We start from the raw sequence: 42,697 nt of genomic DNA, 5'->3' as shown, positions 1-42,697 counted from the left end.
GTACCCCTCGCCTGGTCCAACCTCGCGCACGACAAGGTGCGGTTCGCGCTGTTCACCGCGGGCATCGGGTTCGCCGTCGTCCTCATGGGCGTGCAACTCGGCATCATGAACGCGATGCTCGACAGCAACACCGTGCTGCTCCGCCGCACCGGCGCCGACCTCGTGCTCGTCAACCCGGCCCGCAAGTCGCTGCTGTTCCGCGAGGGGGTCAACCGCCGCCGCGCCGAACTCGCGCGGCAGGTGCCGGGGGTCCGCGGCGTCGAGCCGCTGTACGTCGACTACCACCTCGGCATGCTCCGGCACACGGCCGCCGACCCCGGCGAGCGGACCCAGACCCGGCGCATCCGCGTCGTCGGCGTGGACCCCGACGCGGGGCTGCTGAACCTCCCGGGCGTGACGGCGGCCGACTGGGAGCGGCTCCGGGTGCCGGGCACCGCCCTCTACGACCGCAAGGGCCGCCCCCACCCGGACCAGGCGCGGCACCCCGGCGAGACGGTCTTCGGCGCGCTGGCCGACGGCGTGCAGACCGAACTCGCGGGCCGCGACGTCACGCTGGTCGGCACCGGGTTCGAACTGGGGTTCGACTTCGGCACCGACGGCACGCTCGTCGTCAGCGACCGCACGTTCGCGGGCTGGATCCGGGCCCCGTACACCGCCCCCGGCGCCGACCCGCTCGCGGAGATCGACCTCGCGTGCGTGCGGGTCGAGCCCGGCGCGAGCCCCGCCGAGGTGCAGCAGCGGCTCCGCCACCTGTTCGCCCCCGGCGGCGACGTGGACGTGCTCACGCTGCCGCAGATGGTCGCCCGCGAGAAGTGGTTCTGGTGGACCAACACGCCGATCGGGTTCGCGTTCGGGGCCGGGGTCGTCCTCGGGTTCGTCGTCGGGCTGGTGATCTGCTACCAGATCCTGTCGAGCGACATCGCCGACCACGTCGCCGAGTACGCGACCCTCAAGGCCATGGGGTACCCGAACCGGTACCTCAGCCTCGTCGTGCTGCAGGAGGCGCTGATCCTCGCGGCGATGGGCTACGTCCCCGGGATCATCGTGACGCTCGTGACGTACGCCGGGCTGACGCGGCTCACCGGGCTCCCGATGGAGCTGACGCCCCCGCGGGCGGGCCTGATCCTGGGGCTCACGGTGGCGATGTGCGTCGGCAGCGCGTGGCTCGCCGTGGGCAAGGCGAAGAAGGTGGACCCGGCCGATGTGTTCTGAGGAGCAGCACGGGAAGCAGTCGGCCCACGGGGGACACAGAAGGCACGGATGGAAAGACGGAGGCACGGAGCTTGTCTCGTCGCTTCGGCGGCGACCCGCTTCGGGTTTCTGAACTCCTGTGGCTTCCGTGTAGTCTGTGGATCAACTTCTTCTCGGCCCCTCCCCACCGGCACCGAGATCGAAAGGGTAGGACCCGGCCGATGTCTTCCAGCACCCCGCTCCCGCCGCCCGGGTCGCCGGTCCTCCGCATCAGCGGGGTGAACCACCACTTCGGCACCGGCGACACCCGCACCCAGGTGCTGTTCCACAACACCCTGGAGGTGATGCCCGGCGAACTGGTCATCATGAGCGGGCCGTCCGGGTCCGGGAAGACGACGCTGCTCACGCTCGTCGGCGGACTCCGCACGCTGCAGGACGGGCAGATCGAGGTGTGGGACGGGGACCGCGGCGGCTACCGCACGCTCCGCGGCACCCCCGAGCCCGAGCTGGTCCACGTCCGCCGGCTCATCGGGTTCATCTTCCAGCGGCACAACCTGTTCGACTCGCTCACAGCGATGCAGAACGTGCGCATGGCGCAGCGCCTCAAGAGCACCACCGGCGACCCGGACGCCGACGCCCGCGACCTGCTCCAGTACCTCATGCTCGGCACCCTCGACATCCAGGGGAAGACGCAGAAGGTGCGGTTCGACTACAAGCCGGCGCAGCTCTCCGGCGGCCAGCGGCAGCGGGTCGCCGTCGCCCGGGCGCTCGTGAACCGGCCGAAGCTCGTGCTGGCCGACGAGCCGACCGCGGCGCTCGACGCGAACTCCGGCCTCGCCGTGGTGACCCTGCTCCAGAACCTCGCCCGCACGCGGCCCGACGAGGAGGTCGGTGCCCTCGTGCGGACCGGCGACGACGCGGGCGAGGCCGGCCGGCTCGCGGACTGGCAGGTGCCGCTGTTGCGGCAGATCGCGACCGCGACCGGCACCACGAGCCTGATCGTCACGCACGACGCGCGGATCATGAACCTGGCCGACCGCATCGTTCACATGGAGCGGGGCCGGATCGAGTCGAACGTGGTCGTGGCCGAGCGGCTGTTCGTCCGCAACGGGCTCCGCCAGAGCGCCGCGTTCGCGGCCATCCTCCCCGAGGAACAGCAGAAGATCGCCGACGAGTTGCTGGTCGGCGTCCACCCGGACCTCGCCGTGCGGCCGGACCAACTCGCCGCCAGCCCGGGGCGGGTCGAGGTGTACGAGCCGGGGCAGGACGTGGTCCGCGCCGGCGACCCGGTGGGCGAGCACAGCAAGTTCTACCTGATCCGCCGCGGGACGGTCGAGGTGTGGCGGGCGCCCGAGGGGGAGCCGCTGCGGCGGGTCGCGGAGCTGGGGCCGGGGCGGTACTTCGGCGAGGTCGCGCTGCTGATGGACCAGCCGCGGAACGCGACCGTCCGGGCCGCGACCCGCGTGGAGGTGTACGCCGTGGACCGGGCGACGTTCGACCGGTACAAGACCGTGAGCCGCCCGTTCATCGACCGCATCCTGGAGAACTTCGGCCCCGCCGGCGAGGCGTGACCGCCCGCGCGGGCGCGAGTCGCCGACCTTCGCCGGTCGTGCCGGCGGCCCCGGACGCGCCGCCGGGGGTTCCGGCGTTCCGGGGGCGTTCACGCTTCCGCTGCGCCGCACCCGGTGGTAGCATCGTGTCGTCGGGCCGGCTCGCCGACCGGCCGCACCCGTCGCGGGAATCCATCCGAGGCTCTTCTCCATGCGTTCCGTTCTGTCAATCATCCTGGGCGGGGGCCGCGGCACGCGCCTGTTCCCGCTCACGAAGAACCGGTCCAAGCCCGCCGTGCCCGTCGCCGGCAAGTACCGCCTGATCGACATCCCGATCTCGAACTGCATCAACAGCGACCTCAACAACATCTACATCCTGACGCAGTTCCTCAGCGTCAGCCTGCACCGGCACATCGCCAACACGTACAAGTTCGACATGTTCAGCCAGGGGTTCGTCGAGGTGCTCGCGGCCCAGCAGACCAACGAAAGCGCCGACTGGTACCAGGGGACCGCCGACGCGGTCCGCCAGAACATCTCGTACATCGAGCGGGAGAACCCGGACGAGGTGCTGATCCTCTCGGGCGACCAGCTGTACCGCATGGACTTCCGCCAGCTGATCGAGACGCACCGCGGGCACCGGGCCGACGTGACCATCGCCGCGATCCCGGTCCCCGAGAAGGACACCGCCGGGTTCGGCCTACTCAGCATGGACACGCACAGCCGGGTGACCGGGTTCGTCGAGAAGCCGAAGACCGCCGAGGAGCGGGCCCCGTACCACACGTCGGCCGAGTGGATCGAGAAGCGGGGCATCCCGTGCAACGGCCGGCACTACCTCGCGAACATGGGGATCTACCTGTTCAAGACCGAGGTGCTCTACGAGCTGCTCACCGCCAAGCCGCTGGCCACCGACTTCGGCAAGGAGGTGTTCCCGCGGAACTACAAGACCAAGAAGGTGTGCGCGCACCTGTTCGACGGGTACTGGGAGGACCTGGGCACGATCCGCAGCTACCACGAGTCGAGCCTCGCCCTGGCCAGCTCGAAGCCGCCGTTCGACTTCTTCACCCCGGACGGGGTCATCTACACCCGGATGCGGAACCTGCCGGCGAGCCGGTTCGACGGGGCCACGCTCACCGAGAGCGTCGTCGCCGACGGGTGCGCGATCGGGGCCGGGTCCCGGGTCGAGCGGAGCCTCATCGGGGTCCGCAGCCGGATCGGCAACGACTGCGTGATCACCGACACCGTGGTCCTCGGCTCGGACTCGTTCGAGACCGACGCCCAGCGGGCCGAGAACGCCCGGGTCGGCCGCCCGTCGCTGACCGTGGGCGACAAGACGGTCATCGAGAAGGCGATCCTCGACAAGGACTGCCGGATCGGCCGCGGGGTGAAGCTGGTCAACAAGGACCGCCGCCAGGAGGCCGACGGCCCCAACGGCATGTACCACATCCGCGACGGGATCATCTGCATCCCCCGCGGGGCGGTCGTCCCCGACGGGGTCGTGATCTGACGCGGCCCGCGGGCCGGGACGCGTGGGGACCGTGCGGGCCGCGGGTGCGGCCGGGCGGCCCGCAGCCCCGGCGTACAACGCCCGCTCCCGACGGAATTTACGGGGTTGACAGGCCGTTCGCGGCCGGCCATCGTTGAGGTGGATGGACCCTGATGCGTCGCTCCGGGCCGGCCCGCCCGGACCCGTCCCGCCGGGGCCGTTCCGCCCCCTCCCCCGGTCGACCGGGGCGGGGCCGCCGGAGCTGCCCGCGAGGCCCTACCACCGCGAGCCGTATGTCCGAGACGAAAACGCCGTACCCCCCGAGCCCGCCCGACGTCCCCGAGGGGCTGTCCGACTACGCCGACTCGTTCGCCCGCCAGCAGAACCGGGTCCTCACCGGCCTGTTCACCTTCCTCATCTTCTACTTCGCCGCAATCGCCCTGTTCGTCATGCTCGGCGCGTGGTGCGCCGCCACCCTCGGCGGCCGGTACGACGCGCTCCGGGTCGCCGGGCTGGTCCTCAGCGCGACGTTCGTTCTGTTCCTGGTGAAGGGGTTCTTCAAGCGGCCGGCGGTCAACCGCGACACCTACGTCGAGGTCACCGACGACGACCACCCGGTGCTGTTCGACTTCCTCCACCAACTGTGCGACGAACTCGGCGCGCCGTTCCCGCACCGCGTGTACGTGTGCCCGGACGTGATCGCCGAGTACTCGGTCAGCACCTCGCTCCTGAACCTCGTCGCCGAGCCGCGGCGGGAGTTGCTCGTCGGCATGGGGCTGGTGAACTGCACGAACCTGAGCGAGTTCAAGGCGGTCCTCGCGCACGAGTTCGGCCAGTTCTGCCACCTGGGCCGGTCCAAGAGCTACTGCGCCGTGGTGCAGCACATCGTGTTCGACCTGATCGAGGGCGAGGACCCGGTCGACCGGCTCCTGCGGCGGCTCCGGCGCGACCCGGCCGACCGCCGGTTGGGGCTCGAGGCGGTGACGTGGCCGGTCGTGTACCCGGTGAGCTGGGTGCTCGACGCCGGCCACGCGGTCCTGTGGCTGGTGCTCAGGGCGGTCGCCCTGCCGGGCCGCGGGATGGTGTGGGAGCAGGAGTTCCACGCCGACCTCGTGGCCGTCAGCGCCGCCGGGAGCGACGCGCTGACGCACGCCCTGCTCCGGGCCCGGTTCGGGATGCGGACGTTCAACGCCGCGCTCGACGAGCTGACGGGGCTCGCCGAGGACCGCGGCGTGTACACGAACGACGTGTTCCTGCACCAGGACCGGGCCGCGGCCCTCGTGCGGTGGCGGGAGGGCCGACCGGACCTGGGCCTGCCCCCGGCGCTGACCGAGCCCGGGGCCGGCGAGGCGGTCCGGGTGTTCGGCTCGGGCGAGGACGACGCCGAGGACGAGAACACGCCGCCGATGTGGCGGGGGCACCCGGCCAACTCGTTCCGCGAGGAGAACGCCAAGGAGCACTTCGTCCCCGCGGTCACGGACCACCGGTCGCCGTGGCTCCTCTTCGACCACCCGGCCGACCTCAAGGAGCGGATGGCCTACGAGTTCTACCGGGCCGCGTACCAGATCCGCCGGAGCACCGAACTGACCCCGGCCGCCGAGGTCCAGGCGCTCATCGACGCGGAGCACCCCGACGCCGGCCCGGCCCAGGCCGCCGCGAGCCGCATCCTGGAGTCGGGCACGCTGCCGGTCCCGGCCGCGGGCGAGTCGATCAACCTGGTCCCCAGCGAGGAGCAACTCCCGGTCGTTGCGGCCCTCGCGCCCCCGGTCCGGCCGGCGGCCCCGCCCACGCCCACGCCCACGCCCGCCCCGGTCCCCCGAGCCCCGCAGCCCGCCGCCCCCGAGCCCGCGGCCCGGCCGCCGGTTCCCGCCGCGGAGGAACTCAGGGGCGAGACGGCGATCGACGAGGTCATCCGCGTCGTCGACGCCGAGGTGCCGCCCGTCGGGCGGGGGACCGAGCCCCCCGCCCCCGCTCCCGCCCCCGTCGCGCGGGTCGCCCCGATCGTCATCGCCCCGCCCGCGGACCACGCGGAGCCCGCCGGGGCTGCAGCGGCCGAGGAGTCGGTCGCGTTCGCCGAGGCGGTTCCGGCCGAGCCCCCCCCGCCCGTCGCGCAGCCGGCATCGGGCGCGGTGCCCGGGGCGCTGGCGGAGCGCGTCCCGGCGGCGGAACCGGCCGGCGACGTTGCCGGCGCTCCCGAGCCGTCCACCGGCCTCCGGGTCGGCAGCGACTCGTCGCTCGAACGGCTCCTGGGGGCCGCCGTTCTCATGGAACTCCCGGTGCCCGCCGGGTTGCCCGATACACTCGCCGAGGGTGACGGGATCCGCGCGTTCACGGACGACAGCAGTTTCAGCATCTCGGACCCCGAGCCGCACGCCGCCGAGCCCGCACCCGTCGCGGCCGCGGCCGAACCGGTCGCCCCGGTCCCCGAGGCGCACGCCGCGCCCGAGGAGCCGCACCCGCCCGGCGCGGAGTTGTACGAAACGGCGGCCCCGCTCGCGGCGGAGACGCTGCCCGAAGCGTCGGGGGTACCCGTCGGGGCGGACCACGACGACCCGCCCCTCGCCGAACGGGGGCCGGCCGGGTCGGCGCTGATCGCGGTGGCCGAGACGGAGCGCCAACCGTTCGCGTACCCCGCGCCCCCCGAGCTGTTCGCCGAGGCGTTCTCGGACGCTCCCGCGGCCGAGGCGGTCGCCGCGCACGAAGCCGAACCCGCCCCGACGCCCGTGGCCCATCCCACGGTCGCGTTCGGTTCGGCAGCGGTCGCGAAGCTGGCGGCCGACGGCCCCGACGACGAGGCGGAGGCGTACCTGATCCCGGGAGCGACGGGCGCGCCGCCCGTCGCGGGGCGGGCGCCCCGGCGCGCCCAGGACAGTTCCAGCGGCGGGTCGAAGATCGCGGTGGGCCGGAGCGAGGCGGCGCAGCAACCGCCGCCGCTGACGCCCGAGGAGGAAGAGTCGATCTACACGCTCGACCCCCGCGGGCCGGGCGGGTCGTCGCTGCTCGGCGGGTCGAAGCCGCCGTCGTCCACGCCGCTGGTCAAGATCGGGGTCGGTAACCTGGCGGCGACGGGGGGCTCGGCCGCCGGGACGCCGTCGCCCCGCCCCGCGTTCGGGTCGGCCCCGGCCGCGAAGGCCGACGCGGGCGCGACCCCGGTCCCGCGCCCGGCGGTGGAAGCGGTCCCGGCCCCGGCACTGGTGGCGGCGAGCGTGTTCGAGACGCTGGTCCCCGCCGCGGGCCGCCGCCCCGCGGTCCGCATCACGTTCGTGAAGCCCGGCGAGAAGTCCCCGATCGGGAACGTGTGATACCAGCTCGGGTCGAAGAGTAACCCACGTTCTTGACCTCCCCCTCGTGGGGGAGGTCACTCCGAGTCTTCGAGGAGCGGGTGGGGTCAACTCGTGAGAGCCGCTGAGGCGTTCCCCCACCCGGCTCGCAGAGCCTCGCAACCCTCTCTACCAGGGGGAGTACCAGACTCCCCCACGGCTCACCGATCACCCGGATATGGTATGAGGGACGCAGTTCGCGGTACCGCCCGCCACCTCACAGCGCCCGCTCGAAGATCGGGAACCGGCCCTGCTCCTTGAAGTACCGGCTGTAGAAGAGGACGAGGTACTTCACGTCGGACGGGCACTGCGCGGCGAAGGCGTCCACGGACCCGTCGGTCATCTCCTCGCTCAGCGCCGACAGCAGCGTCAGGGCCGCCGGGGCCGCCCGCTCGGGCTCCAGCGCGATAAAGCTGAACAGGCCGTTGACCCGCTTCGTGTTCAGCCCCTCGGTGCCGAACGCGCCCAGCCGGAAGCACGGGGCCAGCGGGTCCACCTTCCGCACGTCGGCGTAGTCCCGACAGTCCAGCCCCAGCCCGACCGCGTAGGGGAGCCCGGTGCCCCGCGCCCGCAGCACCCGCACGGCGCCGGCCGGGAAGTACGGGTTCTCGAAGAAGTGCGCCGCGAGCTTCTCTTGCGGCAGGCGCAGAACGCCCCGGCCCACCGCCGCGAGGGCCGGGATGTCCTCGGGCACCAGCGGCTCGACCGGGACCGACTTGTCGAGCAGCGTCGGCATGTCGCCGATCGCGCTCCAGTAGTTGATGACGTCGCGGGCGTGCGCGAACCCGTGGTCGGCGAAGAACCGCAGCACCGGCGCCCAGTCGCGGCGGTACGCGGCGAACAGCTTCGTGAGCCGGCGGGCCCTCGCCGCTTGCACCGCGGCGTCGAGCAGCGCCGGGGCGGCCGCCTCCGCCCCCGGCACGCACCACGGGAAGCTGACGCGGCCCTGCTCGGGTTCGAGCACGCAGTACCCGACGACCCGGCCGCCGTCCTCGGCGTAGAACCGCGTGGTCGGGTCGAAGGCGGGGGCGCCGGTCCGCTTGGCGACGTCCGCGGCGGTCGCGGGCTTGAACCCGGGCAGCGCGGCCGCGGCGGCGTTGAAGACCGCGACCTGGGCGGTCTCGTCGTCGGGCTGGAAGGTGCGAATGTTCACGGGCGTTCGTGGGACTGAACCAGGAGGATCGCGTCACCGACATCGTAACTACTTTGCGGCGCCGCGGCGAACGCGGTTCCGGGCGATCCGTGATTGCCAGCGCCCCTTGGGGTTGCTTCGCCGTCGCACCGGGCGGTAACCTCTGCCCGCGCCCGAAGGAGACCGCATGACACCCGCGGACGGCCCGCAGCCCTTGAACCGCTTAGTCCCCGTCGGATCGCAAACGGTCGCCGCTGCCGAGAGAGCCCCCGCCCCGCGGTCGTGGTGCGCCTCCCGGGCGCTCCTCGTCGCGCTCGTCGTGCTCGGCACCGGCCTGCGGGTCGTGCCGATAGTGCAGAACCGGAACCTGTGGATCGACGAGGCGATGCTGGCGCTCAACCTGGTCGAGCGCACGCCGGCCGGGCTCCTGGAACCGCTGTCGTGGAACCAGGGCGCGCCGGCCGGGTTCCTGCTCGCCACGAAGTTCACCATCACGGCCGCCGGCGCGTCCGAGTGGGGGCTGCGGCTGTTCCCGTTCGTCGCATCGGTCCTCGGGCTGGCCGGGTTCGCGTGGGTGTCGCGCCGGGTGCTCGCGCCGCCGGCCGCTGCGCTGGCCCTCGCGCTGTTCGCGGTGAACCCGGTGCTCATCAGCTACGCGGCCGAGTGCAAGCAGTACGTGGTGGACGCGGCGGTCGCCACCGGGCTCCTCGGCGTCTCGCTCGCCCTGCTAAACGGCGCGGCCGACAGGTGGCGGCACGCGGTACTGGCGGCGTGCGGCGCGGCCGCCGTCTGGTTCTCGCACCCGGCGGCGTTCGTCCTGGGCGGCATCGGAACGGCCCTGCTCGCCGACGCCGCGTTCGCGAGGGACCGCCGCCGGCTGGTCGCGGCCGCGGGCACCGTGGCGTGCTGGCTGGCGAGCTTCGTTGCGTGCTACGCTCTCACGCTGAAGCACCTCGGCAACAGCCGCTACCTGCTCGACTACTGGGCCGGGCACTTCCTGCCGCTGCCGCCGACCGGCCCCGGCGACGCGGTGTGGCTCGTGGACCACGTCGTGGACTTCTTCATTTACCCCGGGGGCCTCGGCGGGTCCGAGTTCACGCTCGGCGGTCTCGCGGCGCTCCTGGGGCTCGCGGGTGTCGTGGACCTGGCGCGGCGGCGGCGGCCGGTGGCGGTCGCGCTGGTCCTGCCGGCGGTGCTCGCCCTTGCGGCGTCCGGGGCGCAGAAGTACCCGTTCGCGGGCCGACTGCTCCTGTTCCTCGTCCCGCTCGCGCTGCTCGCCGTGGCACAGGGGGCGTGTCGCGTTGCCGCGGGCCTGCGGGCCGTTCACCCGACAGCGGGGGCGCTCCTCGTCGGGCTCCTCGCCCTCGGGGCCGTGCTCGAAACGTCGCAATCGTTCAAGCGGCCGGTGCGGCACGAACAGATCACCGAGGTGCTGGGCGAACTCCGGGGCCGGCTCCGGCCCGGCGACCGGGTGTACCTGTACTACGGGGCCGCGCCGGCGTTCACGTTCTACACCCGCGACACCCCCCTGCCCGTGCCCGTGACCTTCGGCACCGAGTCACGGGGCGACCGCACCGCGTACCGCGACGAACTCCGCCGGTTCGCCGGCGAGCCGCGGGTGTGGGTCGTGTTCGCGCACCGGTACCGGGACGAGGAGTCGCTCCTGCGGGGCTACGCCGAGTCGCTCGGGGAGTGCCGGGCCGAGGTGCTCCGGCCCGGCGCGGCCGCGTACCTGTACGACTTCCGGGCGGCCCGGGAACGTTAGTCCGTCTGTGCGACGTGTGCGGCGCGCCGGGGCGGGGAACCGGCCCGACCCCGCTTGAACCGTGCCCCGGGGCCGGGTATGGTCAAGTGTGGCGGTCGGGCTCCCCCGGAGGCGGTGACCATGCGCGAACATCGGATGCACAGGCGAGGGTTCCTCGGGGCCGTCGCCCTCACGGCCGTCGGCGGCCCGGTGGCGCTGGCCCAGAACGCCGCCGAGAAGAAGGTCGACCCGATCAACCTCCCGCTCGACAAGTCCGACGTGTGGACCCTGCACTTCCGGTACAAGGTGCCCCGGATCGCCACGCTCGACACCCTCGATGCGACCGGCAAGAAGGTCAAGAAGACCATCTGGTACATGTGGTACCAGGTGTACAACATGAGCGGGGAGCCGCAGACGTTCCTCCCCGAGTTCGAGCTGGTGACGAAGGACCTGAATACGGCCCACCTCGACCAGCCCGAGCCGTACCTGCTGGAGCAGCTCAAGAAGGTCGAGGACCCGACCGGCATCCTCGGGTTCCAGTCCACGATCACGATCTCGAAGCGGCCGATCCCGCCGAGCAAGCCCGACGCGATCCCCCGCGCCGTGTCCGGCGTGGCGATCTGGACCGACATCTTCGAGAAGGCCCCGAACACGAACAAGTTCAGCGTGTACGTCCTCGGCCTGTCGAACGGCCTGGCCGTCGAGGAAACCCCGACGGGCGAGAGGCTCATCAAGCGGAAGACGCTCCAGATCAACTTCGTCCGCCCCGCCGACGACATCAACCCGCAACTGGCCGACTTCGCGGCCGATGAGGGGAACGGCCCCGCCGAGCGGTGGATCTACCGCACCGTGTCGAGCGTGAAGCCGAAGGCCCCGCAGTGAAGGGGTGAGCCGCTGTGCGGCTGCCCGCGGCGGCGGAGATTTCTTGGCGGCGGCCGGTGCCCGTGCCGGCCTTTCGGCCGCCGGTGACCGGCTCAATTCCCCTCGCACGGGCCTCCGGCCCGTGCCCCCCAACCGCAACCCAACCCCAACCGCCGCGACGGGCTCCCGCCCGGGGTGCCGGCGCGACCTGAGGGGGCGGCGTGCCCCTGGCAAGCCGGCTTGTTCCCGGGAGCCGGGTGGGTTATAAGCCCTCGGACTCCACCGACCACGGACACGGACGGCCGAGGGGCAATGCGCAACTTCCTGCGAATCCTGAGATACTCCTGGCCCTACCGCTACCGCCTCCTCGCGTCCGTCGGGTGCGCGCTGATGGTCGCGGCTCTGTGGAGCCTGAACCTCTCCGCGATCTACCCCGTTCTCAAGATCCTCAGCACCGACAAGAACCTGCACCAGTGGGTCGATAGCGAGATCGAGAACTACCAGCAGCAGCTCGACAACCGGGCCCGCCTCAAGCGGCTCGAGGAGCTGCACGTGCTGCTCAAGGAGATCGAGCAGAACCCGAACAAGAGCCAGACCGAGACGGTCGAGCGGAAGGCCACCGAGGAACTCGCCAAGCTCGAGGGCGAGCGGAGCGACCTCGCGACGTGGGTGTACCGGTACCAGTGGATCAAGGCCAAGGTGATGCGGCACGTCCCGGAGGACCGGTTCGAGACGTTCGTCTGGCTCCTCGCCATCGTCATCGTCGGGCTCATGCTCAAGGGCGCGTTCGAGTTCACCCACGAGGCGCTGGTCGGGAGCGTCACCAACCACACGCTGTTCGACCTCCGCAACGGGTTCTTCCGCCGCGCCCTGCACCAGGACGTGCGGCAGCTCGCGGCCACCGGCACGGCCGAGCTGATGGCCCGGTTCACGAACGACACCGAGCAGGTCGGCACCGGGCTGAAGGTGGTGTTCGGCCGCATGGTCGGCGAGCCGCTCAAGGCCGTCGCGTGCTTCGTCGTCTCGTGCGTGATCAGCTGGCAGCTCACGCTCGTGTTCGTGCTCCTGGTGCCGCTCACCATCGTGTGCCTGGTCCGCGTCAGCAAGATGATGCGGAAGGCCGCGAAGAAGGTGCTGGAGCGGATGTCGGCGATGTACAAGGTGGTCCGCGAGACGTTCGACGGGGTGCGGGCCGTGAAGGGGTTCACCCGGGAGCCGCACCAGCGGCGGCGGTTCCGCGCGGCCAGCCGGGACTTCATGCAGAAGGCCATGCGGATGATCTACATCGACGCGGCCACCGGGCCGATCGTCGAGGTGCTGGTCGTCGCCGCCATCAGCCTCGCGCTCGCGTCCGGCACGTACCTGGTCGTCACCGGGAACACGCACATCTTCGGGTTCCGGATGACGGGCCAGCCGCTCGAGTTCGCCACGCTGCTCCAGCTCTACGCGTTCCTCGCGGCGACCGCCGACCCGGTCCGCCGGCTCACGAGCGTGTACACGAAGGTCCAGGTCGCCGAGGCGGCCGCGAACCGCATCTTCGAGCTGTACGACCGGATGCCCGCGGTCACCGCCAACCCGAACGGCCCGCGGCTGTTCGAGGTGCGGGCGGAGCGGGCCGCCGGGCGCGCCGCGGCCCGCCGGGACCTGGAGGCGTCGCTCCGCCGGCCCCCGACCGGCGCCGAACTGGCCGCCCGGCTCGGCGTGCCCCTCGCGGAGCTGGAGGGGAGCATCGAGTTCCGCAACGTGTGCTTCTCCTACGACCCGGTGCAGGCGACGCTCAGCAACGTGAGCTTCACCGTGCGGGCCGGGGAGACGGTCGCCATCGTCGGCGGGAACGGGAGCGGGAAGACGACGCTGCTCGGGCTCCTCATGCGGTTCTACGACCCGGACCACGGGGCCGTGCTGATCGACGGGGTGAACCTGCGGGTCGCGCACCTCCGCTCGCTGCGGAAGATGATCGGCCTGGTGACCCAGGACACGCAACTGTTCGACGGCTCCGTGTTCGACAACATCGCGTTCGGCAAGCGCGGCGCGACCCGGGCCGAGGTGGAGGAGGCCGCGAAGAAGGCCCACGCCCACGACTTCATCACCGCCAAGCCGCACGGGTACGACGCGCCGATGGGCGAGGGCGTCGGCATCCAGTTCTCCGGCGGCGAGAAGCAGAAGATCGCGCTGGCCCGGGCCATCCTCCGCGACCCGAGCGTGCTGATCCTCGACGAGTTCACGAGCCAGATCGACGCGGCCAGCGAGAACGACATCCACACGGTCCTCAAAGAGTTCGTCAAGGGCCGCACGGTGTTCCTCATCACCCACAAGCTGCACACCCTGGAGATCGCCGACCGCATCGTGGTCATGGACGCCGGCATGGTGGTGGACATCGGCACGCACCCCGAGTTGGTCGCCCGGTGCCCGTTCTACCAGCGGCTGTGCGACCCCGGCTCCGCCCGGAAGGCCGCCTGATGGGCGCCGCAACTGCTCCCGCCACGGCCGCGGCGAAGACCTGGTGGCACAGGCCTCTGGCCCGTGTCGGGTCGTCACAGGCCAGAGGCCTGTGCCACCCGGCCCGTCTCCTGGTCTCCTGGTCCCCGTGCCTTCTCGCCGCCCTGCTGTTCTTCGCCCAGCTCGGGCACCGCGACCTGTTCAGCAGCCACGAGGCGCGGGCCGCCCAGAACGCGCAGCGGATGCTCGACACCGGCGAGTGGGGCGTCCCCGTGCTGTTCGACGGCCGGGCCGACCTCCAGAAGCCGCCGCTGTACTACTGGGCGGTCGCCGCCGTCGGGCGGCTCAACGGCGGCGTCGTGTCCGAGTGGGTCGCGCGGTTCCCGGCGGCGCTGGCGGGGCTGGTGTGCGTGTTCATCGTGTCTGCCGCGCTGCGCTCCGAAGGCCGGCCGACGGCGGCGCTGGTCGCGGCGGTCGCGCTCGGGACCGCGAACCACTTCACCGGAATCAGTCGCACCGCCCGCATCGACGTGCCGCTCGCGTGCGCCGTGCTGGCGTCGCTGCTCGCGTTCTACCGCGGGTGCCGCGCCGCCCCCCTGCCCTGGCACCTGCTCTCGGCGGTCGCCGCCGGTGCCGCGGTCCTGCTGAAGGGGCCGGTCGCGCTCGCGCTGATCGGCCCGGCGGCGGTCGCGTGGCTGCTCGTCGAGCAGCGGTTCTCGGCCGCGCGGCTCCCGCTGCTGTCGGCGCTGCTCGGGCCGGTCGTCGTTCTCGCGGTCGCGGCCCCCTGGTTCCTGTGGGTGAACGCGGCGACCGACGGCGAGTTCTTCCGCGTGTTCTTCTGGCACCACACGGTCGCCCGCTACACCGGCTCGTCGCCGCAACTCGCGACGCACCCGTGGTGGTACTACGCCCCGCGGTTCGCGATCGACTTCCTCCCGTGGACGCCCGCACTCGTCGGCCTCGCGGTCTGGTCGGTGCGGTCCGGCCACTGGCGCGGCGACACGCTGTTCCGCTTCGGGACTGTCGCGGCCGTCGTGATGATCGGCGTGCTGTCGACCGCGAAGTTCAAGCGGGCCGACTACCTGCTCCCGGCGTACCCGTTCGCGGCGCTCGCGCTCGGCTGCGCCGCCGATTCGTGGCTCGCATCTCGGACACGCGCCAGCAGCGTCCGGCGGGCGTGGGTCGCGTTCGGAGCGGCCGTCGCGGGAACGTGCGCCGCGTGGGTGGTGGTGACGCAGTACATCGAGCCCCGCGAACAGGCCCGCGAGGAGAAGCGGCGGTTCGCCGAGGTGATTCGCTCGCACGCGCCGGCCCCGACGATGGTGCTCCAGTACCGCATGGAGTCGCACCTGCTCTCGTACCACCTCGGGCGGCCGGTGTACACGTTCGTCGAGTGGGCCGAGCTGCGCGACCTCCTGGCCGCGCCCGGCCCGCACTTCGTCATCATGCCGCCGGAGTACGTTCCGATGGCGGCCGTGATCGTCGCGAACCGCACGTTCGCCGAGGTCGCGCGCCTGGAGGACTTCACCCGCGAGAAGCCGGCGCGGCCGCTCGTGTTCCTCCGCGCCGAGTGACTCAAAGTAGGCGACTCGCTCCGCGAGTCGCACCCCGGCGCGACGAGGACGACCGGGCCGCCGACATCGCGGCGGGTGTCACTCGCCGAGCGAGTGACCTACCAAAAGGGGCGGCCGCCGGGATACAACAACCGTCACCGTGGCACGCTCTCCGTTCTCACCGCCCCCGCGAGGACCGCAATGATCGGCAGCACGATGAACCCGCGCCAGTTCCTCGACCGCGTCTCGGAGGAACTCGGCAAGATCGACCCGGCGCAGATCCAGAACCTCGCGGACCTGATCCACGAGCGGTACGCCGCGGGGCGGTTCGTGTTCATCATCGGCAACGGCGGGAGCGGGTCGAACGCCTCGCACCTGTGCGAGGACCTCGGCAAGGGGTCGCTCCACCGCAAGTACTTCGACGACGACAGCAAGAAGCGGTTGAAGGTGCTGAGCCTGACCGACAACTCGCCGTACATCCTCGCGTGGGGCAACGACGAGGGGTTCGACCGCGTGTTCCTGGAGCAACTCAAGAACCTCGCGTCGCCCGGCGACCTGCTCATCGCGATCAGCGGCAGCGGGAACAGCCCGAACATCCTGCGGGCCGTCGAGTGGGCCAACGCGCACCAGGTGACGACGTTCGGCTGCACCGGGTTCGGCGGCGGTAAGTTGAAGACGCTCGCCAAGCACAACCTGCACGTCCCGCTCGACGACATGGGCATCGTCGAGTCGATCCACCTGACGGCGTTCCACTGGGTCGTCGACGACATGTACCGGCGCGTCTCGCTCTCGTAGTCCCGAATTCAAGGTTGGGAGTGGGTTGCTGTCCTCAACGTTGGACCGAGAAGCGGCGGCGGAATGAGGTGGCGCGTCGGGTGTGTATGTGATCGCTCGGCCCCTCACCCGCCGCGAAGCGCGGCGACCTCTCCCCGTAGGAACGGGGCGAGGTGGGGGTGGCTGACCTTCTGTGAAGCTCGACCTTTCGCCTCGCTGATGAGGGGGCGCAGGGGCAACACCTCGCCCCGTTCCTACGGGTGGAGGTCGCGACGAGTCTTCGAGTCGCGGGTGAGGGGTGGCCACGTTCGCCCCTCACCCGCGACGTCGCCACAGTCCGCCACCTCACTGCGAAACGTCACTCCTCCTCCGCGTCCGTCACCTTCGACTTGCTGACGATCTGCTGCTGCACGGCCGCGGGCACCATCTCGTAGTGGCTCAACTCCATCCCGAACGAGCCGGTCCCCTGCGTCAGCCCGCCGAGTTGCGTCGCGTACCGCGACACCTCGGCGAGCGGGGCGCGGGCGTGGATCACGGTCACGTCGCCGGCCAGGCTGTCCTGGCTCTCGACGTGCGCCCGCTTGGTCGGCAGGTCGCCCAGGATCGCCCCGGTGTACTTCGACGGCACCGTGATCTCCAGCTTCACGATCGGCTCCAGCAGCGCCGGCCGGGCCGCGAGGAACGCCTTCTTGAAGGCGTGGCGCGCCGCGGTCTTGAACGCCGCCTCCGACGAGTCGACGTCGTGGTACTTCCCGAAGTGGACCTCGACGGCGCAGTCCTGCACGCGGTAGCCCGCGAGCACGCCGCGCTCGAGCATCTCCCGGCAGCCCTTCTCCACCGCCGGGACGAAGTTGTTCGGGATCGTGCCGCCGACGATGTGGTCGAGGAACGCGAAGTTCATCGCCGGGTCGTAGTGGCAGCTCCGCAGCTTCTCGAACCGGCTCTTGTTCGCGAACTCCTTCTCGCACTGCTCCTGGGTCTTGATGTCGCGGGACAGCGGGTAGACGCGGAGGTGGACCTCGGCGAACTGGCCGCGGCCGCCGGTCTGCTTCTTGTGCTTGTGGTCGCCCTCGGCCTGCCCCACGATCGTCTCGCGGTACGGGACCTTCGGCTCCTTCGTGGTCACCTCGACCCCGAACCGGGCCTTGAGCCGCTCGCGGATGACGTCGAGGTGCAGTTGGCTCACCCCGGTGATGACGAGTTCGTGCGTCTGCGCGTCGTGCGTCACCCGCACCGTCGGGTCCTCGGCCGCGAGCTTGTGCAGGCCGGCCGAGATCTTCTGCTCGTCGCCGCGGGTCTTCGGCTCGACGGCGATGCCGAACATCGGGGTCGGGAAGTGCGGGAGCGGGAGCTTCGGGGCGTGGTTCGCGAACGCGATCGTGTCGCCGATCTCCAGCCCCTCGACCTTCGCGATCGCGACGATGTCGCCTGGCCCGGCGTCGCTCACCTGCGACGTGGCCTTGCCCTGCGCTTCCAGCAGGTGGCCGACCCGCAGCGTCTGCCCGTTGCGGAGGTTCACGACGGTGTGGTTGTGCTGGAGCTTCCCGGCGATGACGCGGATGAAGCTCAGGTGCCCGACGAACTTGTCGTTGACCACCTTGAACACCTGCCCGACGAACTCCTCCTGCTCGGTCGGCTCCAGTTGGTGCGTGCTGCCGTTCACCCCGACCCGCAGCCCTTCGAGCCGCTTGCGGGCGAAGCTCGGCGACAGCCCGTAGCGGCTCAGCGCGTCGAGCAACTCGCGGACCCCCTTGTCCTTCTTCGCGGACAGGCAGAAGATCGGCACCAGCGTGCCGGCCGCCATCGCCCGGGAGATGTCCGCCTCCAGTTCCGCGACGGTCACCTTGCCCTCGGTGAGGTACTTTTCGAGCAGCGGCTCGTCCGACTCGATGACCGCCTCGACGAGCTGGCTGCGGGCACTCGCAACGTTGATCGGGCAGGTCGCGGGGATGTTCACCCGCGGGTCGAGGAGGCAGTACACGTCGCGGATCCCCGGGCCGATGCGGTCCGGCGCGTTGAACAGCACGCAGCACTTCCCGAGCGCCGCCTGGATGCCCTCGACCAGCCCCTGCAGGTCCACGTGGTCCGTGTCGAGCTTGTTGATGACGATCGCCCGCGACAGCCCGAGCGCGCCGGCCTCCTGGAACATCTTGCGGGTGGTCGCCTCGACGCCGTTGACCGCGGACACCACGATCACGGCCGTCTCGACGGCGGCGAGCGCCTCCAGCGCCGCGCCGATGAAGTCGGGCGAGCCGGGGGCGTCGAGGATGTTCAGGTGCTTGCCGTCGTGGTCGGCGTGCAGGACGTGGGTGTCGATGGAGAAGTGGTGCTTGTGCTCCTCGTCGTCGGCGTCGCCGACGCTGGTGCCGTCGTCCACGCTGCCCATCCGGTCGACCGCGTGGGCCTCGAACAGCAGGGCATCGGCCAGGCTGGTCTTGCCCGCGGCGCGGTGCCCGACGAGTGCAATGTCCCGGACGTTTTCCACCAGATGCTTGACGGCCACGGTGAGCCTCCTTCGGAGAAATGGAGTCCCGGAGGGGACCAGTTCCCGCGGAAGAGGTGGCTCGGCGGCGTGCGCTCGGGCCGCCGAACGGCGGCCCGGACGGCGCGTCAGAGGAGTCGCCTGTCGGGTCTGGTCACAGACCGGGTCAGGGCCAACGCTGCGGTCAGGTCAATCGCGCCCTCGTAGAGGGCGCGGCCGATGATGCACCCCGGGGTGCCGGCCTCGGCGAGCCGCGAGACGTGGTCCAGGGAACAGACGCCGCCGCTGGCGATCAGGGGCGTGGGCACGGCCGCCTGCATCTCGGCGAGCGCCGCGAAGTTCGGCCCCTGCATCATCCCGTCGGTGGCGATGTCGGTGTACACGACCGCCGCGAGCGGCGCGTCCGACACCTGCCTGGCGAGGTCCACGGCCCTCACCCGGGAGACTTCGAGCCAGCCCTCCGTGGCGACGTACCCGTCCTTCGCGTCCACCCCGAGCACGATCCGGTTCGGGAACCGGGCGGCGGTGGACCGCACCCACTCCGGGGCCTGGAGCGCGCGGGTGCCGAGGACCGCCCACCGCACGCCCCAGTCGAACACGGCGGCGAGGTCGGCGTCGGTGCGGATGCCGCCGCCGAGTTGCACGGGCACCCCGGCGGCCTCGACGATCTCGCGGACCACGGTGCCGTTGACGGGCTTGCCGGCCTTCGCGCCGTCGAGGTCGACGACGTGAATGCGGTCGGCACCGAGTTCGACCCACCGCTTCGCGACCGCGGCGGGGTCGTCGGAGAAGACGGTCTCCCGCGAGTAGTCCCCCTGCCGGAGGCGCACGCAGCGGCCGTTGAGCAGGTCGATTGCGGGGTAGATGAACATGGCGGTTCCCTGGAACAGCGGTATTGTGACCCGCCGCACGGGGAAAGGCAAGGGGCCGCCGGGGAATGGTCACGCCGCGAGATCGGCGGCCGCGTACCGCCGCCACGCGGCGCGGCCCAGGAGCAGGGCCAGACATGCGACGCCCAGCACCGCCGCGGGCTCGGGGACCGGGACCGGCGAGAACGCGATGACCACGTCGTTGCCCCCGGTGAGGGAGCCGAGCCCGGCGTCGCCCGCGTACGAGATGTACGCCGTCGCCGCGCCGAGTTGGAACGACTGCCCCTGCGCGAGGTTGTTGAACGTGCCGGTTACGGAGACGCCCGGATCGTTGTCCAGGATGTAGAGCTTGTCAGCGGCCTGCGGCGCGTAGCCGAGGCTGGCGAGCAGCGCCGCGCCGCCCAGGTTCACCGACCCGCCGGAGACGCGGAGCCGGTCGTAGTTGGCCGCGGTGTTGCCGTTCAGTTCGAGCGTGAGGTTGGACCCGCCGGCGAAGGTGAGGCCGTCGCCGATGGTGAGCGTTCCCACGCCGCCGTCCCCCGGGGCGAGGTTGCCGCCGGTGTTCACGGTGACGCTCCCACCGACGCGGCCCGTGCCGCCGAGGGAGCCGCCGTTCACGACGACCGCCCCCGTGCCGGTGCCGGAGTTGCTCCCCGTCTGGCCGTTGACGAGCAGCACTCCCGCGGTGACGGTGGTGCCGCCGCCGTAGGTGTTGTTGCCGGTGAGAACGGCGGTGAACGTGCCGCCCTTGGTGAGCGACCCGGTCGCGGTCGATTCGCCGAACCCACCGTTATCGCTGATCCCGCCGCTGACGACGCCGCTGATGGTCACCCGCCCGCTCCCCATGCCGTCGATGGTGAGGCCGGGCGACCCGGGGAACGTGACACTCCCCTCGCTGGCGGATGTGGTGAAGGTCGCGACGTTGTTGGTGACGATGTTCGAGCTGATTGTGAACGCGCCGGAGCCCTGCTGCACGATCTTGGGGGCGAGGACGCTGGCGGTGCCGTCGAGGTTGAGTCCGAAGGTGAGCGTGCCGCCGGCGATGGTGTTGGTGGCCGACGAGGAGCTGTTCAGGTTGAGCCGCGCGACGCGCACGGTGCCGATGTCGTTGGTGGTCGTGTAGGAACCGCTCCCGCTGCCGCCGAAGTTCAGCACGATGTTCGACGTGACCTGCCCCGACGGCGGCAGGACCGGCGCCTGGGCCTGTGCGGTGTTGGTGTTGTAGGACGCATTCCCAGCCGCCGAAAGCACGATGCCCTTGTCCGTCCGCCACTTCGAGTCGCCGAGCGTGAACGTGCTCTCGCCGACGCCGTCCTTCCAGTTCGCCGACGACCCGTCCCAGTTGTAGACGTTCCAGCCCATGTCGAGCAGCATTCCGATCTCATACGGCTGGAGCCGCCGCACCGTGTTGCTGTCGACTGCCCAGTTCATGACGCCAAGCGGGGACGCGTTGACGTGGCTGATGCTGGAACCGCCCTGGAAGGATTCCGGGGAGAACAGAGGGACCGGGCCACCATACACTTCTCGCGCCATCGGGCCACCGAAGTACAACCCGGTGGTCGTGTTGTTCGAGGGGTTGCTGCCGGTGGAGTTCTCGTTCCCGCCGGTGAACGTCGAGGCGGGGCCGGCAAACGTGCCGTGGGTCGATTGGGTCACGTCCGTTCGCATCAGTGCCGACGATGCGAAACTGCCGTTCCCCCGTTGCAACCACCGATCGTAGGTGCTGTACCAGTCCGGTGTTGTTCCAACGGTCACAGCACCGGGGTTCCCGCCTCGTCCGGTCATGTGATCCGTGACGCCACTCGCGAAGCCGAGACCGTGGCCGATCTCGTGGACGAGGACGGTGACCAGGTCAAAGGTTCCGGAGTTCAGCGTCGTGTTCGTGCCGGGCACGGCATAGTGCCACGTCGCAGACGGGTGGAAGTTGATCTGTCCTGAACCGGCCGCCCCGGGCGTAAACGAAGCGTCACTCCGCGCACGCTCGTACATCGGCCCGCCCATGAAGTACCCCTTCGAGGTGAACCCCGAGGAACTGCCCGCTCCGAATGAGCCGAGCGTTCCCCCTCCGCTGATGTCGATGTTGAGCGAGGTGTTCCAGTTGATCGGCAAGTTACCGCGGCCGTCGAGGATGGTGTTCCAATAGCCGACCGCCGCGTTGACGGAATCGCGCCGAAGCTGCCCGACGGTCGAACTCCCCGCTGCGGTCGGGTCCGCGAACCCGGTCCCTCCGACCCCGATGGTGCCGTCCGAGTAAGCCGAACTCCAGGTGATCTGTGCGGAGGCGGTGGAGGCGGTCAGGAGCAGCGCGAGGCAACCCGCGAGGGGGCGGAGGGCACGGCAGAGCATGACGCACCGGGTTGGGAGAATGTGGACGGCCGGGGCGATTCGCCGGGGAACGGCCACATTTTCACCCGGCGGCTCGGCCGAACGCAAGTGAAGATCTTCGGAGCCCCGCGATTCCGGGCGCGCCGGCACCTGTTCAGGGGAGCGTCACGCTCACGTCCGCGGTCGCGCCGGGTGCCACGGCGGCCGGGGTCGCGCGCTCCAGCGGCGGCTTGTAGACCATGCGGGTGATCATCGTGCTGTCCGGGTCGCGCTCGAACCGGGCCGCCTCCCAGTTCGGGTGCCACACCACGACCGTCACCGGCCCGGCCGGCACCTGCTCCAGCTTGAACCGGCCCTCGGCGTTCGTCACCGCGTAGTACGGGTGCTCGGCCACGAACAGGTTCGCCCGCATCCAGTACAGCCCGGCCCCGCTCGACAGTTCCACCCGGCCCGCGGCGTCGAGCGTGCGGGTCACCGGCTTACCGGGTTCCGGCAGGGTCAGGCTGAAGAAGGCGTCGCCGCGGCCCCGGAGGACGTGGTACGCCGGCTCGACCGACGAGACCGCGACCGCGTCGCCCCGGCGCACGAACCCGACCCGCCGGCGGCGCTCGCCCTGGACGACGGTGATCGTCTGGTTCCCCACCTCGACGGCCGCGGGCGGGTGGTCCCACGGCCGCGCCCGCGCCGGGTCGATTCCCTGGAGCCACACGACCGCCCCGGCCAACCCCTTCGACTTCTCGTCGACCCGCGGGGCGTGCGGGTTCTTCGCCATCTGGTAGGCGTAGGTGCCGTCGGGCTTCGGGCGGTGGTTCGGGAAGTCGCCGACCGCCGGGACCGGGCCGGCCCAGGTCACCCGGCCGGTGACGGTGCCGCACGCCGCGGGGTCGAACGCCGTGCCCATCACTGGCGGAGGGGCCGCTGGTGCGGGCGGCGGTGCGGCGTCCGACTCGCACCCCACGAGGAGCAACGGCAGCAGCAGCGGCAGCAGGCGTGTACTCACCGGGTCGCCCTCGGGTCACGGAAACGAACCGGAGTCATACGCTGCCGGAAGCGCGCCTGTAAACCGCAGTTTCGCGCCGCGGCCGCGCGAGCGAGTCTTGGGTCGCCCGGTGGGGGGCGGCCGGCGTAAACTGATGCGTGCCCCTCCCGGAGTCCGCCGTGAAGCCGACTGTTGCTGATGTGAACGCGATCCCGCCCGTGAGGTGCCCGTGCGGGTGGGCGCGGCGCGCGTTCGCCGACGTGCCCGGCGCGCCCGCGAGCGTCCACCGCACCGAGATCCTCGCCGACGCCCGGACGCACTACCACAAGGTGCAGACCGAGACGTACTACGTGCTGGAGTGCGAGCCGGGGGCCGCGATCGAACTGGACGGCGAACGGGTGCCGGTTTCGGTCGGTACCGCAATCATGATCCCGCCCGGCGTGCGGCACCGTGCGGTCGGCCGGATGACGATCCTCAACGTCGTCGTCCCGCCGTTCGACGAGGCCGACGAGTGGTTCGACTGACCCGCCGCGACGGTCCCGCGGCCCCCTTCCACACGCCCTCCCGCGGCACGCGGCGTGCAGGTGCAGTCCCCGGGCGGGACCACGCAATTGAGCCACCCGGGTGCGCGATGATCTTCGTTCCGTTCGGCGTCTGGTTCCGGGGGCTCCTGGCCCTCGCCATGATTGGCGCGTCCGTCTACCTGTTGCTCGGCTGGGCGGACCGCCTGCCTCGGGAGGAGGCGGTCGAGGTCCGGCAGGGCGATCGGGTCGCGGTCGAAACCCGGCCCCTGGAAACGTTCCGCGATCGGGTCGGGGCGTGGCGGCCCGGGTGGGACGCCGCGACGGCCCTGCTCGCCGGCGGCGCCGGGCTGATGCTGTGGAACCTCGGCGGCAGCTTCCTGACCCCGAAGCTCTGGCTCCGCCGCGGGGGTGACGAGCCCCGGCACGAGCGCGGCGGCGAGCGGACCCAGATCCGCCGGCCGGACGGTGCCGTGCTGAACGTCGAGTTCTACGGCCCGCCCGACGCCCCGCCGATTGTCCTCACGCACGGGTGGGGCGGCGACGCCACCGAGTGGAACTACCTCAAGAAGGACCTGGGCTCGAAGTACCGCCTCATCGCCTGGGACCTGCCCGGGCTGGGCCTCTCCACGGAACCCGGCGACCGCGACTACTCGCTCGAACGGATGGCCCACGACCTGGAGGCGGTGCTAGAACTCGCGGGCGGGCGGCCGGCCGTGCTGCTCGGGCACAGCATCGGCGGCATGATCATCCTGACCTTCTGTAAGCTGTTCCCCGAGGCGCTCGGGTCCCGCGTCTCGGGCCTCGTGCTCGTCCACACGACCGACACCAACCCGGTCTTCACGAAGGTCCCGACGTGGCTGCTCCCGGCCATCCAGAAGCCGGTTCTGGAGCCCCTGTGCCACCTCAGCATCGCGCTGGCACCGGTCGTGCGGTTGCTGCACGTGCTGAGCTATCTGAACGGGTCGGCCCACTGGTCGAACCACCGCGGCCTGTTCGCGGGGACCGAGACGAAGGGCGACCTGGAGTTCGTCACCCGCTACATGGTGAAGGCGTCGCCGGCCGTCGTCGCCCGCGGCACGCTCGGCATGTTCCGGTACGACGCGACCGACGCGCCGCCGCGGGTGACGGTGCCGACGCTCGTGGTCTCGGCGGACAAGGACACCACGACGGTCCCGGAGGCGAGCGAGCGGATCGCGCTCGCCGTGCCGGGGGCGCGGCTCGTCACCCTCGCGCCGGCCCGCCACATGGGCCTGCTGGAGAGGCGGACCGAGTTCTCGCGGGCGGTCGATCAGTTCTGCGAGGGGATCGTGGCCCCCGCCGGGCGGCCCGAGCCGCTGAGCGCGGTCGGGCGCTGAGGCGGTCGGTTCACTTCTCGTCGAACAGCTTGCCGAGGTCGAGGGGGTGGGGCTTGAGCTTGGTCGCGGGGCCGGGGCCGTACGCGAGGTGGAGCACGCGGTCGGCCGGCTCGAACACCATGCTCTGGAGCGTGTGCGTCCGCTGGTTCACCTTGTCGAGTTCCGCGAACACGTCGGGCACGCCGAGCTTGCCGGCGCCCCTCGCCTGGAGCGGGGCGAGCTTCGTGTAGCGCCAGCACGTGTCGTCGGTGCAGAGCGCGTCGCTGCGGAAGTGGTTCGTGCAGCACGTCACGCCGTTCTCGGCCGCCCGCACCGCGACGGTCGCCGGCGTCACCTCGAACACCGCCCCGCCGGCCTTGTCGCAGATCGTCATGCAGCACGTCGTCGTGCGGGCCATCTCGCGGACCAACTTCTCGGCCTCGCCGACCGTCGCGCACTCCTCGAGCACGCGGCGGAACATGAACAGGAGCGGGGTGCCCTTCCAGTTGAACCGCGGCTTGTCCTTGCTGGCCGCGATGCCGATCTCGTTGATGGTGACCGACAGGCCGGCATCGTTCATCCCGCTAATGACCCCCGCGATCGGCGCGACCGTGACGGCCGCGAACGCCCGCTTTCCTTCGCCCTTGTAGACGACGACGAGCGTGTGCTCGGTGATCCCCTTCGTCGGGAGCCAGTCGAAGTTGCGGCCGAGCAGCGGCTTGCCGGTCGCGCTGCGGCCCGTCTCGACCACGACGGTCGAGCACCCCATGCCGCTCGACAGGTCCGCGACGGTGTTGGCGAACAGCAGGAGCGAGAGGTCCCGGTCCGCGGCCTTCGCGGCGGCCTCGACCTCGGTGGCGACGTGCTTGGGAAAGTTCGGCTTGAGCAGCGAGGCCATCGTGGCGAGGAGCGTGTACCGCTTCTCGAGGCCCGCGTCCTTGAGGAACGCCTTGTGCATGCCGTCGACGTCGGGGGCGTTCTTGATCGCCAGCACGCCGAACTGCTCGCCCATCTCGGCCGGCGTCCCCTTCAGCAGCAGGACCGGCACGCCGTCGACCCGCCGCAACTCGCCCTTGCCGTGCTTCGCGTCGGGGAACCCCTTCGGCTCGGCGGCACGGAGCGGTGCAACGAGCGCGAGAACGACGAAGAGCGAAACGAGTCGGTTCATCAGGAAAGCCTCGGAGTTCACCCTTCGACCCGAACGCGGAGAGGCGGCGAAGCGATTGCACGCGGATGAAGCGGATAACAGGCAGGATGAAGCGGATCAAAGCCGGTCTGTTCTCTGAAGAACGGTCGCTTCAGATCCTCTTCATCCCTCTTTCATCCGCTTCATCCGCGTCCCATCGCTTCATCTTACTCCTCGTTCGGCTGCGTGGTGCGGCCGAGGGACACGTCGAACTCGCTCAGGAGCGGGACCAGCATCGCCGCGATCGCCACCCCGAACGCGCCGCCGAGTGCGAGGAACGGCACCAAAGGGTCGGCCGACTCGTCGGTCCCGGGCTTGGCGATGAGGATGTTCGCCACGCAGTAGAACATCGCGACCGGGCACAGCACGCTCGCGAGCGTCAGCGCCTGCGACGGCCGGTCGGCACTCAGCACGTACAGCAGCCCGCCGATACCCAGGACGAGGAACGAAATGAAGCTCAACCACTGGTTCGCGAAGCTGCCGCCGTTGACGACGATGAGGTAGATGCAGATCAGCGTGCCGACGGACAGGAAGAACACGGTGCCCAGCGTGTTCCCGATCGCGAGCCGGCTGTTGATGACCCGCAGGGAGACGTGCAGGCCCAGCACGATGGCGAAGGCGAACAGCACGGCGACGGCCCCGCACACGGCGACGAGCGGGCCGAAGTTCGCCTCGGCCACCTCGCCGGCCCCGGCCCCCGGCCCGGTCCGGGCGAGCGCCCCGCGGACCGCGTAGAACAGCGCGAGTATCAGCGGGGGGATCAGGTACTCCTTGCAGTTGTACACGACGCCCCAGATCTTCCCGAACACGAACTCCCGCGGCGAGATGTCGGTGACGAGCAGCACGTCGAGCGCGCCGGTGTCCCGCTCGGAGGTGATCGACGTGGCCGCCTGCGCCGCGACGAGGAGCAGGCTCAGCACCACGACCGGCACCATGCCGTAGGCCGCGGCGAACGACGGCCGCCCGCCGGGGCGGTTCAGCTCGGTCACGGCGAAGTACAGGATCATGGCCAGCACGGTGCCGTACGCGAGTTTCACGAGCAGCGGGCGGCGGCCGTAGGCGAGCGTGCGGACCTCGCGCCACAGCACCGGGTTCGCCCACACCTCGCGGAGCGCGCCCGGGGCCGCGTGCGCCTTGGCCCGCTTCTCCACCTCGATCGACTCGTCGGTGTCGAGCGTGGCGTCGGCCCCCTCGCGCTGCATGATCGGCTCGCCGCTCGGGTTCCACTTCCGCAGCTTCCAGATGCCGATGCCGTTGAGCACGGCGCACCACCCGACCATTACCAGAACGAACCCGTAGGCCGGGGCCAGCGCGCCCCACCCCTCGGCCGGCGGCGCGAGGACCGACTGCATCGTCACGAACGGGTCGAGCCACGCCTGCACCTGGAACCAGTCGGCGTCCGGGTCGAGGGCCGGCCCGACGGCCCCGAGCGCCTGCACCACGCACACGTAGAGCACCAGGAACAGCACCGCCAGCGCGAGCGCCTGGAACGTCCGCTCCCGCCACAGCGCGACGAGCCCGCCGAGCGACCCGGCCGCGACCGCGGACGCGGCGAGCACCAGGACCGTTTGCAGCACCTGCTCGGGGTCGATGCCGCCGAGGAACAGGAGCAGCGACAGCACCGGGGCGGTGACGAGGATCTGCGTGAGGATCGGGAGCAGCGAGCCGAGGAGCTTGCCGAGCACGATCTCGTAGTCCCGCATGTCGGTGAGGAGCAGCAGGATGAACGTGCGGCGGTCCTTCTCCTGCGACACCGCCCCGGCGGCGGACATCGCGGCGAAGAACAGGGTGAGGAGCAGTTGCACGAACGCGACGATCTGGAACAGGAGCAGGCCGAACGCGGCGGTCTCGCCGAGCGTGGCGTCGCGGGCGAACCCGACGGTCGCCTGCCACGTGGTGACGCCGAGGATCGCGAGCAGGCCGACGACCGCGGCCCGGCCCGCGTGGTGCCCGGCCCGCCGGGGGACCGTCACCACCTCCCGCATGAAGATCGGACCCAGCACGCGCGTCTCCCCGTGGTGCGAAATCGGCCGTCGGCCTCAGAGGACAGCGCCTTCGGCGGCAGGGGCCGGAGGCCAGTCGGCGGTCATCCGCTGCGCCGTTCGTCCCCTGTCTTCGGGCCACTGATCTGTGCCGCCGAAGGCGTCTGTCCTCTGCTTCTTCATACGGCCGGCGGGCCGAACCTCCACGGGTCGGCTAGAATCCGTGGGGTATGAAAGCCATCGTCTTCGTCTTGCGCGGGTGCCCGGCGGGTTGCCTCGGGGCCTACGGTAACGAGTGGGTCGGCACCCCGCACCTCGACCGCCTCGCGGCCGAGGCGGTCGTGTTCGACCGCCACACCAGCGACCGGCCCGACCCGGCCGCGGCGTCGGCCGCGTGGCTCGGCGGCGGGCTCCTCGACGCGCTCGGCACCGCGGGCGTGCGCACCGTGCTGGTGCGGGCCAACCACCCGGACACCGACGGTCCCGACTGGTACTACGCCGGCTGGGCGGAAGTGTTCGACGCCCGCCCCGAGGCCGACGACGATTCCCCGCTCGACGCGCTGCTCCGCACCCTCCCGGCGCTCCTGGACCGCTTCGCGGCCGAGGACAACGCGCTGCTCTGGATCGAGACCGACCGGCTCCTGCCGCCGTGGGACGTGCGCCAGGACATCTTCGAGGCGTACCTCGGCCGCGGCGACGACGAGGAGGACGATAAACGCGCGACCGAGGACGAGGACGAGGACGAGGACGAGGACGAGGACGAGGACGAGGACGAGGACGAGCCCGACGGAGACGACGCCGAAGTCGAGGGCGAGGAGGGCGACGACGCGGAGGAAGAGCCCGACGAAGACGACGCCGAGGAAGTCGCCGAGGAGCCCGCGGCTTCCAACCCTCAACCTCCGGTCCCCGCCCCCCAACCACAGATTCCTCCCTGGTCCGACCCGCCGACGGGTCCGTTCGACGCGAAAGACCCCGACGCCTGGGAGTGGCTGCACAGCACGTTCGCCGCGGTGGTAACGGCCCTCGACGCGGAACTGGGAGCGGCGTTCGAGTTGCTGAAGGCCCGCGGGCTCGACCAGAGTGCGGCGTGGCTCCTCACGTCCGACTTCGGCTATCCGCTCGGCGAGCACGGGCAGGTCGGCCTTCACCGCCCCTGGCTGCACACGGAACTCGTCCACCTGCCGCTGGTCGTGCGGCTGCCGGGGGCCGCGGAGGCGTGCCGCCGCGTAACGGGGTTCACGCAACCCCCGGACCTCGCCCCGACGCTCCGCGACCTGTTCGGTGTCCCGGCCGGCGGCATGAGCCTGCTGCCGCTGGCGCGGGGCGCGGCGGAATCGACCCGCACGCGGGCGGTCACCTCACTGGAGCTGAACGGCGCGAGCGAGCGGGCGCTTCGCACCGACGACGTCGCGTTCCTGTTGGCGCTGGCGGTGCCCGAGGGGGAGACGCGCGAGCCGCTGCTGTACGACAAGCCCGACGACCGGTGGGAGGTCAACGACATGCGCGGCCGCAAGATCGACCTGGCCGACGAACTGGAGCGGGAACTGCGGGGCGAAACGGGGTGAGCGGCCGCGGCACGGGGTTCGCACGACTTCAGCGCCGCCCGCACCCATTTCGTGAGGCAGACGTGAACAACCCCAACCGCCGCCCCTCTGACGACGTGTCTTCGGCACCCGAGTCCGGGACGGTCCGCGACGACACCTCTGGCAACCAGACCGCCCGCCCGAACGACCGGCCGGCCCCCGCGGCGAACGCCGGTGCGAAGGGCAGTGGGTCGGACGCCGATCGCCAGAAGGACGACCCCGCGGTCGCCGGCGAAGAGCGGTGAACCCGCGCCGTTGCCCCACGGCCGGGCCGCGGCGACCCGACACGGCCTGCGGCGGGTGCCCCGATCTCACGCGCCGCGCTCGGCCACGAACACCCCGCGGCACGACGAGCACCGGACCCGCTTGCCGGCGGCCGCAGCGGGCACGTTCATTTGTGACCCGCAACTCGCGCACGTCACCACGAACGCCTCCGGCTGCGCGTCCGCCGGGGCCGCGGGGTCGGCGACCGGAACCCACCCGGCGGTGCTCCGGGACGGGGCCGCCGGGGCCGCGACCGCGGCGGGGGCCGAAACCGGTGCGGTCAGGAACGCCTCCAGGATCTTCATCCCCGCACGGATCTCTTCCAGACTGTCCTCGTCGGCCTTGAGCTTGAGCGACTCGACCGTGCCCCCCGTCGCTCCCACGCCGAGCGTGATCCGACGCTTCGAGAGGAAGTAGGCGACGAGCAGCACGACGCCGAGGAGGGCGAAGATCGCCACCATGGGACCGAACGTGTCGCCGCCCCCCCGCGCCACCTGGCTCGCCCCCAGGTTCACGACGGCCAACCCCATCATGCTCAGCCCGAACACGAGGAGTTCCACCGGCCGGGCGACCACCCGGACCGTGGTGGCGATCTGGCCGCGGGGGATGAACACGACCTCGTCCGACCCGAACCGCGTCTTCTGGAGCCGGAACCCGGTCTCGTTCACGGTGACCGTGGCCTTCGTCCCGAGCCCGAGGAGTTTGGCGAGGAAGCCGCCGCCGGTCGCCTTGAGGACGAAGCGTTTCTCGTCGTCGTCGGCCTCGACCCGGTCGATCGTCAAGAGGGGCTGAAACACACTTTGCATGAGGTGCACGAATCAACTCCGTGGGGCCAGTTCAGAGCACAGCCCCAAAGGCTAGTCGATGCTGGCACACAGTCAAGCACCCGCAATCGCGTATCGATCACCAAGTTGTCCGCACGGGCGGCCCGCTGCGCCCCGCCCACAAACCTCGCCCGCCCCCTCACACCGCCACGACGACCTTCCCGAAGTGCGCGCCACTTTCGAGGTAGCGGAGCGCGGCGGGGAAGTGTGAGTTCCGGAGTGCCAACGCCCAACTACACCCGCGATTGCCATGCGTAGGCGTCGCGGGAGCCGTGGACCACGGCCAGCACCTCTACGCGGTCGGGGAGCGCAACGAAATAGACGACGTGCCGGAACTTCTTCAGCCGTGCCGCTCGCACGTCCCGCCAGACGACCGCGTACCCCTCGGGCATGACTTCGATTCGCTCCAATGCCTCTCGGACGCGGGCGACGAACTGCAGTCCCAGGCCGGTCTGTGCTCGCTCGAGTTCGTCGTGGGTGGATTGCACATCGGCATCAGCCACCCGGCGGAGGACGACGGGGCGGCTCACGACGGGTTCCCGAACCGGGCGAGCGCCTCGCGCCACGGCTTCCCGTCGCGCGGCGCGGCGTCGAGGTCGGCACGGCGTTTGGCGAGTTCGGCCAGGTGCCACTCGGGCACCTCGTCGGGGTTGACCTGGTCGGGAAGACTGTCCCAGATCAGGTCGATCAGGTCGAGCCGCTCGCGGACGCTCAACTGGTCGATCCCGAGTTCCTGAATGGTCACGCTCACGACCTCCCGGTAGACGTTGCTCTCCCGACGATACCACACCGGGTCCGTGCGGGGAACGCCTACCCCGTCATGTGAAACTGCGGGTGCCGCAGCCACGCTCGGGCGAAAACCGCGTCTGCAAAGTGCGTCACCCACGTCCGGCCCGGCGCGGCTTCGTACGGTAGTCCCACAATCCGCCCGGGTAGTCCCTCGATCGACTGACGGAAGTGTCGTTCGAGTTCGCGCCAGTCGGAGTCGGAGTACCCCAACCCCACGACCGACGGAACGGAAACGGTGAGCGCGCCCCAAAAGCAGACGACACCGCGGAACTGCTCTGCGAGCCAGGCGGACAGTTCACCCAGGACGCGGTGATCTTCTTCGCGGCTGCAGAACGCGATCAACAGAATCTCATCGACGGGCGTGAAGCCGAATGCGGCGGCTACTTGGGGCAACTCATCAGGCTCCCACTCCCAGTCCGGCTGGAGACCGGTATGAAGAGCAAACGGCCGACCGTCGCCGACATAACCGCCTGCAACCGGCCTGGTATCCGCGATGTGGAAATCGAACTCGCCGAACGTGCCCGCGACTTCCTCACCGCTCACCGCTTCGAGCCACTGCCGCAGCCGTGCGTGGTCCGGTTCGGTGAGCGGAGCGGGCAGGAGTACCGAAGCGCTACGGCCGGCCATGCGGAGCCTTTCCCGGCGAAAAGTATTGCTGCGTTCGGTTGCGATGCCCACTTGCCCGCGTCACACCGCCACGACGACCTTCCCGAAGTGCGCGCCGCTTTCGAGGTAGCGGAGCGCGGCGGGTGCGTCGGCGAACGGGAACACGCGGTCGATCACGGGCCGCACGCCCTCCCCGGCGATCAGGCGGTTCATGTCCTCGAACATCGCCCGCGAGCCGACGAACACGCCCTGCACCCGCACCGCCTTCATCAGCACCGGGAGCGGGTTGAACGTGCCGGCCCCGGACAGCACCCCGATCAGCGCGACGTGCCCGCCGAGCCGCACCGCCTTCACCGAACTTTCGAGCGTCCCGGCCCCGCCGACCTCGATCACGATGTCCACGCCCGTCCCGTCGGTCTGCTCGCGCGCCCACTTGTCCCACGCGGGGCTGGTGCGGTAGTTCGTGCCGGCCGACGCGCCCATGTCGAGCGCCCGGTTCAGCTTCTCGTCGCTCCCGGACGTGACGAGCACCCGCGCCCCGAGCGCCCGGGCGAACTGGAGCGCGAAGATCGAGACGCCGCCCGTCCCCTGGAGCAGCACCGTCTTCCCCGGGCCGCACCCGGCCCCGGTGAGCGCGTGCCACGCCGTCACCGCGGCGCACGGCAGCGTGGCGGCCTCCTCGAAGGTCAGAGACCCCGGCACCGACACCAGCCCGGCCTCGGAGAACACCACCTGCTCGGCCAGCGTCCCGTCGAGGTCGCCGCCCAGCGTGGTCTTCGCCGCCGCGTCCGAGATCGGGCCGCTCAGCCACCCCTGCATGAAGCAGCCGATCACCCGGTCGCCGGCCGCGAACCGCGTCACCCCTGGGCCGACGGCGACCACCTCACCGGCCCCGTCGGACCCGAGCACCCGGGGGGTCTTCTGCTTCGGGTTGTAGACCCCCTTCGCGACGAGCAGGTCGCGGTAGTTCAGCGACGCGGCCCGGACCCGCACGAGCACCTGCCCGGGGCCGGGGGCCGGGTCGGGCCGGTCCTGGAACGCGAGGTTGTCGAGGCCGAACCCGGACGGGACGACGAGCGCTTTCACGGCGGTTCCTCGGACGCGGGCTTGCGGGCACACGGATCAGAATACCGGCCCCGACCGGTGGGGTTTTCAGGTTTTGCGGGTTCTGTGGGGCCGGGGCCGTGCTAAACTTGGTCTGCTCGATTCCGACCGAGTCACACGTCACCGGGCGCACGGAACGGATGAACGACCCAGCCGACTCGTACGTGATGGACGAAAACCTGGCGCGGCTGCTCGCGGCCTACGACCAGAACATCGACGGGGCGGACGACAAGGCCCCCACCATCGGCGTCCCGACGGCCGAACTCAAGCAGGTCGAGCGGGCCGCGGCCCAGCTCCCCGGCTCCCAGGCCAGCGTCGCCCTCGACGACTTCTTCACCGACCCGACCCAGATCCCGGTCGTCCAGTCCCCGCGGTCCGGGCGGTACCGGCTCGCCGGCGGCCCGCACCGGGTCGGCCGGTTCGAGCTCCGGCGGCAGCTCGGCAAGGGCGGGTGCGGGATCGTGTTCCTGGCCTACGACCCGAAGCTCGAGCGCGAGGTCGCGCTGAAGGTGCCCCGGCCCGAGATGCTCCTGAGCCAGGACGCCCGCCGCCGGCTCGTCCGCGAGGCGCTCGCGGCCGCCGAGTTCGACCACCCGAACCTGGTCCCGGTGTACGAGTCCGGCGAGATCGGCCCGATCTGCTACATCGCGACCGCGTTCTGCCCGGGGCAGACGCTCAGCGAGTGGATCGACCGGCAGGCGTTCCCGGTCCCCGTGCGGCAGGCGGCCCGGCTCATCGCGACCATCGCCGAGGCGGTCCAGCACGCGCACGACCGCGGGGTGCTGCACCGGGACCTGAAGCCCAACAACGTGATCCTCCAGTCCACCAAGGAGGACCCGATCGAGCAGGAGCCGCCGGCCGGGTCGGTCAATCTGCGGGGCGAGCAGTTCGTGCCGCGGATCGTGGACTTCGGCCTGGCGAAGCTCCTGGAGCGGGGCGGCCCGTCGGAGACGACCACCCGCCAGATCCTCGGCACGCCGAAGTACATGGCCCCCGAACAGGCCCAGGCCCGGCACGGCGACATCGGCCCGGCCGCCGACGTGTACGCCCTGGGCGTGATCCTGTACGAACTCATCACCGGCCGCGCCCCCTACGAGGGCGAGAGCGACGTCGAGGTGCTGCGGCAGTCGATCGACGGGAAGCTGGTCCAGCCCCGGCACCTCCGCCGGGACGTCCCCCGCGACCTGGAGGCCATCTGCCTGAAGGCGATGCACCGGGTGCCGGCGCGGCGGTACCGCACGGCCATCGACCTGTCCGACGACCTGCGGCGGTTCCTCGACGACAAGCCGACCCTGGCCCGCCCCCTGAAGTGGGCCGGCCGCGCCGCCCGGTGGCTCCGCCGCAACGACCAGACCGTCGCGCTCGTCACCGTCACCACCATCGCCACCATCCTGCTGGCCGTCGGGTCGATGAGCCTGGTCCAGACGAAGAAGCTCCAGGACGCCCGCGCCCGCGACATCCACCAACTGGAGCAGCGGACCCGCGGGGACCAGCACCGGGACTACGCCCGGGCGCTGCGGTCCGCGTTCCTCGCGTGGCGGTCCGGCGACCGCAAGGCCGCCGAGGAGCACCTCGACACCGCCTGGCGCGTGGCCCAGCTCGGCGGCCAGGGGACGGACTTCGCGTTCGGCTACCTGTCCCGGCTCGTCGCGGCCGACCGGCTGATGATCGTGTGCCCGGCCGGGGCGGTCACGGCGCTGGCCGTGTCGGCCAACGGCACGCGGCTCGCCAGCGGCCACGCCGACGGCACCGTCGCCCTGTGGGACCGCGGCTCCGGCGACCCGCTCGGCTCGGCCCGCGCCCACGACGGCCCGGTGACGCACCTCGCGTTCGCCCTCGGCGGCGCCCGGCTCCTCTCGGTCGGCGCGGCGAAGGGGGACGAGACCGGCCTGTGCTGGGACGTGGACCCGGCCGGCGGCGTCCGCCCCGCGGCCGCCCCCCGCCGCGCGCTGGGCCGCCACGTGACCTGCCTCGCCGTCACCGCGGACGGCACCGCCGCGGTCGCCGGCACGGGCCGCGGCCAGGTGCTCCGGGTGGACCTCACCGGCGCCACGAGGGACCGGGCCGTGCAACTCGACCGGGCCGACCCGGTCACCGCCGTGGCCCTGTGCGAGACCGGCGGCGCGGTCCTGGTCGGCACCGCCGGTGGGAAGGTGCAGCGGCTCACCGCCGACCTGACGCCCGAGGCCGGCGAGGGGGCCGCGGCCGGCCGCGTCGCCGCGCTGTTCGACCTCGGCGGCCGCCAGTACGCCGCGGCCGGCCGCACGGGCGTCCTCATGGCCGTCGCCGACCCGTGGGCCGTCCGTACCCGCGGGCCGAGCGAGTGGCTCGCCGCGGTCCCCCAGGGGTTCGCCGCCGGCGACGGGGCCGGGTGGGTGCTGCTCCGGTCCGGCCGGTGGGCCGAGTTGCAGACCGGCGACGCGGGCGACACCCGCGCCGGCGCCGCCACCCGCGACCGCAAGACCCTGTTCACCGCCGGGGACGACGGGATCATCCGGTCGTGGGAGCTCCCCGCCGACTTCCGCGACCGCACCGCCGCGACCGTCGCCCCCGTCACCGCCGTCGCCGCCCACCCGGACGGGGCGTGGTTCAACGCCGTCGACGCGCAGTCCCTGATGTGGCAGTTCGGGACCAAGGACGAGCTGGCCGTGCCCGGGAAGTTCGCCGCACTGCGGGTGCTCCGGGACGGCGGGGCCGACGGAACGACGCTGGCCGTCGAACTGCGGGACCGGGCCGCCGTCCTCCGCGAGCCGAACGCGGCCGCCGTGCGGGCGCGGTTCGCCCCGCCGGACGGGGCCGCCGCAACGGCCGTGGACCTGTCCCCCGACGGCGCGACGATCGCCGTGGGCGACGACCGCGGCCGGGTGTCGGTGTGGACGGTCGCGACGGGCGAGGCGCTCGGCACGGTGGACTGCGGGGGGCCGCACCCGGTCCGCCGCGTTCGCGTCTCGGGCGAGGGGCCGGTGGTCGTCGCGGCCGCGGCCGGGGAGCACGTCGGCGCGTGGGCGGTCGGCGACCCGAAGCCCCTGGTGCGGCTCCCCACCGACGCGCGGACCGTGTTCGCGCTGTTTCCGGGGGGGGGGCGGCTCGCGGTGTCCGGCCGCTCCGGCGTGGTCCGCGTCTGGAACCTGTTCGACGGCCGCGAGGAACTGGCCCTTCACGGGCACGTCGGCGCGGTCACCGGCCTGGGCGTGTCCCCGGACGGTCGGACCCTCGTCAGCGGCGGTGCGACCGGCGAGGTGAAGATGTGGGAGGTCCGCACCGGCCTGGAACTGGTCGGGCTCCGCCGCCACTCGGGGCCGGTGTCCGTGGTGGAGTTCTCGGCCAACGGCCGGCTCCTCGTCACCGCCGGGGCGCAGCTCGCCGTCTGGGACTCCGCCAAGGAGTGACCGGCGGGCACCCTCAAACGCCCGACCCTCGAACGGCCACCCGCGTCGCCTGCCAACAATTTGAACACTTTCCGCGAGACTCCCGGACAGTTTCGGGTTGAATACTGTTGACGCGAGCCGACCCGCCGGTGCCTTTACCGGCCGGGCGGCTCCTTCTCCCGGAGCCGATACCAATGCGCAAGCTAATGTCCGCCGTGGTCGTGCTGTTCCTGATGGCCGGCCTGGTCGCCGCCGCCGAAGTCATGGTCGTGAAGTACGACAAGGAGAAGAAGGAAGTGACCGTGAAGGAGGGGGACAAGGAGGCCACCTACACCATCAGCGACAAGACGAAGGTCATGGTCGGTGACAAGGAAGGCAAGCTCGAGGACCTGGAGAAGCGGCTCACCTCGAAGGTCGCCAACAAGATGAAGCTCGACATCACCACCGATAAGGGCGCGATCACGGAAGTGAAGCTCAAGGGCGGCAAGAAGTAATCGAACGCGACGCCCCGACGAACCGCGGCCCGGGCGGGGAATCGCCCGGGCCGCGTCGTTTCCCGGCCGCGGCCCCTGGCCCGGCACGGGCCGTGCAGCCCGAGTCGCGACGGACCGTTTGCCCGGGGACCGGCGGTGTCGTAAGATTGGGTGGAATCGCATTCACCTCCGACGGATCGCCCCGTGAGCGCGGTTACTCCCCATCGTCCGCCGGGTGCCCCATGTCCGTGCCGAACTCCGTCGAGGAACTGCTGGGGCTGATCCGCCGGAGCGGGGTCGTCGAGGAGGAGCGGCTCAACGCTTACCTGGGCCGGCCGAAGTACGCCGCCGGCCTCCCCCCGACCGTCCAGGACTTCCTCGACGCGGCCGTCCGCGACGGGCTGCTCACCAACTTCCAGACCGAGCAGTACCTCCTGGGCAAGTCCCGGGGGTTCGTCATCGGCCAGTACAAGCTGCTGGAGCGGGTCGGCGTCGGCGGCATGGGGCAGGTGTTCCTGTGCCAGCACGTCGAGACGCAGAAGCGGTTCGCCATCAAGGTGCTGCCCCCGTCGAAGGCCGACCAGCCGGCCGCCCTGGGCCGGTTCCAGCGCGAGGCCCGGGCCGCCGCGGCGCTCGACCACCCGAACGTGGTCCGCACCCACGGCATCGACCAGGACGGGAACCTGCACTTCATCATCATGGACTACATCGACGGGGCCAACCTGCTCGACATGGTCCAGGGGTTCGGGGCCATGAGCGTGGACCGGGCCGTGAGCTACACCCGGCAGGTCGCCGCCGGCCTCGACTACGCCTTCCGCAGCAAGATCATCCACCGCGACATCAAGCCCGGCAACGTGATCGTGGACCGCAAGGGGGTGGCCCGCATCCTCGACATGGGGCTGGCCCGCATCCTCAGCGACGCGGCCGACCAGCTCACCATGAAGTACGACGACAAGATCGTCCTCGGCACCGCCGACTACGTGGCCCCCGAGCAGGTCGCCAACAGCCACTCCGTCGACGGCCGGGCCGACATCTACGGGCTCGGCTGCACCCTGTACTTCATGCTCGCCGGGCACCCGCCGTTCCCGACCGGGACCGTGTCGCAGAAGCTCCTGTGGCACCGGACCAAGGAGCCGACCCCGATCCGCGCCGTCCGCCCGGAGGTGCCCGAGGGGCTGGCCGCCGTCGTCGCCAAGATGATGGCCAAGGACCCGAAGGTCCGGTACCAGACGCCGGCGCAGGTGGTCGTCGCGCTCGACGACCACCTCCCGCACTCGGTGCCGCTGCCGCCGGCCGAAGAGATGCCGCAGCTCAGCCCCGCGGCCCGCGAGGTGGTGAAGACCGACTCGGTCGCGGCGATGCCCGGCCTGCCCGACCAGGCCCGCCGCACCCGCCCGGCCGCCGCAGCACCCGCCGGCGGCCGCGCCGTTCCCGTCGCCGCGGGGCCGTTCGCACCGGCGGCGGCCCCGGGCCCGTTCGCCTCGGGCGGCGCGTCCCCGTGGGGGGCGACGAACGGCAAGAAGCACGCCCCGCCCGACGACGAGGACCTCCCCGAGGCCATCGAGGAGCCGCCGTCCGCGACGAAGATGTCGCGGCACAACATCAACATCGACCCGAACTCGGTGAACCGGGACACCTTCCCGAAGAAGCGGCGGGTGCCGTTCGTGGTGCTCGCACTCGCCGCCGTCGTCCTCGCCGTCATCGCCGCCTGGCTCGTCAACTGACCGGCCCGCCCCGGCCGATCGCGCCCGCCCCCGCGATCACCCCACCGCCGCACGCCGCGCACGTGCGGACCAGCGGCCCCAGCAGCCGCCGCGACACCTCGGGCACCGGGGCCGCCGGCACCTCACCCAGCTCCGCCAACCACCCCGTTCGGAACGCGAGCCACTGCCGCACAACGGCCGGGAAGTCGTCGGGGAGCGGCGCGCTTACCGCGAGTCGGTGCCGACCGAGCACGAGCACGCGCCCGCCGCTTTCGAGCCGCACGTCAGCGTCGGGGTCGGCGACGAGGTGCCCCGCGACGGCGACGCCGCGGGCGCAGACCAACACCGGGCCGACGGCGTCCTCGACGGCCCGCTCCGGGCGGTGCGACAGCAGCAGGTCGGGGAACGCCGCGAGCGTGTCGGCCGCGTCCCGCGGGAGCGTGCGGGCCGTGTCGAAGACCGTGTTGCCGTGGCCGACGGCGTGCCAGCGGTGCGCGTCGCGGGTCCGCCACAGGCCGAACAGCAGCGCGAGGTGCGGGGCCGGTTCCGCGAGGACGACGCGCCGCAGTGCGGGGGCCGCGGCGCACAGTTTCACGAGGTCGCGGGGGACGTGACCCGCACCGAACGCGGCCGCGAGAACGAGCACCCGCAACCTCGCAACGTCACCGGCAGACCGGTCGCGGGTGAGGTACGCGGCGGCGACGTGTTCGGCGAAGTCGGGCGGCCGCTCGCCGGCGAACGCACTCGCGACCAGCCCCGCGACGCCCGCGACCACGTCAACGCCGAACCGGGCCGCGTCGTCGAGTTGCAGCACGGCCGCGGCCGCGAGGAGCTGGCGCTCGCCGTCGGTCCCGAAGGGTGCGATCACGAGCCGGGCCAGGAGATCGACGCGGCGCTCGGGCGAACCGCGGCCGAGGCTCGCGAGGCACAGTCGCGTGAGGTAGCGGCTGCCGGGTTCCGTCTCCGCGAGCAGCACGGCGAACTCGTTCCACGCGACATCGACCGCTCGGTCGTCCGCGTCGCGCTGCGATCTCGCGAACCGCACCCAGACATACGCAACCGCTGCGAGCGCGAACCCGACGAAGAGCGGCGCACGCACCGCAGCGGCGAGCAGCAGGGCGCACGTTGCGGCGAGCGTTGCCATCGCCCGCGGCGACGGCGCGAGGCGACCGCGGGCCGCGGGTTGCATCGGCGTGGCGAGCGCGACCGTGCGGGCCCAGGCGTTCCCGCCGACGCTGACCGCGTAGCCGTCGCCGCTGAGCCGCCCGTTCGCGAGGTCGAGCGGCGGCGGGAGCGGTGCGACGGACGCGGGGACCTCGGCGAAGCACGTGCGGCACAGGCCGGCCCCGCGGTCGCCCGCGGCCGCCAGCAGCGCGGCGACTTCCTCGGGCGGCGCGTGCGTCTCGGCCATCCAGCTCCGCAGGCCGGCCGGGCCGTTCAGTTCGGCCATGCGGTCGAGCGCCGCGGTGTCGCCCGCGGTGTACGCCCGGAGCAACTCGGCGGCGGTGCGGTTCGCGGTGCGGGTGGTGCGGCGGTCGAGGGTGAGGCCGTGCTCGTGCCACAGGTGCTTGACCATCTCGACGCGGCGGAGCTTCACCTTGCACCGCGGGCACGCCATCTTCACGCGCTGCTCGCGGGCGTCGATCACCTCGTCGAGCGCGTGGCTCTTCTTCGTCAGGTTTTGCACCTGGCGCAGCCGCTCGACCGCCCGGCCCGACGACACGCCGGCGGTCACCGCGCTGGCGACGCGGCGCACGGGCCGGCGGCGGTCGGGGAGCAACCGCAGGGCGCGGGCCGCCGCGGCGATGCGCGTGGCGAGCGAGACCCGCGACTCGGCGAGCAGCGGCAGGAGCTGCGGGAGAAGCCCGACGCGCTCGCCGCGCTTTAACGCGGCCATGCGAGCGAGGAGCGCGTCAAGTTCCGCAGCGGCGTCGGGGGTCATGCGTCCACGTCCCACACGACGACGCGCCCGTCCTCGGTGCCGGCCGCGCCGACGGTGCCGTCCGGCGCGAACGCGACCGACACGAGCTTGCCGAGCTTCCAGTCGAGCGTGCGGACGAGTTCGCACCGCTCCAGGTTCCACAGGCACACGGTTCCGTTGTTGCGGCTGCACGCGACGGTCCCGTTCGGGTGAACCGCCATCCCACTCAGATACGGCCGCCCCGGATGCACCAGTTCGCCCGCGGGCCGACCCGTCTCGGCGTCGAACACCTGCACGACGCGCCCGGATTTTCGCGCGAGGAGCTTCGTGCTGTCGGCGGAGAACTGGAGTTGTTCAACTCGAGTTGTGGGGTCCAGTACGGTTGAAGTGTACTCGCTACCCGTACCAGCATTCCGAACCGAGAGGGTCAGCACTGATCTGCCGGTGCTGGATGTAGACTTCTCGACAAAGGCAGCCTTGGCCCCATTGGGATCGATAGCTGCGACATCGAACCTGCCCCGCCCGTGCGAATGCTCGGACCAAGCCCTGTGGAATCGCAAATCGCTCTCGGCCACCAAACAGATGGCCCCGCCCCCATCAAATGGACCTTCCCATGACAACAACCGTGAGCCGTCTGCTGACATCGCAAACCGCGGTAAAATGTGCCGTGGCTCGCACTTGTCGAGTCTCAGTTCATTCACAACGTCGAACGCTATGAGGTGCCCTTGCTCGACCACGAGCGCGGAGAGACCTCCGTGAGTGAAGGCAAGGTCGGAGACCGTTTCCGGCGCACCGGTAGTCATGTGCTTACCGCTCGCCAGATCCCACACGTCCACGTTGCCACGAACGCCGAACGCCGAACACGCCGCCGCGATGTGCACCTGCGAGCCGATCGCGAGCAGGTCGAGTGGGCGCGGCGTCTTCGCGTGAAGGACTCGCATGCCTCCAGCTTACCGGATCGCCGCGGCGTAAAATACCAGTGGAGGTTCACCATGCTCCCGTTCGCTACCGATGCCGTTCCGCCGCTCGCGGGGGTGCGGGTGCTCGACGCCGCGCGCGTCCTCGCCGGGCCGTTCTGCGGGCAGTTGCTCGCCGACCTCGGGGCCGATGTGGTCAAACTCGAACGCCCGGGCAGCGGCGACGACACCCGCGGTTGGGGGCCGCCGTTCACCGCCGACGGCACGTCGGCGTACTTCCTCTCGTGCAACCGGAGCAAGCGGTCGCTCACGCTCGACATCGGCACGCCCGATGGGAGTTCGATCTTCCATCGCCTGCTCGAAACGTCCGACGTGCTCATCGAGAACTTCCGCACCGACAGCGCCGAGAAGATGGGGCTGGCACCCGAGCAACTCCTCGCACGGCACCCGCGGCTCGTCGCGTGCTCGATCAGCGGGTTCGGCCGCACCGGGCCGCTCCGCGACGCCCCGGGCTACGACTTCGCGATCCAGGCGATGAGCGGGCTCATGGGGATCACTGGGCCGGTCGCCGGGCCGCCGTTCAAGGTCGGCGTCGCGCTCGCCGACGTCCTCACCGGCCTGTACGCCGCGACCGCGATCCTCGCGTGCCTCAAGGCCCGCGAGCGGTCCGGCCACGGGTACGCCATCGACCTCGGTTTGCTCGACTGCGCCCTCGCGGCGCAGGTCAACGTCGCCCAGGCGTACCTCACGAGCGGCACGGTGCCGCTGCGGCAGGGCAACGCGCACCTCCAGATCGTCCCATACGAATTGTTCGAGACGGCCGACGGCTACCTCGTGCTGAACGTCGGCAACGACTCGCAGTGGCGGGCGTTCTGTGTCGCGGCCGGTGCTGGGGAGCTGGGAGAAGAGCCGCGATTCGCCACCAACCGCCAGCGCGTCGAGCTTCGCGTTGAGGTGGTGCCCCGCGTTGCCGAGGTGATGCGACGCCTGCCGACCGCCGAGTGGGAGAAGCGGCTGTCCGAGGCGCATGTGCCGCACGCTGTGGTGCGCGACTACGCCGGCACGTTCGCCCACGAGCAGACGGCCGCCCGCGGCATGAAGGTCACGATCCGCGACCCGGCGGGGAACCCGGTCGATCTGATCGGCAACCCGGTCCACCTGACGGGCGCACCGACCGCACCGCCCGCGATGCCGCCGCGGCTCGGTGCGCAGACCGACGACGTGTTACGGGAACTGGGGCTGAGCGCCGACGAGGTCGCGGCGCTGCGGGCGAACGGCGTGGTGTAGGAGCGGCCTGCTCGGTTGAAATCATCGGCGGTTGGCGGTCCCCCCCCCAGGGGGGGGCCCAAACACCCAACGGCTTGTTTGTGTGCGCCCCCCCAGGGGGAGCCCCGGGGGGGACACAATAAAACAAAAA

At 71.5% G+C, this 42,697-nt stretch carries 31 protein-coding genes; 17 read left to right on the top strand and 14 right to left on the bottom strand.

What is annotated here, in order from left to right; all coding sequences use genetic code 11:
- From ACTIGN_RS19215 to ACTIGN_RS19200, 4 genes are all read left to right on the top strand, one after another.
- On the top strand, window positions 1-1,212 hold a 1,212-nt coding region (locus ACTIGN_RS19215; RefSeq protein WP_439626757.1), incomplete at its 5' end, for an FtsX-like permease family protein.
- 200 nt (window positions 1,213-1,412) lie between these two features.
- On the top strand, window positions 1,413-2,762 hold the full coding sequence (locus ACTIGN_RS19210) for an ATP-binding cassette domain-containing protein (protein WP_439626755.1): 1,350 nt from the start codon (window positions 1,413-1,415) through the stop codon (window positions 2,760-2,762).
- A gap of 190 nt (window positions 2,763-2,952) precedes the next feature.
- The gene (locus ACTIGN_RS19205) at window positions 2,953-4,245 is read left to right on the top strand and encodes a glucose-1-phosphate adenylyltransferase (RefSeq protein ID WP_439626753.1); all 1,293 of its coding nucleotides are present in this window, start codon (window positions 2,953-2,955) and stop codon (window positions 4,243-4,245) included.
- A gap of 272 nt (window positions 4,246-4,517) precedes the next feature.
- The gene (locus tag ACTIGN_RS19200) at window positions 4,518-7,526 is read left to right on the top strand and encodes a M48 family metallopeptidase (RefSeq protein ID WP_439626751.1); all 3,009 of its coding nucleotides are present in this window, start codon (window positions 4,518-4,520) and stop codon (window positions 7,524-7,526) included.
- Between the two features lie 235 nt (window positions 7,527-7,761).
- Here the strand turns inward: ACTIGN_RS19200 and ACTIGN_RS19195 are convergent, their stop codons facing one another.
- Window positions 7,762-8,697 carry a hypothetical protein gene (locus ACTIGN_RS19195; RefSeq protein WP_439626749.1) on the bottom strand — a complete coding sequence of 312 codons (936 nt, stop codon included), beginning with the start codon at window positions 8,695-8,697 and terminating at the stop codon, window positions 7,762-7,764.
- Between the two features lie 166 nt (window positions 8,698-8,863).
- On the opposite strand from ACTIGN_RS19195, the gene ACTIGN_RS19190 reads away from it, so the two are divergent.
- From ACTIGN_RS19190 to ACTIGN_RS19170, 5 genes are all read left to right on the top strand, one after another.
- A complete protein-coding gene (locus tag ACTIGN_RS19190) occupies window positions 8,864-10,441 on the top strand; it encodes a hypothetical protein (RefSeq protein ID WP_439626747.1) in 1,578 nt (525 codons plus the stop codon).
- A 120-nt stretch (window positions 10,442-10,561) separates the two neighbouring features.
- The gene (locus ACTIGN_RS19185; protein ID WP_439626745.1) at window positions 10,562-11,302 is read left to right on the top strand and encodes a hypothetical protein; all 741 of its coding nucleotides are present in this window, start codon (window positions 10,562-10,564) and stop codon (window positions 11,300-11,302) included.
- A 291-nt stretch (window positions 11,303-11,593) separates the two neighbouring features.
- A complete protein-coding gene (locus ACTIGN_RS19180) occupies window positions 11,594-13,741 on the top strand; it encodes an ABC transporter transmembrane domain-containing protein (RefSeq protein WP_439626743.1) in 2,148 nt (715 codons plus the stop codon).
- Window positions 13,741-15,294 carry an ArnT family glycosyltransferase gene (locus ACTIGN_RS19175; protein ID WP_439626741.1) on the top strand — a complete coding sequence of 518 codons (1,554 nt, stop codon included), beginning with the start codon at window positions 13,741-13,743 and terminating at the stop codon, window positions 15,292-15,294. The genes ACTIGN_RS19180 and ACTIGN_RS19175 overlap by 1 nt, the downstream gene beginning before the upstream one ends.
- Before the next feature lie 180 nt (window positions 15,295-15,474).
- The gene (locus tag ACTIGN_RS19170; protein ID WP_439626739.1) at window positions 15,475-16,068 is read left to right on the top strand and encodes an SIS domain-containing protein; all 594 of its coding nucleotides are present in this window, start codon (window positions 15,475-15,477) and stop codon (window positions 16,066-16,068) included.
- A 337-nt stretch (window positions 16,069-16,405) separates the two neighbouring features.
- Here the strand turns inward: ACTIGN_RS19170 and ACTIGN_RS19165 are convergent, their stop codons facing one another.
- From ACTIGN_RS19165 to ACTIGN_RS19150, 4 genes are all read right to left on the bottom strand, one after another.
- On the bottom strand, window positions 16,406-18,550 hold the full coding sequence (locus ACTIGN_RS19165) for an elongation factor G (protein WP_439626737.1): 2,145 nt from the start codon (window positions 18,548-18,550) through the stop codon (window positions 16,406-16,408).
- A 107-nt stretch (window positions 18,551-18,657) separates the two neighbouring features.
- Window positions 18,658-19,401 (bottom strand): 1-(5-phosphoribosyl)-5-[(5-phosphoribosylamino)methylideneamino]imidazole-4-carboxamide isomerase, encoded by a 744-nt coding sequence (hisA, locus tag ACTIGN_RS19160; RefSeq protein ID WP_439626735.1) that lies wholly within the window; start codon window positions 19,399-19,401, stop codon window positions 18,658-18,660.
- Between the two features lie 69 nt (window positions 19,402-19,470).
- Entirely contained in the window at window positions 19,471-21,744 is a 2,274-nt protein-coding gene (locus tag ACTIGN_RS19155) for a beta strand repeat-containing protein (protein ID WP_439626733.1), read from the bottom strand.
- A 133-nt stretch (window positions 21,745-21,877) separates the two neighbouring features.
- Window positions 21,878-22,723 carry a hypothetical protein gene (locus tag ACTIGN_RS19150; RefSeq protein ID WP_439626731.1) on the bottom strand — a complete coding sequence of 282 codons (846 nt, stop codon included), beginning with the start codon at window positions 22,721-22,723 and terminating at the stop codon, window positions 21,878-21,880.
- A gap of 158 nt (window positions 22,724-22,881) precedes the next feature.
- On the opposite strand from ACTIGN_RS19150, the gene ACTIGN_RS19145 reads away from it, so the two are divergent.
- Together ACTIGN_RS19145 and ACTIGN_RS19140 are read left to right on the top strand one after the other, a co-directional pair.
- Window positions 22,882-23,226 (top strand): cupin domain-containing protein, encoded by a 345-nt coding sequence (locus ACTIGN_RS19145; protein WP_439626729.1) that lies wholly within the window; start codon window positions 22,882-22,884, stop codon window positions 23,224-23,226.
- A gap of 107 nt (window positions 23,227-23,333) precedes the next feature.
- Entirely contained in the window at window positions 23,334-24,581 is a 1,248-nt protein-coding gene (locus tag ACTIGN_RS19140) for an alpha/beta fold hydrolase (RefSeq protein ID WP_439626727.1), read from the top strand.
- A gap of 10 nt (window positions 24,582-24,591) precedes the next feature.
- Here ACTIGN_RS19140 and ACTIGN_RS19135 read toward each other — a convergent pair whose 3' ends face one another.
- Both ACTIGN_RS19135 and ACTIGN_RS19130 read right to left on the bottom strand, forming a co-directional pair.
- Entirely contained in the window at window positions 24,592-25,728 is a 1,137-nt protein-coding gene (locus ACTIGN_RS19135; protein ID WP_439626725.1) for a C45 family autoproteolytic acyltransferase/hydolase, read from the bottom strand.
- 185 nt (window positions 25,729-25,913) lie between these two features.
- Window positions 25,914-27,749, bottom strand: coding sequence for an ABC transporter permease subunit (locus tag ACTIGN_RS19130; protein ID WP_439626723.1), 1,836 nt, complete (start codon window positions 27,747-27,749; stop codon window positions 25,914-25,916).
- A 209-nt stretch (window positions 27,750-27,958) separates the two neighbouring features.
- Between ACTIGN_RS19130 and ACTIGN_RS19125 the strand changes: the two genes are divergently transcribed.
- Together ACTIGN_RS19125 and ACTIGN_RS19120 are read left to right on the top strand one after the other, a co-directional pair.
- Window positions 27,959-29,293, top strand: coding sequence for a sulfatase-like hydrolase/transferase (locus ACTIGN_RS19125; RefSeq protein ID WP_439626721.1), 1,335 nt, complete (start codon window positions 27,959-27,961; stop codon window positions 29,291-29,293).
- Between the two features lie 62 nt (window positions 29,294-29,355).
- Window positions 29,356-29,556 carry a hypothetical protein gene (locus tag ACTIGN_RS19120; protein WP_439626719.1) on the top strand — a complete coding sequence of 67 codons (201 nt, stop codon included), beginning with the start codon at window positions 29,356-29,358 and terminating at the stop codon, window positions 29,554-29,556.
- Window positions 29,557-29,622: 66 nt separating this feature from the next.
- On the opposite strand, the gene ACTIGN_RS19115 is transcribed toward ACTIGN_RS19120, so the two are convergent.
- The 5 genes from ACTIGN_RS19115 to ACTIGN_RS19095 all read right to left on the bottom strand — a co-directional run bounded on the left by ACTIGN_RS19115 (window position 29,623) and on the right by ACTIGN_RS19095 (window position 32,880).
- Window positions 29,623-30,390 (bottom strand): hypothetical protein, encoded by a 768-nt coding sequence (locus ACTIGN_RS19115; protein ID WP_439626717.1) that lies wholly within the window; start codon window positions 30,388-30,390, stop codon window positions 29,623-29,625.
- 242 nt (window positions 30,391-30,632) lie between these two features.
- Window positions 30,633-30,929: a type II toxin-antitoxin system RelE/ParE family toxin gene (locus ACTIGN_RS19110; protein WP_439626715.1), complete on the bottom strand. Its 297-nt coding sequence runs from the start codon at window positions 30,927-30,929 to the stop codon at window positions 30,633-30,635.
- Window positions 30,926-31,144: an addiction module protein gene (locus ACTIGN_RS19105; RefSeq protein WP_439626713.1), complete on the bottom strand. Its 219-nt coding sequence runs from the start codon at window positions 31,142-31,144 to the stop codon at window positions 30,926-30,928. The genes ACTIGN_RS19110 and ACTIGN_RS19105 overlap by 4 nt, the downstream gene beginning before the upstream one ends.
- A gap of 65 nt (window positions 31,145-31,209) precedes the next feature.
- Complete coding sequence (locus ACTIGN_RS19100; protein WP_439626711.1) at window positions 31,210-31,866, bottom strand: DUF6368 family protein; 657 nt, start codon at window positions 31,864-31,866, stop codon at window positions 31,210-31,212.
- A gap of 9 nt (window positions 31,867-31,875) precedes the next feature.
- Window positions 31,876-32,880, bottom strand: a complete 1,005-nt coding sequence (locus tag ACTIGN_RS19095; protein ID WP_439626709.1) for a zinc-dependent alcohol dehydrogenase family protein — start codon at window positions 32,878-32,880, stop codon at window positions 31,876-31,878.
- Window positions 32,881-33,038: 158 nt separating this feature from the next.
- Here ACTIGN_RS19095 and ACTIGN_RS19090 point away from each other — a divergent pair, with 158 nt between their 5' ends.
- From ACTIGN_RS19090 to ACTIGN_RS19080, 3 genes are all read left to right on the top strand, one after another.
- On the top strand, window positions 33,039-36,287 hold the full coding sequence (locus ACTIGN_RS19090; RefSeq protein ID WP_439626707.1) for a WD40 repeat domain-containing serine/threonine protein kinase: 3,249 nt from the start codon (window positions 33,039-33,041) through the stop codon (window positions 36,285-36,287).
- Window positions 36,288-36,460: 173 nt separating this feature from the next.
- A complete protein-coding gene (locus tag ACTIGN_RS19085) occupies window positions 36,461-36,760 on the top strand; it encodes a hypothetical protein (RefSeq protein ID WP_439626705.1) in 300 nt (99 codons plus the stop codon).
- A 221-nt stretch (window positions 36,761-36,981) separates the two neighbouring features.
- Window positions 36,982-38,463 carry a serine/threonine protein kinase gene (locus ACTIGN_RS19080; RefSeq protein ID WP_439626703.1) on the top strand — a complete coding sequence of 494 codons (1,482 nt, stop codon included), beginning with the start codon at window positions 36,982-36,984 and terminating at the stop codon, window positions 38,461-38,463.
- Here the strand turns inward: ACTIGN_RS19080 and ACTIGN_RS19075 are convergent.
- Together ACTIGN_RS19075 and ACTIGN_RS19070 are read right to left on the bottom strand one after the other, a co-directional pair.
- A complete protein-coding gene (locus tag ACTIGN_RS19075; RefSeq protein ID WP_439626701.1) occupies window positions 38,456-40,384 on the bottom strand; it encodes a hypothetical protein in 1,929 nt (642 codons plus the stop codon). The two genes, ACTIGN_RS19080 and ACTIGN_RS19075, sit on opposite strands and share 8 nt — an antisense overlap.
- Window positions 40,381-41,304 carry a WD40 repeat domain-containing protein gene (locus ACTIGN_RS19070; protein ID WP_439626699.1) on the bottom strand — a complete coding sequence of 308 codons (924 nt, stop codon included), beginning with the start codon at window positions 41,302-41,304 and terminating at the stop codon, window positions 40,381-40,383. Before ACTIGN_RS19070 ends, ACTIGN_RS19075 begins: the two co-directional genes overlap by 4 nt.
- Before the next feature lie 51 nt (window positions 41,305-41,355).
- Between ACTIGN_RS19070 and ACTIGN_RS19065 the strand changes: the two genes are divergently transcribed.
- Window positions 41,356-42,567 (top strand): CaiB/BaiF CoA transferase family protein, encoded by a 1,212-nt coding sequence (locus tag ACTIGN_RS19065; RefSeq protein WP_439626697.1) that lies wholly within the window; start codon window positions 41,356-41,358, stop codon window positions 42,565-42,567.
- Window positions 42,568-42,697: the final 130 nt, after the last annotated feature.

This window comes from Gemmata sp., assembly GCF_051859125.1.
Classification (GTDB): Bacteria; Planctomycetota; Planctomycetia; order Gemmatales; family Gemmataceae; genus Gemmata.
Note: the sequence above shows the minus strand (reverse complement) of the source record. Positions and strands in the feature narration are given on the sequence as shown.

What these genes read in the sequence shown, in the direction of transcription:
- ACTIGN_RS19210 (WP_439626755.1), top strand. Translation starts at nt 1,413, where the DNA reads ATGTCTTCCAGCACCCCGCTCCCGCCGCCCGGGTCGCCGGTCCTCCGC.
- ACTIGN_RS19205 (WP_439626753.1), top strand. Translation starts at nt 2,953, where the DNA reads ATGCGTTCCGTTCTGTCAATCATCCTGGGCGGGGGCCGCGGCACGCGC.
- ACTIGN_RS19200 (WP_439626751.1), top strand. Translation starts at nt 4,518, where the DNA reads ATGTCCGAGACGAAAACGCCGTACCCCCCGAGCCCGCCCGACGTCCCC.
- ACTIGN_RS19190 (WP_439626747.1), top strand. Translation starts at nt 8,864, where the DNA reads ATGACACCCGCGGACGGCCCGCAGCCCTTGAACCGCTTAGTCCCCGTC.
- ACTIGN_RS19185 (WP_439626745.1), top strand. Translation starts at nt 10,562, where the DNA reads ATGCGCGAACATCGGATGCACAGGCGAGGGTTCCTCGGGGCCGTCGCC.
- ACTIGN_RS19180 (WP_439626743.1), top strand. Translation starts at nt 11,594, where the DNA reads ATGCGCAACTTCCTGCGAATCCTGAGATACTCCTGGCCCTACCGCTAC.
- ACTIGN_RS19175 (WP_439626741.1), top strand. Translation starts at nt 13,741, where the DNA reads ATGGGCGCCGCAACTGCTCCCGCCACGGCCGCGGCGAAGACCTGGTGG.
- ACTIGN_RS19170 (WP_439626739.1), top strand. Translation starts at nt 15,475, where the DNA reads ATGATCGGCAGCACGATGAACCCGCGCCAGTTCCTCGACCGCGTCTCG.
- hisA (WP_439626735.1), bottom strand. Translation starts at nt 19,401, where the DNA reads ATGTTCATCTACCCCGCAATCGACCTGCTCAACGGCCGCTGCGTGCGC.
- ACTIGN_RS19155 (WP_439626733.1), bottom strand. Translation starts at nt 21,744, where the DNA reads ATGCTCTGCCGTGCCCTCCGCCCCCTCGCGGGTTGCCTCGCGCTGCTC.
- ACTIGN_RS19140 (WP_439626727.1), top strand. Translation starts at nt 23,334, where the DNA reads ATGATCTTCGTTCCGTTCGGCGTCTGGTTCCGGGGGCTCCTGGCCCTC.
- ACTIGN_RS19135 (WP_439626725.1), bottom strand. Translation starts at nt 25,728, where the DNA reads ATGAACCGACTCGTTTCGCTCTTCGTCGTTCTCGCGCTCGTTGCACCG.
- ACTIGN_RS19125 (WP_439626721.1), top strand. Translation starts at nt 27,959, where the DNA reads ATGAAAGCCATCGTCTTCGTCTTGCGCGGGTGCCCGGCGGGTTGCCTC.
- ACTIGN_RS19090 (WP_439626707.1), top strand. Translation starts at nt 33,039, where the DNA reads ATGAACGACCCAGCCGACTCGTACGTGATGGACGAAAACCTGGCGCGG.
- ACTIGN_RS19085 (WP_439626705.1), top strand. Translation starts at nt 36,461, where the DNA reads ATGCGCAAGCTAATGTCCGCCGTGGTCGTGCTGTTCCTGATGGCCGGC.
- ACTIGN_RS19080 (WP_439626703.1), top strand. Translation starts at nt 36,982, where the DNA reads ATGTCCGTGCCGAACTCCGTCGAGGAACTGCTGGGGCTGATCCGCCGG.
- ACTIGN_RS19075 (WP_439626701.1), bottom strand. Translation starts at nt 40,384, where the DNA reads ATGACCCCCGACGCCGCTGCGGAACTTGACGCGCTCCTCGCTCGCATG.
- ACTIGN_RS19070 (WP_439626699.1), bottom strand. Translation starts at nt 41,304, where the DNA reads ATGCGAGTCCTTCACGCGAAGACGCCGCGCCCACTCGACCTGCTCGCG.
- ACTIGN_RS19065 (WP_439626697.1), top strand. Translation starts at nt 41,356, where the DNA reads ATGCTCCCGTTCGCTACCGATGCCGTTCCGCCGCTCGCGGGGGTGCGG.